Origin of the sequence: Pseudomonas sp. NPDC089408 (genome assembly GCF_044749445.1) — a bacterium.
In the GTDB taxonomy this organism is placed as follows: Bacteria; Pseudomonadota; Gammaproteobacteria; order Pseudomonadales; family Pseudomonadaceae; genus Aquipseudomonas.
In genome coordinates, this window is sequence record NZ_JBIVHY010000001.1 from 163867 (window position 1) to 221537 (window position 57671).

General features: G+C 63.9%; 51 protein-coding genes and 2 pseudogenes (2 of these 53 only partly in view). 36 read left to right on the forward strand and 17 right to left on the reverse strand.

What is annotated here, in order from left to right; genetic code table 11:
- The 4 genes from metF to ACIP02_RS00740 all read left to right on the forward strand — a co-directional run.
- Positions 1-806, forward strand: partial view of a methylenetetrahydrofolate reductase [NAD(P)H] gene (metF, locus tag ACIP02_RS00725; RefSeq protein WP_400612256.1) — the 3' portion only. The gene continues 40 nt to the left of window position 1, outside the view; the window shows 806 of its 846 coding nt (coding positions 41-846); its start codon lies off the left edge, out of view; it ends in the stop codon at positions 804-806.
- Positions 807-899: 93 nt separating this feature from the next.
- Positions 900-1976, forward strand: coding sequence for a hypothetical protein (locus ACIP02_RS00730; RefSeq protein ID WP_400612259.1), 1077 nt, complete (start codon positions 900-902; stop codon positions 1974-1976).
- A 226-nt stretch (positions 1977-2202) separates the two neighbouring features.
- A complete protein-coding gene (locus tag ACIP02_RS00735) occupies positions 2203-2991 on the forward strand; it encodes a substrate-binding periplasmic protein (RefSeq protein ID WP_400612261.1) in 789 nt (262 codons plus the stop codon).
- Positions 2992-3210: 219 nt separating this feature from the next.
- A complete protein-coding gene (locus tag ACIP02_RS00740) occupies positions 3211-5109 on the forward strand; it encodes a DEAD/DEAH box helicase (RefSeq protein WP_400612263.1) in 1899 nt (632 codons plus the stop codon).
- A gap of 138 nt (positions 5110-5247) precedes the next feature.
- On the opposite strand, the gene ACIP02_RS00745 is transcribed toward ACIP02_RS00740, so the two are convergent.
- The 3 genes from ACIP02_RS00745 to ACIP02_RS00755 form a co-directional block, all read right to left on the reverse strand.
- A complete protein-coding gene (locus ACIP02_RS00745; RefSeq protein ID WP_400612265.1) occupies positions 5248-5826 on the reverse strand; it encodes a YceI family protein in 579 nt (192 codons plus the stop codon).
- Positions 5827-5858: 32 nt separating this feature from the next.
- Positions 5859-6410 carry a cytochrome b gene (locus tag ACIP02_RS00750; protein WP_400612268.1) on the reverse strand — a complete coding sequence of 184 codons (552 nt, stop codon included), beginning with the start codon at positions 6408-6410 and terminating at the stop codon, positions 5859-5861.
- A 256-nt stretch (positions 6411-6666) separates the two neighbouring features.
- Positions 6667-8538 (reverse strand): FAD-dependent oxidoreductase, encoded by a 1872-nt coding sequence (locus tag ACIP02_RS00755; protein ID WP_400612270.1) that lies wholly within the window; start codon positions 8536-8538, stop codon positions 6667-6669.
- Between the two features lie 210 nt (positions 8539-8748).
- Between ACIP02_RS00755 and ACIP02_RS00760 the strand changes: the two genes are divergently transcribed.
- From ACIP02_RS00760 to ACIP02_RS00770, 3 genes are all read left to right on the forward strand, one after another.
- A complete protein-coding gene (locus ACIP02_RS00760) occupies positions 8749-9240 on the forward strand; it encodes a hypothetical protein (RefSeq protein WP_400613222.1) in 492 nt (163 codons plus the stop codon).
- Between the two features lie 78 nt (positions 9241-9318).
- Positions 9319-10725: an adenosylmethionine--8-amino-7-oxononanoate transaminase gene (locus ACIP02_RS00765; RefSeq protein WP_400612273.1), complete on the forward strand. Its 1407-nt coding sequence runs from the start codon at positions 9319-9321 to the stop codon at positions 10723-10725.
- Between the two features lie 131 nt (positions 10726-10856).
- Positions 10857-11576, forward strand: a complete 720-nt coding sequence (locus tag ACIP02_RS00770; protein ID WP_400612275.1) for a 16S rRNA (uracil(1498)-N(3))-methyltransferase — start codon at positions 10857-10859, stop codon at positions 11574-11576.
- Here ACIP02_RS00770 and ACIP02_RS00775 read toward each other — a convergent pair whose 3' ends face one another.
- From ACIP02_RS00775 to ACIP02_RS00805, 7 genes are all read right to left on the reverse strand, one after another.
- Positions 11577-12194: a hemolysin III family protein gene (locus ACIP02_RS00775; RefSeq protein WP_400612277.1), complete on the reverse strand. Its 618-nt coding sequence runs from the start codon at positions 12192-12194 to the stop codon at positions 11577-11579. It abuts the gene before it with no gap.
- Between the two features lie 141 nt (positions 12195-12335).
- Positions 12336-12809 carry a chemotaxis protein CheW gene (locus tag ACIP02_RS00780; protein ID WP_400612283.1) on the reverse strand — a complete coding sequence of 158 codons (474 nt, stop codon included), beginning with the start codon at positions 12807-12809 and terminating at the stop codon, positions 12336-12338.
- Positions 12802-17751, reverse strand: coding sequence for an Hpt domain-containing protein (locus ACIP02_RS00785; protein ID WP_400612286.1), 4950 nt, complete (start codon positions 17749-17751; stop codon positions 12802-12804). Before ACIP02_RS00785 ends, ACIP02_RS00780 begins: the two co-directional genes overlap by 8 nt.
- Positions 17752-17812: 61 nt before the next feature.
- A complete protein-coding gene (locus tag ACIP02_RS00790) occupies positions 17813-19837 on the reverse strand; it encodes a methyl-accepting chemotaxis protein (protein WP_400613225.1) in 2025 nt (674 codons plus the stop codon).
- A 47-nt stretch (positions 19838-19884) separates the two neighbouring features.
- Complete coding sequence (locus tag ACIP02_RS00795; protein WP_173891341.1) at positions 19885-20439, reverse strand: chemotaxis protein CheW; 555 nt, start codon at positions 20437-20439, stop codon at positions 19885-19887.
- Positions 20436-20801 (reverse strand): twitching motility response regulator PilH, encoded by a 366-nt coding sequence (gene pilH / locus ACIP02_RS00800; RefSeq protein WP_400612288.1) that lies wholly within the window; start codon positions 20799-20801, stop codon positions 20436-20438. The genes ACIP02_RS00795 and pilH overlap by 4 nt, the downstream gene beginning before the upstream one ends.
- A 47-nt stretch (positions 20802-20848) precedes the next feature.
- Complete coding sequence (locus ACIP02_RS00805; RefSeq protein ID WP_400612290.1) at positions 20849-21250, reverse strand: PleD family two-component system response regulator; 402 nt, start codon at positions 21248-21250, stop codon at positions 20849-20851.
- Between the two features lie 243 nt (positions 21251-21493).
- Between ACIP02_RS00805 and gshB the strand changes: the two genes are divergently transcribed.
- The 14 genes from gshB to ACIP02_RS00875 all read left to right on the forward strand — a co-directional run bounded on the left by gshB (position 21494) and on the right by ACIP02_RS00875 (position 35657).
- Positions 21494-22447: a glutathione synthase gene (gshB, locus tag ACIP02_RS00810; RefSeq protein ID WP_400612293.1), complete on the forward strand. Its 954-nt coding sequence runs from the start codon at positions 21494-21496 to the stop codon at positions 22445-22447.
- A gap of 146 nt (positions 22448-22593) precedes the next feature.
- Complete coding sequence (locus ACIP02_RS00815; protein WP_400612295.1) at positions 22594-23499, forward strand: TonB family protein; 906 nt, start codon at positions 22594-22596, stop codon at positions 23497-23499.
- Positions 23500-23881: 382 nt separating this feature from the next.
- Complete coding sequence (locus ACIP02_RS00820) at positions 23882-24451, forward strand: YqgE/AlgH family protein (protein ID WP_400612298.1); 570 nt, start codon at positions 23882-23884, stop codon at positions 24449-24451.
- Positions 24451-24876 (forward strand): Holliday junction resolvase RuvX, encoded by a 426-nt coding sequence (gene ruvX, locus ACIP02_RS00825; protein WP_400612301.1) that lies wholly within the window; start codon positions 24451-24453, stop codon positions 24874-24876. The genes ACIP02_RS00820 and ruvX overlap by 1 nt, the downstream gene beginning before the upstream one ends.
- A gap of 49 nt (positions 24877-24925) precedes the next feature.
- Positions 24926-25444, forward strand: a complete 519-nt coding sequence (gene pyrR, locus ACIP02_RS00830; RefSeq protein WP_201202213.1) for a bifunctional pyr operon transcriptional regulator/uracil phosphoribosyltransferase PyrR — start codon at positions 24926-24928, stop codon at positions 25442-25444.
- Between the two features lie 12 nt (positions 25445-25456).
- Complete coding sequence (locus ACIP02_RS00835) at positions 25457-26461, forward strand: aspartate carbamoyltransferase catalytic subunit (protein ID WP_008099987.1); 1005 nt, start codon at positions 25457-25459, stop codon at positions 26459-26461.
- A complete protein-coding gene (locus ACIP02_RS00840; protein ID WP_400612304.1) occupies positions 26458-27729 on the forward strand; it encodes a dihydroorotase in 1272 nt (423 codons plus the stop codon). Before ACIP02_RS00835 ends, ACIP02_RS00840 begins: the two co-directional genes overlap by 4 nt.
- A gap of 163 nt (positions 27730-27892) precedes the next feature.
- Entirely contained in the window at positions 27893-28423 is a 531-nt protein-coding gene (gene hslV / locus ACIP02_RS00845) for an ATP-dependent protease subunit HslV (protein ID WP_003249309.1), read from the forward strand.
- 76 nt (positions 28424-28499) lie between these two features.
- The gene (hslU, locus tag ACIP02_RS00850) at positions 28500-29843 is read left to right on the forward strand and encodes an ATP-dependent protease ATPase subunit HslU (RefSeq protein ID WP_400612307.1); all 1344 of its coding nucleotides are present in this window, start codon (positions 28500-28502) and stop codon (positions 29841-29843) included.
- A gap of 88 nt (positions 29844-29931) precedes the next feature.
- Positions 29932-30309, forward strand: a complete 378-nt coding sequence (locus ACIP02_RS00855; RefSeq protein ID WP_400612309.1) for a gamma-butyrobetaine hydroxylase-like domain-containing protein — start codon at positions 29932-29934, stop codon at positions 30307-30309.
- Between the two features lie 266 nt (positions 30310-30575).
- Entirely contained in the window at positions 30576-32255 is a 1680-nt protein-coding gene (phaC, locus tag ACIP02_RS00860; RefSeq protein WP_400612312.1) for a class II poly(R)-hydroxyalkanoic acid synthase, read from the forward strand.
- Between the two features lie 62 nt (positions 32256-32317).
- A complete protein-coding gene (gene phaZ, locus ACIP02_RS00865; protein WP_400612314.1) occupies positions 32318-33169 on the forward strand; it encodes a poly(3-hydroxyalkanoate) depolymerase in 852 nt (283 codons plus the stop codon).
- Between the two features lie 177 nt (positions 33170-33346).
- Positions 33347-35029 carry a class II poly(R)-hydroxyalkanoic acid synthase gene (gene phaC / locus ACIP02_RS00870; RefSeq protein WP_400612317.1) on the forward strand — a complete coding sequence of 561 codons (1683 nt, stop codon included), beginning with the start codon at positions 33347-33349 and terminating at the stop codon, positions 35027-35029.
- Between the two features lie 13 nt (positions 35030-35042).
- A complete protein-coding gene (locus ACIP02_RS00875; protein WP_400612319.1) occupies positions 35043-35657 on the forward strand; it encodes a TetR/AcrR family transcriptional regulator in 615 nt (204 codons plus the stop codon).
- Positions 35658-35784: 127 nt separating this feature from the next.
- Here ACIP02_RS00875 and ACIP02_RS00880 read toward each other — a convergent pair whose 3' ends face one another.
- A complete protein-coding gene (locus tag ACIP02_RS00880) occupies positions 35785-36576 on the reverse strand; it encodes a phasin family protein (RefSeq protein ID WP_400612321.1) in 792 nt (263 codons plus the stop codon).
- 10 nt (positions 36577-36586) lie between these two features.
- Positions 36587-37006 (reverse strand): phasin family protein, encoded by a 420-nt coding sequence (locus ACIP02_RS00885; RefSeq protein WP_400612323.1) that lies wholly within the window; start codon positions 37004-37006, stop codon positions 36587-36589.
- Positions 37007-37183: 177 nt separating this feature from the next.
- Between ACIP02_RS00885 and ACIP02_RS00890 the strand changes: the two genes are divergently transcribed.
- Together ACIP02_RS00890 and ACIP02_RS00895 are read left to right on the forward strand one after the other, a co-directional pair.
- The gene (locus ACIP02_RS00890; protein ID WP_400612325.1) at positions 37184-38407 is read left to right on the forward strand and encodes a hypothetical protein; all 1224 of its coding nucleotides are present in this window, start codon (positions 37184-37186) and stop codon (positions 38405-38407) included.
- Positions 38404-41913, forward strand: coding sequence for a hypothetical protein (locus ACIP02_RS00895; protein ID WP_400612327.1), 3510 nt, complete (start codon positions 38404-38406; stop codon positions 41911-41913). The genes ACIP02_RS00890 and ACIP02_RS00895 overlap by 4 nt, the downstream gene beginning before the upstream one ends.
- Before the next feature lie 20 nt (positions 41914-41933).
- On the opposite strand, the gene ACIP02_RS00900 is transcribed toward ACIP02_RS00895, so the two are convergent.
- A complete protein-coding gene (locus ACIP02_RS00900) occupies positions 41934-42209 on the reverse strand; it encodes a polyhydroxyalkanoic acid system family protein (RefSeq protein ID WP_167068318.1) in 276 nt (91 codons plus the stop codon).
- A gap of 124 nt (positions 42210-42333) precedes the next feature.
- On the opposite strand from ACIP02_RS00900, the gene ubiE reads away from it, so the two are divergent.
- From ubiE to ACIP02_RS00965, 13 genes and pseudogenes are all read left to right on the forward strand, one after another.
- Positions 42334-43104, forward strand: a complete 771-nt coding sequence (ubiE, locus tag ACIP02_RS00905; RefSeq protein WP_201202229.1) for a bifunctional demethylmenaquinone methyltransferase/2-methoxy-6-polyprenyl-1,4-benzoquinol methylase UbiE — start codon at positions 42334-42336, stop codon at positions 43102-43104.
- Positions 43104-43727, forward strand: a complete 624-nt coding sequence (locus ACIP02_RS00910) for an SCP2 domain-containing protein (protein WP_400612330.1) — start codon at positions 43104-43106, stop codon at positions 43725-43727. Before ubiE ends, ACIP02_RS00910 begins: the two co-directional genes overlap by 1 nt.
- Positions 43724-45346, forward strand: coding sequence for a ubiquinone biosynthesis regulatory protein kinase UbiB (gene ubiB / locus ACIP02_RS00915; protein WP_400612332.1), 1623 nt, complete (start codon positions 43724-43726; stop codon positions 45344-45346). Before ACIP02_RS00910 ends, ubiB begins: the two co-directional genes overlap by 4 nt.
- A gap of 72 nt (positions 45347-45418) precedes the next feature.
- The gene (gene hisI, locus ACIP02_RS00920; RefSeq protein ID WP_400612334.1) at positions 45419-45811 is read left to right on the forward strand and encodes a phosphoribosyl-AMP cyclohydrolase; all 393 of its coding nucleotides are present in this window, start codon (positions 45419-45421) and stop codon (positions 45809-45811) included.
- Between the two features lies 1 nt (position 45812).
- A complete protein-coding gene (locus ACIP02_RS00925; protein ID WP_400612337.1) occupies positions 45813-46148 on the forward strand; it encodes a phosphoribosyl-ATP diphosphatase in 336 nt (111 codons plus the stop codon).
- A 171-nt stretch (positions 46149-46319) separates the two neighbouring features.
- Positions 46320-46607, forward strand: coding sequence for a twin-arginine translocase TatA/TatE family subunit (locus ACIP02_RS00930; RefSeq protein ID WP_400612339.1), 288 nt, complete (start codon positions 46320-46322; stop codon positions 46605-46607).
- 2 nt (positions 46608-46609) lie between these two features.
- Positions 46610-46987, forward strand: coding sequence for a Sec-independent protein translocase protein TatB (tatB, locus tag ACIP02_RS00935; RefSeq protein WP_400612341.1), 378 nt, complete (start codon positions 46610-46612; stop codon positions 46985-46987).
- A complete protein-coding gene (tatC, locus tag ACIP02_RS00940) occupies positions 46984-47772 on the forward strand; it encodes a twin-arginine translocase subunit TatC (RefSeq protein ID WP_400612344.1) in 789 nt (262 codons plus the stop codon). The genes tatB and tatC overlap by 4 nt, the downstream gene beginning before the upstream one ends.
- Positions 47769-48476: a 16S rRNA (uracil(1498)-N(3))-methyltransferase gene (locus ACIP02_RS00945; protein WP_400612346.1), complete on the forward strand. Its 708-nt coding sequence runs from the start codon at positions 47769-47771 to the stop codon at positions 48474-48476. Before tatC ends, ACIP02_RS00945 begins: the two co-directional genes overlap by 4 nt.
- Positions 48477-48578: 102 nt before the next feature.
- A pseudogene (locus ACIP02_RS00950) lies at positions 48579-49640 on the forward strand (methyl-accepting chemotaxis protein); the annotation flags it as partial.
- 141 nt (positions 49641-49781) lie between these two features.
- Complete coding sequence (locus ACIP02_RS00955; RefSeq protein ID WP_400613227.1) at positions 49782-50495, forward strand: methyl-accepting chemotaxis protein; 714 nt, start codon at positions 49782-49784, stop codon at positions 50493-50495.
- A gap of 264 nt (positions 50496-50759) precedes the next feature.
- Positions 50760-51800: pseudogene (locus ACIP02_RS00960) on the forward strand (methyl-accepting chemotaxis protein); the annotation flags it as partial.
- Between the two features lie 198 nt (positions 51801-51998).
- The gene (locus ACIP02_RS00965; protein ID WP_400613229.1) at positions 51999-52703 is read left to right on the forward strand and encodes a methyl-accepting chemotaxis protein; all 705 of its coding nucleotides are present in this window, start codon (positions 51999-52001) and stop codon (positions 52701-52703) included.
- Positions 52704-52814: 111 nt separating this feature from the next.
- Here the strand turns inward: ACIP02_RS00965 and ACIP02_RS00970 are convergent, their stop codons facing one another.
- The 4 genes from ACIP02_RS00970 to mdoH form a co-directional block, all read right to left on the reverse strand.
- Positions 52815-53549: an amino acid ABC transporter ATP-binding protein gene (locus tag ACIP02_RS00970; RefSeq protein ID WP_003249271.1), complete on the reverse strand. Its 735-nt coding sequence runs from the start codon at positions 53547-53549 to the stop codon at positions 52815-52817.
- Positions 53542-54504 (reverse strand): amino acid ABC transporter permease, encoded by a 963-nt coding sequence (locus ACIP02_RS00975; RefSeq protein ID WP_400612348.1) that lies wholly within the window; start codon positions 54502-54504, stop codon positions 53542-53544. The genes ACIP02_RS00970 and ACIP02_RS00975 overlap by 8 nt, the downstream gene beginning before the upstream one ends.
- A gap of 79 nt (positions 54505-54583) precedes the next feature.
- On the reverse strand, positions 54584-55381 hold the full coding sequence (locus ACIP02_RS00980) for a transporter substrate-binding domain-containing protein (RefSeq protein WP_027921050.1): 798 nt from the start codon (positions 55379-55381) through the stop codon (positions 54584-54586).
- A gap of 236 nt (positions 55382-55617) precedes the next feature.
- Positions 55618-57671: the 3' portion of a glucans biosynthesis glucosyltransferase MdoH gene (gene mdoH / locus ACIP02_RS00985; protein ID WP_400612350.1), read on the reverse strand. 520 nt of this gene lie beyond the right edge of the window; 2054 of the gene's 2574 nt are visible here — the last part of the coding sequence; its start codon lies beyond the right edge, outside the window — the gene reads right to left on this strand; it ends in the stop codon at positions 55618-55620.

Genomic DNA, 57671 nt, shown 5'->3' on the forward strand with positions numbered 1-57671 from the left:
CCAAGACCGACGCCGGTCACGAAAAGCTGATGGGCGTGGCCCGCCAGCTGGCCGCCTGCAACCCGGACTTCTTCTCCTGCACCTATGGTGCCGGTGGCTCGACCCGCGACCGCACGCTGAACACCGTGCTGCAGCTGGAAAACGAAGTGAAGGTACCTGCCGCACCGCACCTGTCGTGCGTGGGCGACACCAAGGCCGAACTGCGCGCCTTGCTGGCCGAGTACAAGGCCGCCGGCATCAAGCGCATCGTTGCCCTGCGCGGCGACCTGCCGTCGGGCATGGGCATGGCCACGGGCGAACTGCGCTACGCCAGCGACCTGGTCGAGTTCATCCGCAAGGAAACCGCTGATCACTTCCACCTGGAAGTCGCCGCCTACCCCGAAATGCACCCACAGGCGCGCAACTTCGAGGCCGACCTGGGCAACTTCGTGCACAAGGTAAAGGCCGGTGCCGACAGCGCCATCACCCAGTACTTCTTCAACGCCGACAGCTACTTCTACTTTGTCGAGCGCGCACAGAAGCTGGGCGTGGATATCCCGGTGGTACCCGGCATCATGCCGATCACCAACTACAGCAAGCTGGCGCGTTTCTCCGACGCCTGTGGCGCCGAGATCCCGCGCTGGATCCGCAAGCAGCTGGAAGCCTATGGCGATGACACCGCCAGCATCCAGGCTTTCGGCGAAGAAGTGATCACCCGCATGTGCGAACAGCTGCTGCAAGGCGGCGCACCAGGCCTGCACTTCTATACCCTGAACCAGGCCGAAGCGAGCCTGGCGCTGTGGAACAACCTCAAGCTGCCGCGCTGAAATCTTTTGGCAAGGTCTGCTTAAGAAATAATTAAGGCTTTGGTCATAGACTAAAGCCTTATTCATTTCCGGGTTACACAGGTCTTGCCTGCCATGCAGCACCCCCAGCCATCGCGCCCACAGCTCGTCTACCTGGCTTTCGGCCCGGCAACCTACCATCAGGAAGCCTGCTTCAGCATCGTCAGCGCCCTCGCCCAGCTGGGCCCGGCCGCAGGCGAAGCCTTGGATATCCAAGTCTACACTGACAACCCGCAACCCTATGCCAGGCTCCCCGTTACCCTTCATCGGCTGGACGAGGCCACGCGCCAGGCCTGGAACGCCCCCCACGGTTATCACTTTCGCAGCAAGCATGTGCTGTTGCGTCAGGTGCTGCAGCAATACCCGCTGGCTGTTCTGATCGACACCGACACCTTCTTCCGCACCTCGCCGCTGCAACTGTTCGCCCGGGTGGCGCCCGGCAAGCTGCTGTGCAATGCCATCGGCCCGCGCTACGGGGCGAACCAGAAGTGCCTGCTGTACAAGAGCCTGCTGACCATTCTTCAGTCCCGCGGCCTGGCCGACTGCCAGATGCCACTGATCAACTCCGGGGTGATCGGCCTTACTGCCGAAGACGCCGCTACCCTGGACCAGTCCATCGCCCTGATGGATGAGTTACACCCCTTGGCGCGCGAGGCCTATACCCTCGAAGAGTTCTGCCTGGCCGTGGCGGCCTATCGCAAGCTACAGGTGGCCGATTGCACCGATGTGATTCACCACTACTGGAGCCGCAAGGCGCAGTTTCGCGCGAAGATCCAGGCCTGGCTGCGCAAGCACGGCCACGACCCGCTAAACCAGCCAGCGCTGGCCGACGTGGCCCTGGTCAACGACCAGTTGCCGCGGCCACCGGCCCTGCATCGCCTGGGCTACAAGGCCCTGAGCCTGACCCTGCCCCGCCACGAGCGCCAGTTTGCCCGCGAGCTGCTGTATGGCTGCTACCCCTACGCCAATGAATTTGACCGCGCCTGTGCACCGGCCTGGTGGGACAAGGCCCTGGAAAACCTCAATGCCCGCCATGGCCACATGGAGCCTGAACGGCTGCGCCAGTGCCTGCGGCACCCGGGGTTGCGCTTGTCGCTGGGCGAGCGGCGCAAGGATATCGAGGCGCATTTGTTGAGGTCTTCTCAAACTTAAGCTCCAACCCATTGGCTGGCGCGATCCCTGTAGGAGCGGCCTTGCGTCGCGATCGGGCGCGCAGCGGCCGCTAAACCTGATGCCCCGGTTTACCAGGCAAACCGCATCGCCTGAATTACGGCCGCTGCGCGCCCGATCGCGACACAAGGCCGCTCCTACAGGGGCCTGGCTCGCTCCAAATACCGGGCCTCTGGCCATGTTCCGGCCGAGCGCGTAATCTCCGGCCATGCCACTCATCGCCCGGCTGTTCTGGATCCTGCTGCTCGCTTGCCTGAGCCCGTCGGCTCTGGGTGAACGCCTGCGCCTGGTCACCGACGACTGGCCACCCTATGTGTACCAGCACAACGGCCAACCCCATGGCCTCGACTACGAGGTCGCCAGGCAAGTATTCGCACGCCTTGGCGTCGAAGTAGAGGTGCAATTCCTGCCGTGGAAGCGCTGTCTGGCGATGGCCGAGCAGGGGCTGGCCGATGGCATTCTGGATATTTTCCAGACCGAGGCTCGCCAACCTTACCTGGTGTACGGTGCAGAGCCCATGTCGGAAGTCGAATTCGTCCTGTTCCAGGCCAGCGCTCGTCGCCATGCGGTCGATCAGTTGCAGGACCTTGCCGGCCTCACCGTCGGCACATCGCCCGGCTACACCTATGGCGCCTCCTTCAACGAAGCCGCGTATTTCACGCGTGAAGCCGCACCCACCCACGAAGCCAATTTCGGCAAGCTGCTGCTGGGCCGGGTCGATCTGGCAATTACCGACCGCCGGGTCGGGCGCTACCTGCTGGGCCATCTGGGCCTGCAACGGCAAGTTCAGGAGTTGCCACTGGTGATCAGCCGGCAGACCCAGTATCTAGGCCTGGTGCGCAAACCCGGGCGCGAGGCATTGGCCGTGGCCTTTGCCGAAGAGCTGCGGCGCTTCAAGCAGGAACCGGCCTATGCGACGATCAGCAACCGCTACACAGGCGACATCGAAAACATTCTCAACGCCGTTGAGCAGCAGGAAAGCAGCACAGCGCGATAGCTCTGTTATACTCGGGCCTTCCCGCCCGGCTCACGCCCGGACGCTCGGCCTCGCAACAGGCATCCCGATCGGCACCGACGCCCCATCGCGTCCACCCTCCGTTTCCCGGATGTGCAGTGAAAGCCCAGCTGGACCGGACGCGATCGCATCCCACCGATGCCCGTCGCGCCAGGCAGAACATCCCAAACGGGCCCAGCCCAAACGAGAACAGGATCGCCCATGTCCTTTGCTTCCCTCGGTCTCTCCGAGGCTCTTGTCCGCGCTATCGAGGCTGCGGGCTATACCCAGCCGACCCCCGTGCAACAGCGGGCCATTCCCGCCGTGTTGCAAGGCCGCGACCTGATGGTTGCCGCCCAGACTGGTACTGGTAAGACCGGCGGCTTTGCCCTGCCGATTCTCGAGCGCCTGTTCCCGGCCGGCCACCCCGACAAGTCGCAGCGCCATGGCCCGCGCCAGCCGCGCGTGCTGGTCCTGACCCCGACCCGCGAACTGGCAGCCCAGGTGCATGACAGCTTCAAGGTCTATGCCCGTGACCTGCCGCTGGTCAGCGCCTGCATCTTTGGCGGTGTTGGCATGAACCCGCAGGTTCAGGCCATCGCCAAAGGCGTTGACGTGCTGGTCGCCTGCCCGGGCCGCCTGCTCGACCTGGCCGGCCAAGGCAAGGTCGACCTGGCTCACGTGGAAATCCTGGTGCTCGACGAAGCCGACCGCATGCTCGACATGGGCTTCATCCACGACGTCAAGAAGGTACTCGCCCGCCTGCCGGCCAAGCGCCAGAACCTGCTGTTCTCGGCCACTTTCTCCAAGGACATCACCGACCTCGCCGACAAGCTCCTGCACAACCCGGAGCGTATCGAGGTCACCCCGCCGAACACGACCGTCGAGCGTATCGAGCAGCGCGTCTATCGCCTGCCGGCCAGCCACAAGCGCGCGCTGCTGGCGCACCTGATTACCCAGGGTGCCTGGGAACAGGTGCTGGTGTTCACCCGTACCAAGCACGGTGCCAACCGCCTGGCCGAGTACCTGGAAAAGCACGGCCTGACCGCCGCCGCGATCCACGGCAACAAGAGCCAGAATGCCCGTACCAAGGCGTTGGCCGACTTCAAGGCCAACAGCGTACGCGTGCTGGTTGCCACCGACATCGCTGCCCGTGGCCTGGACATCGACCAGCTGCCGCACGTGGTCAACTTCGAGCTGCCGAACGTTGAGGAAGACTACGTTCACCGTATTGGCCGTACCGGCCGTGCCGGTCGTTCGGGCGAGGCCATTTCCATGGTCGCGCCGGATGAAGAAAAACTGCTCAAGAGCATCGAGCGCGTCACCCGGCAGCGCATCCCGGATGGCGACCTGATGGGCTTCGACGCCAGCCAGGTTGAAGCCGAAAAGCCTGAAGTACGCGAGCGCCCGCAAAACAACGGCCGTGGTGGCCGCAACCAGCAGGCTCGTGGCGAAGGCGGCAAAGACGCCAACGGCGGCCGCAAGGACAAAGGCAAGGATAAAGGCAAGGCCAAGCAGCCAGCTGCCGAGAAGCCGGCCGATAAGGAAAAGAGCGGTGACAAGCAACAGCAGCCGCGCAAACCGCGTGACAAGAAGCCGCGCCAGCAGCAGGCCAGCAGCAGCGCGCCGAAAGTAACCGCCGACCGCGACCCGGAAGAGTTTCTGGACGACGACGTCGACAACTTCGGAAACCGTGCCGACTACGTCAGCCCGTACCAAGGCAAAGGCCAAGGCCGCAATCGCCGCCCAGGTGGGGGTGCCGGGCAAGGTCAAGCCCAAGGTGGCGGCCAACGCAGCAACGCAGGCGGTGGCCAGGGCCAGGCCCGCAATGGCGGCCAGCAGCGCAGTGGTGGTAGCACCAGTGGCGAAAAACGCCCGCCTCGCGCCAACAACGGGGGCGGTGCCCGCCGTGATGGCGGCGGTGCTGGCCGTGGTCGCCCGGCCCGTGACGATGCTGCCCGGCAAGAGCCGGCTGTGCGCAACCCGCGCCAGCCGGAAAAACAGCCGGTGATCATCCGCAAGGAATCCAAGCTCGACCGTTTCCCGACGCCTGAGCAGCTGGACGACCTGCCAAGCCGCCCGCGCGGTGAGCGCCCGGCGCTGCTGACCCGCAAGGGCTGACAGAAAGCAAGGGGGCCGCTTTGCGGCCCTATCGCGACACAAGGCCGCTCCTACAGGGAAATGCGTAACCCCTGTAGGAGCGGCCTCGTGTCGCGATAGGGCTGCAAAGCAGCCCCCTCGGCTTTCAGCAGGTAAGTATTACTTCTGCTTCACACCTTCAACACTGATATCCAGGTCCAGGGTTTGCGAAGTCGGGCCTGGGCCCTTGATACCAAAGTCGTTCAGGTTCAGCGTGGTGGTGGCGTTGAAACCAGCGCGCTCGCCGCCCCATGGGTCCTTGCCTTCACCGTTGAAGGTAGCCTTGAAAGTGACCGGCTTGGTCACGCCGTGCAGGGTCAGGTCGCCGGATACGTCAGCAGTCTTCTCGCCGGTCGATTTGACGCTGGTGGAGATGAACTTGGCGTCCGGGTACTTTTTCACGTCGAGGAAGTCGGCGCTGGCGATGTGCTTGTCACGCTCGGCGTGGTTCGACCACAGGCTGGCGGTTTTCAGGTCGACGTTGATCTTGCTGGCTTCAGGCTTGGCGCTGTCCCACGTGAAGTTGCCGTCAAAGTCCTTGAAGGTACCGTGGATGAAGCTGTAGCCCAGATGGCTGATTTTCCAGTCAACGAACGCGTGCTGGCCTTCCTTGTCGATCTTGTACTCGGCAGCCATGGCCTGGCCAGCGGAGAGCAGAGCGGTACCGAGCGCCAGAGCGGCAAAAGTCTTTTTCAACATCCTGTTCCTTCCTATGCAATTGAGGTTGAGAGTCAAGCTTTGCGGCCCAGCATACGGGTCAGGGTCGCGTCACGGTCGATGAAATGGTGCTTGAGTGCAGCCAGGGCATGCAGCACGGCAAAAATCACCAGGCCCCAGGCCAGCCACAAATGAATTACACCCGCCACGTCTGCCTGGTCAGGCAGGTCGCTGATCAGGGCCGGCACTTCGAACAGGCCGAACACCGGAATGCCGACGCCATCGGCGGTGGAAATCAGGTAACCCGCGCCCATGACGGCGAACAGCCCGACATAAAGCGCCAGATGGCCCAGCTTGGCCGCCGTACGGGTGAGTGCGCCATGGCTGGCCGGTGCCGGGGGTGGCGGGCTGATGAAGCGCCAGACCACGCGCAACAGCATTACCGCCAACAGCACCAGGCCGATGCTCTTGTGCAGGTCCGGCCCTGATTTACGCCATGGGCTGTAGTAGTCGAGGCCGACCATCCACAGGCCCAGGCCGAACAGGCCGAAGACTGCCAGCGCAACGCCCCAGTGCAGGACGATGCTGACCACGCCGTAGCGAGAAGGTGAATTGCGCAGTTGCATGTTGGCGTGTTTCCCCGTGAAAGCTGTACACAGACTAACGCGTAACGTATCGAATAAAAGCGGAAAAAATTGCTTCGGATTATCGAGAAATCCGATATGTATTCTGTAAGCTTCCCATTAAGGAAACATTAACGATAGACGCAGAGTTCGGGGTTGTCAGTGCCGGCCTCTTCGCGGGTAAACCCGCTCCTACACAGGAACGCGCCATCCTTGTAGGAGCGGGTTTACCCGCGAAAGGGCCAGCACTGCCTATAGATCAACCAGCCTTGGCCTGGGTATTAGCTACAGGCTTTTTGGCCGGTTCAGACTTGGCGGTAGCCTTCTTGGTCTCGGCTGGCTTGTGCGCTGGCTTGTGCGCCGGTGCATGCTTGGCCGGGGCAACCTTGGTCGCTGCAGGCTTGTCGGGGGTATCCTTGGCCACGGGTGCTGGGGCAACCGGTGCAGGTGCAGGCGCCGGCGCCGGCGCCGGCGCAACCACCGGCGCCACTTCTTCGGCCTTGGCAATCGGCTCGGCCTTCACCTCAGGTTTATCCCCCCCGCCAAACAGCCGCTTGAAGAACCCAGGCTTATCCTGCTTGGCCTCATCGGCTGGCTTGGACTCCGCTTTGACCGGCGCAGAATCGGCTTTTTCGGCCTTGTCGGACGAACCACCAAACATGTTCGAGAAGAACCCGCCCTTGCGCTCTTTCGCAGCCGCCGCGCCTGCCGCTGCAGCGGCCGCAACCGGCACCGCCTTGGCGGGGTCGAACGACTTGCCGGCCAGCAGGTCCTGTGCCTGGCTGGCGGCGCGCTGGCCACTGCGCAGGGCGCCTTCCAGGGTGCCCGGGTAGAGGGCGTCGGTGTGCTCACCGGCGAAGGTGATGCGCTGCACCGGGCGCTCCCACAGGCGCCAGAACTTGCTGATCTGCCCTGGGCCGTAGGCCAGGTAGGCACCGCCGGTACCGGCATCGACGCTGTAGCGCTTGACCTCGTAACCGGTAAAGGCACCACGCGCCTGCGGGTAGAAGGCATGCAGGCGGATCAATACCTGGTCAACCATCTGCTTGTCACCGAAGGCCTGCAGCAGGCGGGCGTTGTCGCCGGACAAGTTGATCACCACGTTGGCACCACCCTTGAGCGCCGGCTCGATCCACAGCATGCCGAGGCCGGTGTTACTGAAGATTTCGCCCGACATGCGTGCACGGCTTTCCCATACCGGCTTTTTGAACTTGAGCATCAGCTGGTCGCGCCAGCCATAGTTGGTGCCTTTCAGCGCCGCCAAGTGCTTGCTGTCCAGACCCGGGGTCATCTGGATCTTGGCCAGCGCGCGCAGCGGCACGGCCATGACGAGGTAATCGGCTTGATAGCCGACACTGCCAACTTTGACCGTGACGCCGTCTTTGTCCTGGACAATGGCGGTCACCGGCGAACTGGTCTTGATGGTCTTCAGCTGTTTGACGAAGGCTTGGGCCAGCACCGGGCTGCCGCCAGGCAGGCGCGCGGCGCGCAGGTCGCGGTCACTGACGCCGCGGTATACGCGGTTCTGCTGGGCGAAGTACAGCAGCGACAGGCGCGACGGTTCATCGTAGCGGGTACGGATCTGCTGGTTCACCAGCTGGCGGGCAGTGGCGGGCAACTGCAGCTTGTCCAGCCAGGTGGAGACGTTGATCTGGTCGAGGGCGAACAGCGTGCTGGTAGCCTGTGGGTTCAGCGGGTCATCAATCGAGCGGGCCAGGTCGTCGAGGGTTTTCTCGTAACGCTTTAGCGCCTCGGCGGTAGCTGGCTGCTTGGCGGCCAGGTCGGTGGCACTGAAATACTCGCCGTCGATCAGGTAACCGGGGGTTCGTACAAATTCGGGTGCTGGCAGTGTTTCAAGTTTGAAACGGTCCAGGTACTGATTGAGCACCGGTTGCGCCTTGGCGTTGCCGATCCACTCGCTGGTCGCCAGGCCCGAGCGCCCGCCCATGCCCGACTTGGCTTCCAGCAGGGTCACCTGCCAGCCTTTGTTCTGCAGCTCATAGGCTGCCGTAAGGCCTGCCATGCCGCCACCCACCACAATCGCGGTGGGCGTTTTGTCCTTTGCCAGCGCCGCACCACTGGACACACCAATCAATACCAACGCGCACAGGCGCACCCAAGCAGCAGCCATGTCGGCGAACTCCGAGTCAGGGGTTACAGAAACGGGGAGAGGCAGGAATGCCCCAGAGAGATGCGTTAAGAATACGTCAGGTGTGACCACCCTGCCAGCGCAGTGACATCAAGTGCCTTTGGCAACTGACATTTTTGCCAGTAGCCATGTCACACACTGGCAGGCCAAGCTGGCGAAGATGGCCACACGCCCCGCCAGGAGGGCATGCGCATGATATTCGAGGAGCATTTCCAGCATATAGAGCGGCAGTTTCTCTGGCACAAGCAGACACTGCGTACCGAATCGGGCCTGAGTATCCGCTCCAACAGCACATCGTGGACTGGTTTCCATGAGGCGTTCAAAGGCGAGGATGGCACCGAACTGGTCATTGGCGAACATAGCGATGTGGAAATACGCTTTGCCCAAGAAGTCGAGTGCCTGCGCATGGAGTACTACGTTGTCAGCGACTTCCTTTGCGACGACCTGTGCATGCTGTTCGATGCCGAGAACCTTGAATACGATCTGGTCGCCCCTGCCCCACGCAACTTCTACTGGCTCACCCTCGAAGGCAGCGGCTTTCGCGACCTGCGCCCCGGGCCCATTGCGACGCAGCCCTATCATCAAGTGATCGAAGGACCATTCCGGCGCCTGACCATCTCTACTTCGCATGCAGGCACCGTCCATATCCGCAGCCTTGAATGGACCGGCACCCGCCGCCACTGAAGGCGGCGGTTGTCCTGCCCGGCGGCATTGCTTAGGCTTACGCGGTCGAACCACGCCGCAAAGCCAGGAGAAGTGCCCATGGGCCTGAATGATCAGTGGATGCAACGCGACCTCAAGGTCCTGTGGCACCCCTGCACCCAGATGAAAGATCACGAGCAGCTGCCGCTGATCCCGATCAAGCGCGGCGAAGGCGTGTGGCTGGAGGACTTCGAGGGCAAGCGCTACCTGGATGCAGTGAGCAGCTGGTGGGTCAACGTGTTCGGCCATGCCAACCCACGTATCAACCAGCGCATCAAGGACCAGGTCGACCAGTTGGAGCACGTGATCCTGGCCGGCTTCAGCCACCAGCCGGTAATCGAACTGTCCGAGCGCCTGGTGGCCATGACCCCGGCCGGGCTCGACCGGGTGTTCTATGCCGACAACGGTTCGTCGTGCATCGAAGTGGCACTGAAGATGAGCTTCCATTACTGGCAGAACGTCGGCAAGCCGGACAAGAAGCGCTTCGTCACCCTGACCAACAGCTACCACGGTGAAACCATTGCCGCGATGTCGGTGGGCGATGTGCCGTTGTTCACCGAAACCTACAAGGCGCTGCTGCTCGACACCCTCAAAGTCCCAAGCCCGGACTGCTACTTGCGCCCCGAGGGCATGAGCTGGGAGGAGCACTCGCGCAACATGTTCCAGGCCATGGAGCAGACCCTGGCCGAGCACCATGCAAGCATTTCGGCAGTGATCGTGGAGCCGCTGATCCAGGGTGCCGGCGGCATGCGCATGTACCACCCGGTATACCTCAAGCTGCTGCGCGAGGCCTGTGACCGCTACGACGTGCACCTGATCCACGACGAGATTGCCGTGGGCTTCGGCCGCACCGGCACGATGTTCGCCTGCGAACAGGCTGGCATCCGCCCGGACTTCCTGTGCCTTTCCAAAGCCCTCACCGGCGGTTACCTGCCGCTGGCTGCCTGCCTGACTACCGACAAGGTGTACCAGGCGTTCTACGACGACTACCCGACCTTGCGCGCGTTCCTGCACTCGCACAGCTACACCGGCAACCCACTGGCGTGCGCAGCAGCGCTGGCTACCCTCGACATCTTCGAACAAGACAACGTGATCGAGGCCAACAAGGCCCTGGCTACGCGCATGGCCAGCGCCACAGCACACCTGGCCGACCATGCCCACGTGGCCGAAATCCGCCAGACCGGCATGGCCCTGGCCATCGAGATGGTGCAGGACAAGGCGGGCAAGGTTGCCTACCCGTGGCAGGAGCGGCGTGGCCTGAAAGTCTTCGAGCATGCCCTGAGCCGTGGTGCCCTGCTGCGGCCACTGGGCAGCGTGGTGTACTTCCTGCCGCCGTACGTGATTACCCCGGAGCAGATCGACTTCCTGGCCGAGGTGGCCAGCGAAGGCATCGACATTGCCACCCGCGACAGCGTCAGCGTGGCGGTGCCGGCCAACTTCCACCCCGACTTCCGCGACCCGGGCTAAGCCCGAAAGTCCGCCGCCGAACCCTTGTAGGAGCGGGTTCACCCGCGAATGCGTCGGTGAGTCCACCATCGTATTCGCGGGTAAACCCGCTCCTACAACGGTCACCTGATCCCTTTCGTCCGAGCAAACCCATGAGACTGTCCCGCTTCTTCATCGACGCCCCCCTGAGCCTTGGCGAGCATGACCTGCCCGAGGCCCAGGCCCACTACATCGGCCGCGTGCTGCGCATGGCCGCCGGCGACGCCGTGCAGCTGTTTGACGGCAGCGGCCAGGAATACCGCGGCCAACTGCTCGAAGTGGGCAAGAAAACCGTGCGCGTCAGCCTTGACCAGGCTTTTACCGGCCAGGCCGACTCCCCCCTGCACGTCCACCTCGGCCAGGGCCTGTCGCGTGGCGAGCGCATGGACTGGGCGATCCAGAAGGCCACCGAACTGGGCGCCAACGAAATCACCCCGATCGTCAGCGAACGCTGCGAAGTGCGCCTGAAGGACGAGCGCGCCGACAAACGCCTGGCCCATTGGCGCCAGGTGGCAATCAGCGCCTGCGAACAATGCGGCCGCTCGACCTTGCCAGTCATCCACCCGCCAGTGCCTCTGGCCGAGTGGCTAAGCAGCAGCCAGGCTGATTTGAAGCTAGTGCTGCACCCGGTGGCCGAGCCGCTTACCCGCCATGAAAAGCCTGCGACCCTGGCCTTCCTGATCGGCCCCGAAGGTGGCCTGAGCGAGGCGGAGGTCGAGCAGGCGAAGGCTGCCGGTTTCCACGCTGCACGCCTTGGCCCACGTGTGCTGCGCACCGAGACCGCGCCGGTGGTGGCACTGTCAGTGGCCCAACAGTTGTGGGGCGACTTTTAACTAACGCACGTAGAACGAAACGGCCACGAAGTGCATGAGGCTGCCGACAATCACGAACAAGTGCCAGATGCCATGCGCATGGCGCAAGCGGCTGTCGAGGGCGAAGAAGATGATGCCGACGGTGTAGAACACGCCGCCGGCAGCCAGCCAGGCAAAGCCGGCAGTACCCAGCGTGTGCAGCAGCGGCTTGACCGCCACCAGCACGATCCAGCCCATCACCGCGTAAATGATGATCGACAGGATCCGCGCCTCGGAACGCGGCTTGATCTCTTGCAGCATGCCGATCACCGCCAGCCCCCAGACCACGCCAAACAGGCTCCAGCCCCAAGGGCCGCGTAGGCTGACCAGGCAGAACGGCGTGTAGCTACCGGCGATCAGCAGGTAGATCGACAGGTGATCGAGCTTGCGCATGATCACCTTCGCCCGCCCGCGGGTGCTGTGGTACAGGGTGGAGATGCTGTACAGCAACAGCAACGTGCTGCCGTAGATGGAGAAACTGACGATCTTCCACGGGTCGCCTTGCAGGCCCGCGACCACGATCAGCCAGATGGCACCGATACAGGCCAAGACGGCACCGACCAGGTGGGTCCAGGCGTTGAAGCGTTCACCGTAATACATGCAAACACAGACCTCCTGAGATGGGCTGGGTTCCTGATGATGTCTGTTCCGGCCCTTTCGCGGGTAAACCCGCTCCTACACTCGTTACGCGTACTGTTGTAGGAGCGGGTTTACCCGCGAAAGGGCCATCCGCTTCACATCCTACCCAAGCTCTGGTTGCAGTTCCGCGTCACGCACCAGCCTTTCCAGCCCGGCAAGGTCCGGCACCCGCGCCACCTGCTCGCCCACCTGCACCGCCGCCAGCTCCAGACGGCCCAGCGCCACGTCCACGTAGTTCAACTGGCTGTCGAGCTTGCACGAGCGCGGAATGTCCTGCAGTAACAGCGCCAGGTAGCGCAGGCCGGTATCACCCAAGGCATTCAGCACCACCACCCGCGCTCGCTCCCCGCAGGGTGTCTCACCGCCGCAAGCCGCCTCGAAGCCGATCAGTGGCAGGCGTTGCTGGCGCCAGTCGATCCAGCCCAGGTGCCAGGCCGGGTCGCCATGCTGGCACACGAGGTTGCGCTGGCCACTCAACTCGGCAACCGCCACGTTGGGCAGCACCAGGGTGCGGTCACCCAACGGCAGCAACAGCCCGGTCAGGCTGCTGCGCTGGCCGGCAATCAGTTCAAGCATGGGTCTGGCTCCAGTGGGCAATGCTCTGCAACAGCAGCGACTCCTGGTACGGCTTGCCTAGGTATTCGTTGACGCCGATGGCCATGGCGCGGTCGCGGTGCTTCTGCCCGGTGCGCGAGGTGATCATGATGATCGGCAGGTCTTTCAACCGCTCATCACGGCGAATCCGCGTGGCCACCTCGAAACCGTCCATGCGCGGCATTTCGATATCCAGCAGCAACACGTCGGGGCGGTGTTCCTCCAGCTGGGCCATGGCATCGACCCCGTCCTTGGCCGTGAGCACACTCATGCCGTGGCGCTCCAGCAGGCGGCTGGTGACCTTGCGCACCGTTACCGAGTCGTCCACCACCATCACCAGCAAGGCGCGGCGCGGTGCGGGCCCGAGCAGTTGGCGCTGGCTGCCACCACCGGGCAAGCGCGCCAGGCGGCGCTGCTGGCCACGCAGTTGACCGAGCAGATCGAGAATCAGCACCACCCGGCCATCGCCCAGCAGCGTCGCACCCGACAGCCCGGCCACCGCAGCAAACTGCGGCCCCAGGCTCTTCACCACAATTTCGCGGCTAGGCGACAGGGCGTCGGCCTGGATGGCGAACGACTGTTCCTTGGCATGCACCAGCAACACCGGCAGCGGCACGCTCTGGCCCAGCAAGGCTGGGCGCGGCATGCCTTGCAGCAACTCGCCCAGGTAACGCAGCTCGTAGGAATGGCCCGCGTAAACGTAACGCGGCGAATCCAGCTGGTAGCAGGCCGCCAGCTCTGTCGGCGGTACACGGACAATCCCCTCGATGGTGTTGAGCGGGATGGCGTACTGCTCTTCGCCCAGGTGCACCATCAGCGCACGGTTGATCGACACGGTGAACGGCAGACGGATCAGGAAACGCGCGCCTTTGCCCTGGGCCGACTCGATGCTCATCGAACCGCCCAGTTGTTTGACCTCTTCGTGTACTACATCCATGCCCAGGCCGCGCCCGGAAATCTGGGTGATTTTCTCAGCGGTGGAAAAGCCCGGGCGCAGGATGAACTGCAGGATCTCGTGGTCGCTCAAGTGCGCCTGCGGGTCCAGCAGGCCGCGCTTGATGGCCTTGCGCCGCACCGCCTCCAGCGGCACTCCGGCGCCGTCGTCGGTCATTTCGATGACGATATCGGCGCCTTCGTGCAGCAGGTTCAGGTGAATGGTGCCCTGCTCCGGCTTACCCGCGGCCAGGCGCATTTCGCGGCTTTCCAGGCCATGGTCGACGGCGTTGCGCAGCATATGCTCCAGCGGCGCCACCATGCGCTCGAGCACGCTGCGGTCCAGTTCGCCCTCGGCGTTGCCGACCACCAGTTCCACTTGCTTGCCCAGTTCGCTGGCCACCTGCCGCACCACCCGCTGCAAGCGTGGCACCAGGCGTTCGAACGGCACCATCAGGGTGGCCGTCAGGCCTTCCTGCAACTGGCTGTTCACCCGCGCCTGCTGCTGCAGCAGGCTGTAGGCCTCGTGGGCGCGCTGGGCCAGGGTTTCCTTCAGGTCGAGCAGGTCCGAGGCGGACTCGAACAGCGCTCGCGACAGCTGCTGCAACTGCGAGTGGCGGTCCAGTTCCAGCGGGTCGAAGTCGTCATAGGCATCGCCTTCGAACGGCTGCCGGCTGGAGATCCGCCCCTGGGTCTCGATGTCCAGGCGCAGTAACTGGTCGCGCATGCGCTCAAGGGTGGTTTCCATTTCGTTGAGGGTGAACTGCGCATCGTTGACCTGCTGCTCGATGCGCCCACGGATGATCGAGTGTTCCCCGGCCAGGTTGCCCAGGTCGTCGAGCAGCTCGGCATCGACCTTGACCATGTCGCCCGGCGCCCGCTCCGGCGCCGCAGCCGGCACCTCGGCGCTGGTAGCCTCTTGCGGCCCTTGCCCGGCGGCACTGTCGGTCAACGCAGCGCTGCTGAAGTTGCGAATGTAGTCGATCAGTGCCGTGGCGGCATGCAGCGGCTGCCCGAGGCGCACGGCATCGAGCATGTGCGCCAGGCGGTCGTGGCAGTTCTGCAGCAGCGCGAACAGCGGCGCACTCGGAGGCAGACGGCCGGCAGCCAGCAGTTCGTAGAGAAATTCCAGCTCGTGGGCCAGGTCGCCGATTGGGGCAATCTCGACCATGCGCGCCACGCCCTTGAGGGTGTGCAGGTCGCGCATCAGGTTGTCCACCTCGACACTATTGCGCGGGTCGGCTTGCCAGCGGGCCAGGGCTGCGGCGGCGCTCTCGACGATGTCCGAGCTTTCTTCGAGGAACACTTCCAGCAGCTCTTCGCCGGGGTTTTCCGGCGTTTCAAGCGGCGCCTCGACTACCTCCGGCAACAAGGGCGGGCGTGGCAGCCCCAGGCCCAGGGAATCGGCCAGGTCCATGTCCGGGTGCAGCGGCGTCACCGAGTCGATACCCACCAGGCCGGTGGCATCCGGCGCCAGGGCTTGGTCCAGCAGCTGGCGCAGGCCGTCGACCAGCGCCGGGCGCGGCGGGATATCCTGCCCGGCCGCCACTTCGTCGAGCATGTCCAGCAGGGCTTCATGGGCTTGCTGTGCCTGGGCGAAGAAGCGTGCGTCGGCGGGCAGGCTGCCCTCCTCCACGGCGCCGTACAGGTCGAGCAAGGCCTCGCACACGTCATCCATCTGCCACAGGTCGGCCAAGTGCGCGGCATGGCCCAACGTGGTCATTTCATCGAGCAGGGTGTCCAGCGCATCACGCTGACCGGGCTGTTGCTGCCAGCGTGACAGCAGTGATTCGGCATTGAGCAGGATGTCCATGGCCTGGGCCAGGAAACTGGCGACCTGCTGTGGGTCGCGCTTGCCGCGCCGTGCGTGCTGCGGGTCGTGATGCAGGTTGGCCAGGCGTTCGTCCACGGCCTGGCCAACCTGTTCGATCAGCTCCGCGGCGCCGGGGATGGCTGCCAGCGGCGCGCTGTCGAGTTGCGCCAGGCCAAGGTGGAACAACGCGCGTGCGGCCTCCAGCCATTCGACCTCGGCCATTTGCAGGGGCAACTGATGGCCCTTGTACTCACGAACCAGGCGGTCGAAGGCTGTGGCCAGTTCGGCGATCGGCATCACACCGGCCATGGCAGCACTGCCCTTGAGCGTGTGCAGGGCACGTTGCAGGCCATCACTGACCGGCGTGCCATGGCCATCGGCAGCCTGCAGGAAAGCGTCGAGGCTGGCCAGGTGGCCCTGCGCTTCAGCCCGAAAAATATCCAGCAACTGCGGGTCGAGGCCGTCGAGATCGGCAGCCGCCGGTGCATCATTCTCGGCCAGGGCATGCAGGTGCCCGGCCAGCTGTTCGATTTCGCTCAATTGCGGCAGCTGGCCAGCGGCAAAGTCGGCCAGCAGGTCGGGCAGTTGGACAAAGGCCTGCTGCAGGGCCACCACGCCTTCCGGGCTGAGCACGCTGCGGCCTTCGAGTACCCGGTTCAGCAGGTGCTCGGCGCCCCAGACCAGTTCGGCCACGGCCTCGGCGTGCACCATGCGCCCACTGCCTTTTAGCGTATGCAGCGCCCGCCGCACTTCGCCCAGCGCTTCACGTTGCTGGTTGTCGGCACGCCAGCGCAGCCAGTGGCGCTCGATTTCCGGCAGCAGTTCACCGGCCTCTTCGAGGAACACCTCGCGCAGTTCGTCATCAATGCCATCGCCGCTGTCATCCAGGCCGGCGCTGGCTTCGACCTGCGTACAGTGCACCCCCAGCGCTGCCAGGCTGGCCCGGGCCATGTCGATAAAGGGCTGGCCATCGGCCAACGGGTCGGCCACGCGCCATTGCAGGTAGCATTCAGCGGCGCTCAGGGCCTCGGCCAGGTGGGCCAACTCATCGGCGGGCGGCTCCGTTTCGAGGTGCTGCAGCCAGCGCTGCACATAGCCGGCACAGCCGGCAAACAGCTCGGCCACGGCAGGCAGCATCAACATCGTCAGTGCCCCACGAATCTGCTGCAACAAGCCCGGCAAGGGTTGCAGGCGCTGGCGCGGCCAGCCGGACTCCAGGCAATCGCCAATCAAGTCCTTGGCCTGCTGCAGCACGTTCAGCGACTCGCTCAGCACCAGCTGGCGAATCTCGGCCAGGTCCGAGCCGGGCAGGCCGCCCTGGCCGTTTTCTTCCAGCGGGCCGACCATGCCATTGAGTGTGGCCTCGACGTACAGCAGCGCCCCTGCCACATCCATCAGGACGGCGTCGTCCACGGCCCGCTCACCCTCGGCCAAGGCCTGCAATGCCAGCACCTGGTCGATGATCACCCGCCGCGGTTGCTGGAAACCCAGCACGGCCAGGGTGTCGGCCACATGACGCAGTGGCGCCAGCAAGGCGTCGAGTTGCTCGCTGTGCTGACGGTCACCGCGCACGAACTGGTCGAGGCGTTCCTTGATGCGCATCAGGTCGTCGCACAGCGCGCTCACCACCGAGCGCAAGGCATCCCGGCCCGGCCCGGCCTGCAACTGGTCGCGCCAGTTGCCCAGCGACAGGTCGAGATTGGCCAGGTCGTCGGAGCCGGCAAAGCGTTGCGCGGCGCCACTGATCAGGCTGGCCTGGGCCAGCGGCTCGACGCCACGGCAGCCGCGCAACTGGTTGAGCAGCGGCAGCATCACCAGGGGCAGATCGTGGCGCGCGCCGCGCAAGCGCTCGAGGTAGGACGGCAGTTGCTCAAGACCACGGAACAGCGCACCCAGGCAATCGCCCCGCGGGCTGACCTGGCCTTCGGCCAAGGCCTTGGCGAACAGCTCCAGCTCCTCGGCCAGGCGTGTGGCGCCCCGTAGTTCCAGCATGCGCAGGCAACCGTGCACCTGGTGCAGGTTGTCGACCACGAAGGCCAGCATCGACAGGTCGCCCGGCTCGCCGGCAAAGCGCTCCAGGGCCTGGCGCGCCTGGCCCAGGCAGTCGAGGATGGCCGCCTTGGTCCAGGCCAGCGCCACCGTGTCGTGGCGCTCGGGGCTTGGTGCTGTTACGGCCATGGGTACTCCTCAGCGCTGGTCATCAGTCGGGCTCATCGGTACGGCTTATCAACTGGCCGCTTCACTTGGGCTCAGCAGGTGGCGGCAAGGTGAAACCGGACACCGAACGGCGCATCTCGCTGGCCATGCGCGCCAGGTGGCGGATGCTGTCGGCGGTGGCGCCAGAGCCGGCGGAGGTTTGCGCGGTAATCTGCTGGATCACCGCCATGGTGTGGGAGATCTGCCCGGCCGACGAGGTCTGCAACTGGGCGGCATCGGAAATGCTGTGGATAAGGTCGGCAAGGTTCTGCGACACGCCTTCGATCTCGGCCAGCGCCACCCCGGCATCCTGGGCAAGGCGGGCGCCGCGCACCACTTCGGCGGTAGTCTGCTCCATGGAGATCACGGCCTCGTTGGTGTCCGCCTGAATGGTGCGCACCAGCGCCTCGATCTGGCGGGTGGCCGACGACGAGCGTTCGGCCAGGCGTTGCACCTCGTCGGCCACCACGGCGAAACCACGGCCGGCCTCACCGGCCAGCGAGGCCTGGATTGCCGCGTTCAGGGCGAGGATGTTGGTCTGGTCGGCAATGTCGTCGATCAGGCTGACGATGTCGCCAATTTCCTGGGAAGACTCGCCCAGGCGCTTGATCCGTTTGGCGGTGTCCTGGATCTGCTCCCGAATGTTGTCCATGCCGTTGATGGTGTTGTGCACCACCTCGTTGCCCTTGTTGGCGATGGCCACCGAGCGCTCGGCCACCTTGGCCGACTCATAGGCGTGCGCGGAAACCCGGTCGATCGACTCGACCATGTCGCCAACCGCCTCGGAGGCTTCGCTGATCTGCTCGGCCTGGTGCTCGGAGGCCTTGGCCAACTGGCGTGCGGTGTTCTGCGTATCCTGCACGGCAGCGGCAACCTGCACCGCACTGTGGTTGATGGTGGCAACCAGGTCGCGCAACTGGTCTACGGAATAGTTGATCGAGTCGGCAATGGCGCCGGTGAAGTCTTCGGTCACCGAGACAGTCACCGTCAGGTCGCCATCGGCCAGCTCTTCGATTTCGTCGAGCAGGCGCATGATCGCCTGCTGGTTGCGTTCGTTCTTTTCTGCCGTCTCGCGCAACTGGCGGTTGGTGGTGCGCACCATGACCAGGCCAATGAGGATGATCGAGGCCAGCGCCAGCAGGCCCAGGGCATAGCCACCCACGGTATCGAGGGTGCGCCCGCCCGCCAGGTTCTCGAAGCTGTTGGCCAGGTGCGAGGCCTCGTCGAGCAGGGTTTGCGACAGGCTGAAGATATTGCCTGCCGCCTCGCGTACCCGGAACAGCTCGGGCGAGGTTTCGAGGATTTCATCCACCGAGCCGGCTACGAACTGGAACAACTCGGCAATTTCGGCCAGCCGGGCACGGGCGTCGGCATCTGCAACACGGGTCACCTGAATGGTCGCGTTGCCGTTGAGCATGCCCTCCAGCACCTGGCCGAAGCGCCCGGCATCGCGGCCGAAGGCATCCGCTGCCTGGGCTGCCGTATCGTCGCCGGCCAGCACGGTATTGACCGAGCCAAGGATACGCTCGGCCAGCAAAAGCTGGCGCTGGGCCACCGCCACCTGGTTGGCCGGGGCGCCGCTCTGCAGCAGGATCTCGACGACCTTTTCGTACTCCACCTGCAACTGCGGCACGGTCTCGGCCAGGGTCGCCGCCACCTGGTGCAGCGACAGCACGGTTTGCTCGCTGGCCAGGATGGTGTCGGTGTTCTTGCGCAGGTTTTCCCAGTCGCGGCGTACCGCTTCCATCTCGTCACGCACCGAGACCGGTGCCGGCGGCAAGCCGGTGGACTTGTCGCCCTGGCGCAGGTAGCCCCAGCGCCGCTCGAAATCGTTGCGTGAATCCGACAGCAGCTTGAACGCCAGGGCTTTGCCGGTGGCCGCCTCGGTGGCGTTCTTGGCAATGCGCTGCGACAGCACGCGCAGTTCGCCGGCATGGCCGATGTACTGCTTGTCGTAGTTGGACTGGGTATTGAGGTAGGCGAAGTTGGCGAACAGCAGGATGATCGACAGGATCAGGATCAGGAACAGCACAGTGATCTGCGCGATACTGCGGGTACGTGGGGTCACGGTGGTGGCTGTGACGGGGGTGGCAGGCTTGTTCACGTTCGCAGGTCCTATAACGCCACATCGAGAAAGCCCGGCGCCTGGGCCAGGGCGAAGGGGCTGAAGATCGCCCAGTTGCGTTCACGCGGGAAGTGCCCCTGCACAAAGCGTGCAGCAGCGCGGATCAGCGGCTGCGGCGGCGACAGTTGCAGGCTGTCGAGGGCAAAGTGCTGCAGGCCAAGCACCTCGTCCACCAGCAGGCCGACGAACAGGTCTTCATGGTCCAGCACCAGCACCCGGCGCTGCTTGCCCGGGGCGACATGGCCCAGCCCAAAGAAGCTGCTCAGGTCCATCACCGGCAACAGCCGGCCACGCAGGTTGGCCACCCCGCAGACCCACGGCTGCACACCGGGGACGCGGCTGCTGCGCGGTTCGCGCAGCACCTCGGCCACTTCGCCCATGGGCGCGACGAACCACTGCCCGGCAATGCGAAAGCCGATGCCGCTCCACTCCTGCAGGCGATTGTCCTGCGGTGGCTGGTCGGCGACCAGCAAACGGCAGCGCCGGTCGATGTCCAGCAACAGTTCGAAGGCGGTCAGCGACGCGCCCTGCGGGCGGGTGGTCAAGCCCCCAGCACTTCTTTGAGCTTGGCAATCAGCGCGTCTTCTTCAACCGGTTTGGTGAGGAAGTCACGGGCGCCCTGGCGCGTGGCCCAGATGCGGTCGGTTTCCTGGTCCTTGGTGGTCACCACGATCACCGGGATGGCGCTGGTTTCCGGGTCCTTGCTGAGCTGGCGGGTGGCCTGAAAGCCGTTCATGCCGGGCATGACGATGTCCATCAGCACGGCATCGGGCTTGTCCTGTCGGGCCAGGGCCACGCCGTCGGCACCGTTGCTGGCCTTGAGCACCTCATGACCGTGTTTTTCAAGCCATCCAGCCAATTTGTACATCTCTGTCGGCGAGTCGTCGACAATCAGAACTCGGGCCATGCTGGTTCCCCATCAGGAAAGTAGGACCGTGCCATGGCGGGGCGCGGTCAGCGTGCGTGTTGTTGAGATGCGGCAAACCCGGGCACGTGGGCGCGGATCGCGTCGAGCAGTTCTTCCTTGCTGAACGGTTTGGTCAGGAACTGATCGGAACCCACCACCCGGCCGCGGGCTTTGTCGAACAGGCCATCGCGCGACGACAGCAGGATTACCGGGGTGTCCTTGAAGGCACTGTTGTGCTTGATTACCGCACAGGTCTGGTAGCCGTCCAGGCGTGGCATCAACACATCGACGAAGATGATGCTGGGCTGATGGTCGACGATCTTGGCCAGGGCGTCGAAGCCATCGCTGGCGGTGATTACTTCGCAGCCCGCTTCACCGAGCAACATCTGCGCGGTGCGGCGGATCGTGCGCGAATCGTCGATCACCATCACCTTCAGGGGTTGTTCCATAGACGCCTACCAGTGGGAATTTAGCTGCAAGCTGCAAGCGGCAAGTTACAAGAAAAGCCCAGCCGGCACGCGGCTGCTTTTCTCTTGGGGCTTGTAGCTAAAGGCTTGCAGCTGCATTTTTAGCACACTCCGGGTGGCCGTTCCATCTGCGCCGCCCCTTGACCAGCGGCGTTCACAGCGCCACCCTGAGCCACTTTTTCTTTCGATCCATCGCGGCCACGCGCCGCCAAGAGGAACCACCCCATGAGCGTTCGCCTCGGCATTGTCATGGACCCCATCGCGTCCATCTCCTACAAGAAGGACAGCTCGCTGGCCATGCTGCTGGCCGCCCAGGCACGCGGCTGGAGCCTGTTCTACATGGAGCAGCGCGACCTGTACCAGGGCGTAGGCAAGGCCCGTGCGCGCATGCGCCCACTGAAAGTGTTTGCCGACCCGGCCCGCTGGTTCGAGCTGGGCGAGGAGCAGGACAGCACCCTGGCCGAGCTGGATGTGATCCTGATGCGCAAGGACCCGCCGTTCGACATGGAGTTTGTCTACAGCACCTACCTGCTGGAGCAAGCCGAGAACGACGGCGTGCTGGTGGTCAACCGCCCGCAAAGCCTGCGTGACTGCAACGAAAAACTGTTTGCCACGCTGTTCCCGCAGTGCACGCCACCGACGCTGGTCAGCCGTCGCCCGGACATTATCCGCGAATTCGCGGCGCAGCATGGCGATGTGATCCTCAAGCCGTTGGATGGCATGGGCGGCACGTCGATCTTCCGCCACCGGGTGGGCGACCCCAACCTGTCGGTAATCCTCGAAACCCTGACCGCGCTGGGTGCCCAGCAGATCATGGCGCAGGCCTACCTGCCGGCGATCAAGGACGGCGACAAGCGCATTCTGATGATCGACGGCGAACCGGTCGACTACTGCCTGGCGCGCATCCCGGCCAGCGGCGAGACCCGTGGCAACCTCGCCGCCGGTGGCCGTGGCGAAGCCCGCCCGCTGAGCGAGCGTGACCGCTGGATTGCGGCTCAGGTAGGCCCGACCCTGCGCGAGAAGGGCCTGCTGTTCGTTGGCCTGGACGTGATCGGCGACTACCTCACCGAAATCAACGTCACCAGCCCGACCTGCATTCGCGAAATCGACAATGCCTACAACACCGATATCGGTGGCAAGCTGATGGACGCCATTGATCGCCAGCTGAAGGCGCGCTGACCGGCAACGCGCGGCAAACACCCAGAGTGGGGTAATATGCTCAGCCGCAAGCTACAAGCTGCAAGCCACAAGAACAGCCGGCCTGCGCCGAACTGCTCTTACTTGTAGCTTATAGCTTGAAGCTTGAAGCTGCCCCTGGATACCTGATGACGCTGCCCGCTGACATCCCCGCCGACCTGCTGCCGCCCCGTGTTCGCCCGGTGGACCGGCTCGGCTTTACCCTGTTCCTGGCTGCCCTGGTGCACCTGGCGCTGATCCTTGGCGTCGGCTTCACCGTGGTCAAACCGGCCGAAATCCGCCACACCATGGACATCACCCTGGCCACCTTCAAAAGCGAAAAACCGCCGGAGAAGGCTGATTTCCAGGCCCAGGACAACCAGCAAGGCAGCGGCACCCTGGACAAGAAGGCGGTGCCCAAGACCACCGAACTGGCACCGTTCCAGGACAGCAAGATCAACAAGATCACCCCGCCGCCTGCGGCCAAGCCCGAGGTGGTGCCACCGCCAACCCCGCAGAAGTCGGCGGTAGTGACCACTGCACCCAAGGCGCAGAAAGTCGAGCCCAAGCCCAAGGAAAGCAAGCCGCAGCCCAAACCCGCCGCGCCTGCGCCGGACTTCGACAGCTCGCAGCTGTCCAGCCAGATCGCCAGCCTGGAGGCGGAGCTGTCCAACGAGCAGCAGCTGTACGCCAAGCGCCCGCGGATCCACCGCCTGAACGCCGCCTCGACCATGCGCGACAAGGGCGCCTGGTACAAGGAAGAGTGGCGCAAGAAGGTTGAGCGGGTGGGCAACCTGAACTACCCCGACGAAGCGCGCCGGCAGCAGATCTACGGCAATTTGCGCATGATGGTGTCGATCAACCGTGATGGCTCGCTGTACGAGGTGCTGGTACTGGAATCGTCCGGGCGACCGGTGCTGGACCAGGCGGCACAGCGTATCGTCCGGTTGGCGGCGCCGTTTGCGCCGTTTACCGGGGATCTGGCCGAGTTTGACCGGCTGGAGATCATCCGCACCTGGCGCTTTGCCCGTGGGGACCGTTTGTCCAGTAATTGAGGTTTTGCCTTGGGTGTAGGGCTTTGGGTATGCGGTGGCGCGGATATCGAGCGCCGCCCGCGCGGCGCTTCGCGGGGCAAGCCCGCTCCCACATCTGTTTCTGGCCAATTATTCCTGTGCCAGGTGGGTTGCAGCCTTGATGCATGGCTGGAGATAGATGAAAAGCAGTTTTGCTCGATATCGAATGGAACAAACAAGGCGGACAGCGGTGCCCTCACAGGAGTGACTGGCCTGAAACAGATGTGGGAGCGGGCTTGCCCCGCGAAGCGCCGCGCGGGCGGCGCTCGATCTCACAGGCGCCAAAACCCTCAAGACAGGCGCCAACCAGATGACACAAAGCGCACCTTGTCAGCCCCGCCACCTGGCGCCACACTATCCCCCCATGAAAACCCTCACGCCGAGCTACCTCAAGCATCAGTTCCTGATCGCCATGCCGCATATGGCCGATCCGAACTTCGCCCAGACCCTCACGTACATCGTCGAGCACAACGCCCATGGCGCCATGGGCCTGGTGGTCAATCGGCCGCAGGAGCTGAACCTGGCCGACATCCTCGAGCAGCTGCGCCCGGACGAAACGCCGCCGGCCGACACCTTGCAAGTGCCGATCTACCAGGGCGGCCCGGTGCAGACCGACCGCGGCTTCGTGCTGCACAGCAGCGAATGCAGCTTCCAGGCGAGCGTGGCGCTGGAAGGGCTGACGCTGACCACCTCGCAGGACATCCTGCTGGCCATCGCCGCCGGGGTCGGCCCGAAACAGAGCCTGATCACCCTCGGCTATGCCGGCTGGGAGGCCGGCCAGCTGGAAGCGGAGCTGGCCGACAATGCCTGGCTCAACTGCCCGTTCGATCCGCAAATCATCTTCGGCATGGCCAGTGACCTGCGCCTGGAGGCCGCCGCCGCCAGCCTGGGCATCAATCTGCACCTGCTGACCAGCCAGGCGGGCCACGCCTGATGCCAGAGCTACGCTTACTGCTGGGCTTCGACTACGGCAGCAAACAGATCGGCGTGGCCGTCGGCTTGGTGATTACCGGTCAGGCCCGCGAACTGTGCACCCTGAAGGCGCAGAACGGCGTGCCGGACTGGGCCCAGGTAGAAAAGCTGATTGCCGAATGGAAGCCCGACGCTATCGTCGTCGGCCTGCCGCTGAACATGGACGGCACGCCCAGTGAAATGAGCGCCCGCGCCGAAAAATTCGCCCGCCGCCTGAACGGCCGCTTCAACCTGCCCGTGCACACCCACGACGAACGCCTGACCACCTTCGAGGCCAAAGGCGAGCGCATGGCCCGTGGCGGCCAGCGCGGCAGCTACCGCGACAACCCGGTCGATGCAATCGCCGCCGCCCTGCTGCTGCAAGGCTGGCTGGAGGCCAATACCTGATCATCTTTGCCGCCGGCCCCGCCCGGCGCACCCTTCCGAGGAGCCCGCAATGAGCCTACCCAATCCCGCCGAGCTGGTCCGGCAGATGGCTGTCGACCTTCGTGCCCACCTGGCCCGCCGCAACATCAGCGAACCGCGTTACATCGGTATCCGCACAGGCGGTGTCTGGGTTGCCCAGGCCCTGCAGGAGGCCATGGGCGACACCAGCGCCATGGGCACCCTGGACGTTTCGTTCTACCGCGACGACTTCAGCCAGAACGGCCTGCACCCGCAGGTACGCCCGTCCGAGCTGCCGTTCGAGGTCGAAGGCCAGCACCTGGTGCTGGTGGATGACGTACTGATGAGCGGCCGCACCATCCGCGCGGCGCTCAACGAACTGTTCGATTATGGCCGCCCGGCCAGCGTCACCCTGGTCTGCCTGCTGGACCTGGATGCCGGCGAACTGCCGATCCGCCCGAATGTGCTTGGCGCCACCCTGTCGCTGGCGGCCCATGAACGGGTAAAATTGACCGGACCCGCACCGCTCGCCCTCGAGCGCCAGGACCTCGCCTCCGCTTCCGCCCTTTAAGAGTCCCCCGCGATGACGCCAATCGACGCCAAGCGCCCGCTGCAGCTCAATGATCAGGGCCAGCTGCGCCACTTCCTCTCGCTCGACGGTTTGCCCCGCGAACTGCTCACCGAGATCCTCGACACCGCCGACTCGTTCCTGGAAGTCGGCGCCCGGGCTGTGAAAAAAGTCCCGCTGCTGCGCGGCAAGACCGTGTGCAACGTGTTCTTCGAGAATTCGACCCGTACCCGAACCACCTTCGAACTGGCGGCCCAGCGCCTGTCGGCCGACGTGATCAGCCTGAACGTGTCGACCTCCTCGACCAGCAAGGGCGAGACCCTGTTCGACACCCTGCGCAACCTCGAGGCCATGGCCGCCGACATGTTCGTCGTGCGCCACTCCGACTCGGGCGCCGCGCACTTCATCGCCGAACACGTGTGCCCGGACGTTGCCGTGATCAACGGCGGTGATGGCCGCCACGCGCACCCGACCCAAGGCATGCTCGACATGCTCACCATCCGCCGCCACAAGGGCAGCTTCGAGAACCTGTCGGTGGCCATCGTCGGCGACATCCTGCACTCGCGCGTGGCCCGTTCCGACATGCTCGCGCTGAAAGCGCTGGGTTGCCCGGACATTCGCGTGATCGGCCCGAAAACCCTGATTCCGATCGGCATCGAGCAATACGGCGTAAAGGTCTACACCGACCTCGCCGAAGGCCTGAAAGACGTCGACGTGGTGATCATGCTGCGCCTGCAGCGTGAGCGCATGGCCGGCGGCCTGCTGCCCAGCGAAGGCGAGTTCTACCGCCTGTTCGGCCTGACCACTGCGCGCCTGGCCGGGGCCAAGCCGGATGCCATCGTCATGCACCCGGGCCCGATCAACCGTGGCGTGGAAATCGAGTCGGCAGTGGCCGACGGCAAGCACTCGGTGATCCTCAACCAGGTCACCTATGGCATCGCTGTGCGCATGGCGGTGCTGTCCATGGCCATGAGCGGGCAGAACGCGCAACGTCAATTCGACCAGGAGAACGCCCAGTGACCATCAGTATTCTTGGCGCCCGGGTCATCGACCCCATCAGCGGCCTGGACCAGGTCACCGACCTGCACCTGGACGGTGGCCGCATTGCCGCGGTCGGCGCTGCCCCGGCCGGTTTCAGCGCCAGCCGCACGATCCAGGCCGATGGCCTGGTTGCCGCACCTGGCCTGGTCGACCTTGCCGTGTCCCTGCGCGAGCCGGGTTACAGCCGCAAGGGCACTATCGCCAGCGAAACCCGCGCCGCCGTGGCCGGTGGCGTCACCAGCCTGTGCTGCCCGCCACAGACCAAGCCGGTGCTGGACACCTCGGCAGTGGCCGAACTGATCCTCGACCGCGCCCGCGAGGCCGCCAACAGCAAGGTCTACCCGATCGGTGCCCTGACCAAGGGCCTGGAAGGCGAACAGCTGGCTGAACTGGTGGCCCTGCGTGATACCGGTTGCGTGGCCTTCGGCAACGGCCTGAAGGAAATCCCCAACAACCGTACCCTGGCCCGCGCCCTGGAATACGCCGCCACCTTCGACCTGACCGTGGTGTTCCATTCCCAGGACCGCGACCTGGCCCAGGGCGGTTTGGCCCACGAAGGCGCGATGGCCAGCTTCCTCGGCCTGCCGGGTATTCCGGAAAGCGCCGAGACCGTGGCCCTGGCGCGCAACCTGCTGCTGGTGGAGCAGTCCGGCGTACGTGCGCACTTCAGCCAGATCACCAGCGCCCGTGGCGCGCGGCTGATCGCCCAGGCCCAGGCGCTTGGCCTGCCGGTGACCGCTGACGTTGCGCTGTACCAGCTGATCCTCACTGACGAGTCGCTGCGCGAGTTCTCCAGCCTGTACCACGTGCAGCCGCCGCTGCGCACTGCCGCTGACCGTGACGGCCTGCGCGAGGCAGTGAAGTCGGGCGTGATCCAGGCGATTTCCAGCCACCACCAGCCGCACGAGCGCGACGCCAAGCTGGCCCCGTTCGGTGCTACCGAGCCAGGTATCAGCAGCGTTGAGTTGCTCCTGCCGCTGGCCATGACCCTGGTGCAGGACGGCCTGCTCGACCTGCCGACCCTGCTGGCCCGCCTGAGCAGCGGCCCGGCTGCGGCCCTGCGCCTGCCGGCCGGTGAGCTGAAAGTGGGCGGTGCTGCCGACCTGGTGCTGTTCGACCCGCAGGCCTCGACCGTTGCCGGCGAGCAATGGCTGTCGCGTGGCGAGAACTGCCCGTTCATCGGTCACTGCCTGCCGGGTGCGGTGCGTTATACCCTGGTCGATGGGCATGTTTGCCACGAGGCCTGACGGCTAGCTTCAAGCTTGAAGCTGCAAGCCGCAAGAAAGAAGCCAGTCATCCACCGATCTGCTTTTTCTTGTCGCTTGTAGCTTGAAGCTTGAAACTCTTCCCCCCTCCCCCCATATGAGTCTGCATCAGGCACTTTCGCCCCGCTGCGTGGAGACTCTCCCCTTGACCACCATCGTTTCTGTCCGCCGTAACGGCAAAGTCGTCATGGGCGGCGACGGCCAGGTATCCCTCGGCAACACCGTGATGAAAGGCAACGCCAAGAAAGTGCGCCGCCTGTACCACGGCCAGGTCATCGCCGGCTTCGCCGGTGCCACCGCCGACGCCTTCACCCTGTTCGAACGCTTTGAAGGGCAGCTGGAAAAACACCAGGGCCACCTGGTTCGCGCCGCCGTCGAGCTGGCCAAGGAATGGCGTACCGACCGTTCCTTGAGCCGCCTGGAAGCCATGCTGGCCGTGGCCAACAAGGACGCCTCGCTGATCATTACCGGCAACGGTGACGTAGTCGAACCCGAAGACGGCCTGATCGCCATGGGTTCCGGTGGCGCCTACGCCCAGGCCGCAGCCCGCGCCCTGCTGAACAAGACCGACCTCTCTGCCCGTGAAATCGCCGAAACTGCCTTGAACATCGCCGGTGACATCTGCGTGTTCACCAACCACAACCTGACCATCGAGGAGCAGGACCTGGCCGACTGATTCAGCTGTTCTGGCGCCCCTTCCCGGTGACGGGGCTTTTCCACGCTGACTCATCTGCCCAAGGACCATTTTCATCATGTCCATGACCCCCCGCGAGATCGTCCACGAACTCAACCGCCACATCATCGGCCAGGACGACGCCAAGCGCGCCGTCGCCATTGCCCTGCGCAACCGCTGGCGGCGCATGCAGCTCCCAGCCGAGCTGCGTGCCGAAGTAACGCCGAAGAACATCCTGATGATCGGCCCTACCGGTGTCGGCAAGACCGAAATCGCCCGTCGCCTGGCCAAGCTGGCCAACGCGCCGTTCCTCAAGGTCGAAGCCACCAAGTTCACCGAAGTGGGCTACGTGGGCCGCGACGTCGAGTCGATCATCCGTGACCTGGCCGATGCCGCGCTGAAGATGCTGCGCGAGCAGGAAATCGTCCGCGTACGCCACCGCGCCGAAGATGCCGCCGAAGACCGCATCCTCGATGCCCTGCTGCCTCAGGCCCGGGTGACCAGCTTCAGCGAAGAAGCCGCGCAGACCAGCAGCGATTCCAACACCCGTCAGCTGTTCCGCAAGCGCCTGCGCGAAGGCCAGCTGGACGACAAGGAAATCGAGATCGAAGTGGCTGAGACCGCCGGTGTTGAAATTGCCGCACCGCCTGGCATGGAAGAAATGACCAACCAGCTGCAGAACCTGTTTGCCAACATGGGCAAAGGCAAGCGCAAGGCGCGCAAGCTGAAGGTCAAAGAAGCGCTGAAAATGGTTCGCGACGAAGAAGCGAGCCGCCTGGTCAACGAAGAAGAACTCAAGGCCAAGGCCCTGGAAGCGGTCGAGCAGCACGGCATCGTGTTCATCGACGAGATCGACAAGGTTGCCAAGCGTGGCAACGTTGGCGGCGCCGACGTGTCCCGTGAAGGTGTACAGCGCGACCTGCTGCCACTGATCGAAGGCTGCACCGTCAACACCAAGCTGGGCATGGTCAAGACCGACCACATCCTGTTCATTGCCTCGGGTGCCTTCCACCTGAGCAAGCCAAGCGACCTGGTGCCCGAGCTGCAAGGCCGTCTGCCGATTCGCGTCGAGCTGAAGGCACTGACCCCGGAAGACTTCGAGCGCATCCTGCGAGAGCCGCACGCGTCGCTGACCGAGCAATACCAGGCGCTGTTGAAAACCGAAGGCCTGAACATCGAGTTCGTCGCCGACGGCATCAAGCGCCTGGCCGAGATTGCCTACCAGGTCAACGAAAAGACCGAGAACATCGGTGCCCGCCGCCTGCACACCCTGCTTGAGCGTTTGCTGGAAGAAGTGTCGTTCAGTGCCGGTGACCTGGCCAGCGCCCATGATGAAACGCCGATCCAGATCGACGCAGCGTATGTGAACAGCCACCTGGGTGAGCTGGCGCAGAACGAAGACCTGTCGCGTTACATCCTGTAAGACCGCAGGGGGCCGCTGTGCGGCCCCCTTGCACATTCCCCCGAATCTCCCGAAGCTGTGCACTATCAGCTCCCCAGAGATTCCAGCCATGGCCCGCCTGCCCACCGCCATCAACCTGCACAAAGCCTCGAAAACCCTCAGCCTCACCTACGCCCCCGACGAGGTCTACACCCTGCCCGCCGAATTCCTGCGCGTGCACTCCCCCTCAGCCGAGGTCCAGGGCCACGGCAACCCGATCCTGCAGTTCGGCAAGATCAACGTCGGCCTCAGTGGCCTGGAACCCGCCGGCCAATATGCACTGAAACTGACCTTCGACGACGGCCATGACAGCGGCCTGTTCACCTGGGAATACCTCGAACAGCTGTGCCTGCGCCAGCAACAGCTGTGGGCCGAGTACCTCGACGAGTTGCACAAGGCCGGTAAATCCCGCGACCCGGCCGAATCGGTGGTGAAACTCATGCTCTAGCGCAAGGCCTGCAGGGTTTAGAGCGCATTTTCTAAATTCATCTGTTTGAATGACTTACAGACAGCCCAGTGACGGGCTGTCTTGCGCATTACATGAAAGTCGGGTAACCAATGGGTGTGGCAAGGTCCCTGCATCCATTTGCAGGCAGTCTAAACCCCGCAGCACCGCTGTTTCTTATCACTGGTCACCCGAGTAGCAGTACCGGGCTCAGGGCTGTGCGCCGTCACAGCATCCGGTACTCGTCTCAGGACAACGGAGCGTCGTAGATGAGTAACAAGAACAACGATGAGCTGCAGCGGCAGGCCTCGGAAAACACCCTGGGGCTGAACCCGGTCATCGGCATTCGCCGCAAGGACCTGTTGAGCTCGGCACGTACCGTGCTGCGTCAGGCCGTGCGCCAACCGCTGCACAGCGCCAAGCATGTGGCCCATTTTGGCCTGGAGCTGAAGAACGTGCTGCTGGGCAAGTCCAGCCTGGCCCCGGAAAGCGATGACCGGCGCTTCAATGACCCGGCCTGGAGCAACAACCCGCTGTACCGTCGCTACCTGCAAACCTACCTGGCCTGGCGCAATGAGCTGCAGGACTGGATCGGCAGCAGCGACCTGTCGCCCCAGGACATCAGCCGCGGCCAGTTTGTCATCAACCTGATGACCGAGGCCATGGCGCCGACCAACACCCTGTCCAACCCGGCAGCGGTCAAACGCTTCTTCGAAACCGGTGGCAAGAGCCTGCTCGACGGGCTGTCCAACCTGGCCAAGGACATGGTCAACAACGGCGGCATGCCCAGCCAGGTGAACATGGACGCCTTCGAGGTGGGCAAGAACCTGGGCACCAGCGAAGGTGCGGTGGTGTACCGCAACGATGTGCTGGAGCTGATCCAGTACAGCCCCATCACCGAACAGGTGCACGCCCGCCCGCTGCTGGTGGTGCCGCCGCAGATCAACAAGTTCTACGTGTTCGACCTGAGCCCGGAAAAAAGCCTGGCCCGCTTCTGCCTGCGCTCGCAGCAGCAAACCTTCATCATCAGCTGGCGCAACCCGACCAAGGCCCAGCGCGAATGGGGCTTGTCCACCTACATCGACGCGCTCAAGGAAGCGGTCGACGCGGTGCTGGCGATTACCGGCAGCAAGGACCTGAACATGCTCGGGGCCTGCTCCGGCGGCATCACCTGCACCGCCCTGGTGGGCCACTATGCCGCCATTAACGAGAACAAGGTCAATGCCCTGACCCTGCTGGTCAGCGTGCTGGACACCACCATGGACAACCAGGTGGCGCTGTTCGTCGACGAGCAGACCCTGGAAGCGGCCAAGCGCCACTCTTACCAGGCCGGCGTGCTGGAAGGCAGCGAGATGGCCAAGGTGTTCGCCTGGATGCGCCCCAACGACCTGATCTGGAACTACTGGGTCAACAACTACCTGCTTGGCAACGAGCCGCCGGTGTTCGACATCCTGTTCTGGAACAACGACACCACGCGCCTGCCGGCCGCCTTCCACGGCGACCTGATCGAAATGTTCAAGAGCAACCCGCTGACCCGCCCCGAAGCGCTGGAAGTGTGCGGCACCGCGATTGACCTGAAACAGGTCAAGTGCGACATCTACAGCCTGGCCGGTACCAACGACCACATTACCCCCTGGCACTCGTGCTACCGCTCGGCACACCTGTTCGGCGGCAAGATCGAGTTCGTGCTGTCGAACAGCGGGCATATCCAGAGCATCCTCAACCCGCCGGGCAACCCCAAGGCGCGCTTCATGACCGGCGCCGATCGCCCGGGTGACCCGGTGGCCTGGCAGGAAAACGCCACCAAGCATGCCGACTCCTGGTGGCTGCACTGGCAGAGCTGGCTGGGCGAGCGTGCCGGTGAGTTGAAAAAGGCGCCGACCCGGCTGGGCAACCGGGCCTATACCGCCGGCGAAGCTTCCCCGGGCACCTACGTTCACGAGCGTTGAGTTGCAGCGCCGTGGCGGCCGGCAAGGCGCCACGGTGTTCTTTTCACCCAAGAGTCACGCGCATGCCGCAACCCTATATCTTCAGGACCGTCGAGCTGGACGACCAATCCATTCGCACCGCTGTCCGGCCAGGCAAACCGCACTTGACGCCGTTGCTGATCTTCAACGGCATCGGCGCCAACCTGGAGCTGGTGTTTCCGTTCATCGAAGCACTGGACCCGGACCTGGAAGTGATCGCCTTCGATGTGCCCGGGGTCGGCGGCTCGTCCACCCCGCGGCACCCGTATCGCTTTCCCGGGCTGGCCAAGCTCACCGCACGCATGCTCGATTACCTCGACTACGGGCAGGTCAATGTGATTGGCGTGTCCTGGGGGGGCGCCCTGGCCCAGCAGTTCGCCCACGACTACCCCGAACGCTGCAAGAAGCTGGTGCTGGCCGCCACCGCCGCGGGTGCGGTGATGGTGCCGGGCAAGCCCAAGGTGCTGTGGATGATGGCCAGCCCGCGGCGCTACATTCAGCCATCGCATGTCATCCGCATTGCGCCGCTGATCTATGGCGGGGGCTTTCGCCGTGACCCGGACCTGGCCATGCACCACGCGGCCAAGGTGCGCTCCGGCGGCAAGCTGGGCTACTACTGGCAGCTGTTCGCCGGGCTGGGCTGGACCAGCATCCACTGGCTGCACAAGATCCAGCAGCCAACCCTGGTGCTGGCGGGTGACGACGACCCGCTGATCCCGCTGATCAACATGCGCCTGCTGGCCTGGCGAATTCCCAATGCCCAGCTACACATTATCGACGACGGCCACTTGTTCCTGATCACCCGGGCCGAGGCCGTCGCCCCGATCATCATGAAGTTCCTCCAGCAAGAACGACAGCGTGCCGTCATGCACCCCCGCCCGGCGGCGGGCTCGTGAGGGCGATTCGAGTCCCTGTGGGAGCGGGTTCATCGAGGCGTCGAACCGCCGCGAACACCGGCGCAGCCGGTGCCATGCATTGAGTTGGATTCTTCGCGGGTGAACCCGCTCCCACAGGGTTCCTGCTAAACCCGTGAGCGTGTTTCAGTCACAAGGGTCATACAAGGGAGTGTTGCCATGACAGACAAACCGGCCAAAGGATCGACAACGCTCCCCGCCACCCGCATGAACGTGCAGAACGCCATCCTCGGCCTGCGTGGCCGCGACCTGCTTTCCACGCTGCGTAATGTCGGCCGCCACGGCCTGCGCCATCCGCTGCATACCGCGCACCATCTGCTGGCCCTGGGCGGGCAGCTGGGGCGGGTGATGCTGGGCGATTCGCCCTACCAGCCCAACCCGCGGGACGCGCGCTTCAGTGACCCGACGTGGAGCCAGAACCCGTTCTATCGCCGCGGCCTGCAAGCGTACCTGGCCTGGCAAAAGCAGACCCGCCAATGGATCGACGAAAGCCACCTGCACGACGATGACCGCGCACGTGCGCACTTCCTGTTCAACCTGATCAACGATGCGCTGGCCCCCAGCAACTCGCTGCTCAACCCGCTGGCAGTCAAGGAGCTGTTCAATACCGGCGGCCAGAGCCTGGTGCGTGGCATGGCCCACCTGCTCGAAGACTTGCGGCACAACGATGGCCTGCCGCGCCAGGTGGATGAGCGTGCCTTCGAAGTGGGCGGTAACCTGGCCGCGACCCCCGGCGCAGTGGTGTTTCGCAACGAACTGCTGGAGCTGATCCAGTACAAGCCGATGAGCGAAAAACAGCACGCACGCCCGTTGCTGGTGGTGCCGCCGCAGATCAACAAGTTCTACATCTTTGACCTGAGCGCGACCAACAGCTTCGTCCAGTACATGCTCAAGAGCGGCCTGCAGGTGTTCATGGTCAGCTGGCGCAACCCCGACCCGCGCCACCGTGAATGGGGCCTGTCCACCTACGTGCAGGCGCTGGAAGAAGCGCTGAATGCCTGCCGCAGCATCAGCGGCAACCGCGACCCGAACCTGATGGGCGCCTGCGCCGGCGGCCTGACCATGGCGGCGCTGCAAGGCCACCTGCAAGCCAAGCAGCAGTTGCGCCGGGTGCGCAGTGCCACCTACCTGGTGAGCTTGCTGGACAGCAAGTTCGAAAGCCCGGCCAGCCTGTTCGCCGACGAGCAGACCATCGAAGCGGCCAAGCGCCGCTCGTATCAACGCGGTGTGCTGGACGGTGCCGAAGTGGCGCGGATCTTCGCCTGGATGCGGCCCAACGACCTGATCTGGAACTACTGGGTCAACAACTACCTACTCGGCAAGACACCGCCAGCCTTCGATATCCTCTACTGGAACGCCGACAGTACGCGCCTGCCTGCCGCACTGCATGGCGACCTGCTGGAGTTCTTCAAGCTCAACCCGCTGACCCACCCGCAAGGGCTGGAGGTGTGCGGCACGCCGATCGACCTGCAACAGGTCAACCTGGACAGCTTTACCGTGGCCGGCAGCAATGACCACATTACCCCTTGGGACGCCGTATACCGCTCGGCCCTGCTGCTGGGTGGCGAACGGCGCTTCGTGCTGGCCAACAGCGGGCATATCCAGAGCATCATCAACCCGCCCGGCAACCCCAAAGCCTATTACCTGGCCAACCCGAAACTGAGCAGCGACCCGCGTGCCTGGTTCCACGACGCCAAGCGCAGCGAAGGCAGCTGGTGGCCGTTGTGGCTGGAGTGGATCACCCCGCGCTCCGGCCCGCTCAAAGCGCCACGCACCGAACTGGGCAATGCCACCTACCCACCGCTAGGCCCCGCGCCGGGCACTTACGTGCTGACCCGATGAGCATGCTGACTGGATGAAAACCCGCGACCGTATCCTTGAGTGCGCCTTGCAGCTGTTCAACCAGCAGGGCGAGCCGAACGTTTCCACCCTGGAGATAGCCAACGAACTGGGCATCAGCCCGGGCAACCTGTACTACCACTTCCACGGCAAGGAGCCGCTGGTGCTGGGGTTGTTCGAGCGCTTTGAAGAAGCGCTGATGCCATTGCTCGATCCCCCGCTGGAAGTGCGCCTGGACGCCGAGGATTACTGGTTGTTCCTGCACTTGATCGTCGAGCGCATGGCGCAGTACCGGTTTCTGTTCCAGGACCTGTCGAACCTGACCGGGCGCCTGCCCAAGCTGGCCCGCGGCATGCGCAGCCTGATCAACGCCCTCAAGCGTACGCTGGCGGCGTTGTTGGCCAGCCTAAAGGGCCAGGGACTGGTGGAGAGTGACACCCAGGCGCTGGGGCAACTGGTGGAGCAGATCACCCTCACGCTGATGTTCTCGCTGGATTACCAGCGGGTGCTGGGGCGCGAGGGGGATGTGGGGGTTGTGGTGTACCAGGTGATGATGCTGGTGGCGCCGCATTTGCAGGCCCAGGCACGGGCGGCGGCGGAGCAGTTGGCGGTGAAGTACCTGGAGGGGTAGGCCTGGTCGGGATGTGTTGCAGTTGCCGACGTATTCGCGGCGGTTCGGCGCTCCGATGAACCCGCTCCTACAAGGACTGTGAAGTTCCTGTAGGAGCGGGTTCACCCGCGAAGAAGGCGACGCGGTATCAGATCAGGGTACCGGTGCCAGTGGGTGCCGACGGGGTGCTGCTGGCCGGGGCGGCGGTTGGTGCCGGGGCTGCAGTTGCAGCGGGTGCAGCGCTGGCCGCTGGGGCTGCCGGTTTGGCCGCGGCGGGTTTGGCCGGGGCTTTTTTCACCGCTGGCTTCTTCGCCGCAGCTGGCTTGGCCGCTGCCGGTTTGGCTGCTGGTTTGGCTGCTGCTGGTTTGGCTGCCGCAGATTTGGCTGCTGGCTTCGCCGCTGCCGTTTTGGCCGCTGGTTTTGCCGTGGCAGTTTTAGCTACAGGCTTGGCTGCCGCAGGCTTGGCCAGTGGCTTGGCCGCTGCCTTGCTCGCAGCCGGCTTGGCCGCCGCAGTGCGCGAGGAAACCGGCGTGACCGAAGCACCGGTCAGTTTCTCGATCTGCTTGGTCAGGGTGTCGACCTGCTGGTGCAGGGCCTTGATCTCGTTGCGGCTCGGTACGCCCAGACGCGAGATGGCGCTGTTGAGGCGCTTGTCGAAGGCCTCTTCCAACTCGCTCCACTTGCCCAGCGCACGATCTTTCACGCCAGACACGCGCGAAGTCGTCGAGGACTTGGCAGTATCGGCGACATCTTCAGCGGTTTTTTTCGCCTGCTTCTCAGCCTTCTCGCCATCCTTCACCAGCGAGTCGAACAGCTTGGGGCCGTCCTGGTCGATCTTCGAATAGATACCCAGCCCCGCCAGCCAGATCTTGCGGGAGTATTTCTCGATCCCGCCGACCCAGGAGCTGCCTTCTTTGTCGGAATTCTTCTTGCCAGCCATCCTGCTCTCCTTATGGTTTGTGCGCGACGCGCTCAAGCAGCTCGTGCAGCTGTTCAAGCTTGATCGACAGCGCCTCAACGTCATGTTTAGACGGAATGCCGAGGCGATTCAAGGCGCGCCCTACCCGTGCGTCGAAAGCTTTTTCAATCTTGTCGAGTTGAATTTCTACCCGGCCTGGCACACGGCTGACAGCCTGGGTGGCTTCGTCGATCTGTGCGTTGGCTGCATCCAGCTCTTGGTCGATGCGTTTCTTGCCGCGCTTCTCGACGCCTTCGCCGGCCTTGACCAGCTCCTGGAAGTAGTCGGAGCCTTCCTGGCCAACCCGCGCATAGGCGCCGATACCCGCCAGCCAGATCTTGCGCGCGTAGCCGCGCACTTCGCCCAGCGTGCCCGGGGCGTCGTCCTTTTTCTTCACGTTCACTTTGGCCATGCTGTGTACCTCATGCTCATGAGAGGAAATAACGCCCATAAAGGCTGGGCTTGAGCATACGGTAGGCAAGAAAATTAGAATCCTCACCCTAAGGTGCTGCCGGCCTTAAGCATCTACCGCAAGTACAGGGCCACCCCACGCTAGCGTCATGTCACCCACCTGTTCGGAGCTGACGCCATGACTGACACCCCTGACGCAATAAGCGAAACCTTCAAGCAAAAAGTCGCGGACTGTTTCGCTAAACGCCCCACGATACGCGACGTACTGTCCCATGAAGGTTTCAAGGTTCTCGTCGATCATTACCCATGGGTGCGCGACACCCATCCACAGCTCACCTCGCTCGATGATTTCGTCATCCTGCACACCGCGGACGGTGCCGACACGCACCGCTCGCTGGTGGATGAATTGCTTGAGCATTTTCTGACAGGTGAACGTCTGCAGCTTAGCCTTGCCGATCGGCCAAGCATCGCGCCACCTGAGCCGTTTCAGTTACGGGTCGAAGGAGCGAGTAACAGCAAACCAGCCGCAATTGCCTTGGACCTGAGCAGGCTCAACGAGGGCCTGGAGCACGTGCTGGGTGCCCTGCTGGAAATGTTCCAGCTGGCTCAGGTCGGTTTCTGGAATGGCACCGACCCAACCAGCCAGGTCAGCCGTACGCTCTGGCTTGAGCATACGATCAAGGCCGCGCTGCTTTGCAACCTGCACGATCAGGGGTTGGATATCGATGAGAAGGCGGCACTGTACGCTCTGCTCGCCGAGGCCCATGAAGGCCTGGTCATCAGTGCAGTGAGCGTAAACCTGAAAACAGCAGGCGGGACGCTGTCGGTAACCTTGGCAGGCCTGCTGCTGAGCATGGCGCACGGCACGCGGCGCCTGCTTCTGCATTGCAAGCCGGACGGGAGGGTGCGCAGCTTTACCGACCTGACGGCCTTCGCCAGCGCGTTGCAGGGCGAGTTGGCCCGGCGCTATCGCTTCGAGCGGCTGTCCTGGGCGCACACCACCGTGATCGGCAACCCATTCGCCTTCCAGGCCAGGCAACTGCTCAATGCCATGCTTGAAGACATCGAACGTTTCAGCATTGGCTCGTTGACCTCGGTCAGTGATTTGCAGAACCAGTTGCACCGGCTGAGTGACCCAAGTGCGCATTTTCTGAACCAGGCCTGCCGGGCGCACAACATGCCAGACGTCAGCCTACCGGCCTGGCTAGCCGGCGCCGAGGGCAGCGACCGTCACGCCTACCACACGGCGCTGCTCGATCTGGCGGCTCAGCAAGGGACTCTAAAGGTTCCACCTCACTCAGCGATGTCGACGACCTTCCGCGCTACGCCAAGCGCCGCCTGCGCGAGCAACTGCAAAACAACTACCCGCAGGTGGCACAGTACGACCCTGACGAGGTCATGATCGAGGTTTCACAAAGCATCGTCGGCAACACTATAGAAGGCGGGCAATCGCTGCCATTGCGCAGGGTAAGCTTGACTGATCTGGCGATCGCTCGCCTGCGCCTGGGTGCTGGCGAGGTAATGACTGGCGTGACCGTGCCCACTGGCGGCAAGCCCGGTAGCTGGCTGAACATCGAGCAAGTCAACGCGCTGATACACAATGTGGACGCTGGTGGCCGGTACCCTCGTTATCTGGACACTAAAGTGGCCGAACAACCGCGTAGGGGCGAGCGGATCCGGCAATACGCCCGGGAATGGCGTAGCCACCTGCTGTTCAGCACCCTCAAAGCCGGCATCCAGCAACAGCTGAGCGCACCCGCGCGCGATGCGCTGCTAGCTTGTTGCCAAAGTAACGGCGATGACCAGCCATTGCGCATTGGCCCATTGGCGTTTCTATGCGCGCCAGGTGCTGCGACCACGGACATCGCCCACGGCATGTTCCTGATCAAGCTACCCGCCGCGCATGGCTGGGTCCTGTACCGCCCGTTCTATGCGAGCCACGTCCTGCTGGAGTTCGCTGAGCTGGATCAGCTGATGGCCGCAATCCGCACTGAAGGTGAATTGCAACAAAGTATCCTCGACTGGCTGCATGAAGACGTACGCGCGGTGTATGCAAATGACGGCTTCACGCGCCCTCACCTCCATCCCAGGCTGGAACAACTGGCGCATTTGCTGGGTGGTGAAAGCCTTGTGGCGGACGAACTGGTACAGCTGCTGCGACAACCGGTCGATTGCGTTTTCAGCCCTTGGTTGGCCGATCTGGACGCCCACCTCTTCGACGCCAGGATCAGTGCCATACGCCTGGCGGCATCAAGCAGCAGCCTGTCCAACGCGCAGGAAAAATGGCAGCTGGTGCAACAGGCGGCCTGGTCGTTGTTCAACACCTTGGCCGTATTCTGGCGCGGCCCCTTGGCGGTCCTGACCTGGCTGGTACAAGCACTGTCGGCCGCCCGGGATGATGTGTCGGTGCTGGCCAACGGTAGCGATGAAGCGCGCATCGTGGCAGCCATTGACCTGCTGACCAACCTGGCCATGCTTCTGGCCCATCGCGATGCGCCTCTACCCGCAAGCGGCTTGCCGGCTGCGAAGTTGCGGTTTACCGAGCCCGTCGAGCCGGACGGGGCCATGACAGCGGTGGCAGACAAACCGCATGAGCGCCCCTGGGAAACACTGACCGCCGAGCAGAAGGCAGTACCCATGCGGCTCTCCAGCTGGCACGACCACCAGCGCGTGGGCAACCTGACACCGCCCGAGCACCAGGCACTGGTCAAGCTTCAGGCCACCCTGTCGCTAGACGGCCATGCACCGTTGGTCGAGGGCCGCCTGCGCGGTTTGTATCACATCGCCAACCGCCACTATGTAGCACTGCAGGGGGCAGCGTACGAAGTGCAGGAGAAATGGGGCGGCATTCAGATCGTCGGCCCGGAGCAGAGCAGCAGTGAATGGCAATCACGATGGCAGGGCGCCCCCGACGGCTACTACATCGTCGGCCGTGAGCGCAGCAGAGGCCCTTGGCTGACACGCTGGAACGGCGAGTGGGCACTCAACCTGAAACTGGCAGGTGGCATGCCCAGGACCAGCAGGTCCATCAACGCTGATAACCAGCAGCGCTACGCACAATTGCGCGACGCGGCATTGCGCAATGGCGACGCGTTGAACAAGCTGCGCCCTCTCATGGAGCGCAACAGCCAGCGCCTTGCCGATTATGACGAGCTCGCCGCAGCTTACAGCCGCACGTCGCAAGCGTTGGCCGCGCATGAGCGCGCCAATCCACCCGAAGCACTGCAGGCGCAAAAACAACAACTGCTCGCCCAGCGTCGTCTACATGCCACTGAGCTCAAGGCCTCTGCGCTGTTCCTGGAGAAACAGGGCGAGATCCTGGAGGCGAACGTCAACACCTTCAGGGAGCTGATTGAACCGCGCTTTCTCAGGCTGGACGCTACCGGGACCAACGCCAGCAGATTCAGCAACTGGTTCGAGGCGGCCATAGACAGCGACATGCTGTTATGCCGACGTCTGCTGGAACAAGTCGATCATGAACTGCTGGTGGTGCAGGGCAAGCGCATGGTGCGGCTGCCGCAGACCAACGAGCAGATTCAACACTATCTCAGCTACCGCGAAAGCGTTCGCGACTCGCTGCAGGCCAGCCGCCGCCTGCTGGTGGTCAGCCGGCGGCTGGATCGGGCCATAACTGAAGCATTGGAAAACAGCAAAATCGACTTCGCCGACAAGGCCAGCAAGATCGAGACGGCTATCAAGCGGCGCGCCTATTCAACGTTAGTGGTGCACGCGCAGTTAATCGGCGACCTGGCTTACCTGACACTGGACAAGACCAAGCTAACCGCCGAATCAGCCGACAACCTGCTGCCGATGCGGGAGGTGCTTAGCAACAACGATCTGAGCCGCACGATCTGGAGCCATGACGGCCTCGCCACGGCCGACGGCTCTGCCGAAGACAAGGCCGACGTGCTGGACGATGTACTACGCCGGTATCGCGCGATACTCGACAAGGCCCACTACATGAGGTCGCTCAGCGACCCGGCGCTGGACGAGGCCATCCTCGATGAATATATCCAGGAAATGCGAGCGCTTGTAAACACCACCGAAGCCCAGCTAGGCACGGCGCTGGCCAACCTCGACAAAGGCATCGCCACGCCGCCGCCGCGCACAATCCAGCACCCCGTGTCGGTCAGGCGCACGGTGATCCGCGTCGCACGTGGTCGCCCGGCGCTGGTGGAAGCGCAAGGCGACCACGCGGTTCAACGCAACCCCCTGAACCAGCAACCCGCTGGCAACTACGAGCGACGCGGTAATGAATGGCATGAGCAAATCAGCCAGCCGCGCGCCGCAGAGCCCGACCTTGCCCAGCTGCGCAAGCAGGCCAGGCAGCTGCTGGCAAAAATCGACGAAAAACTCGACTTCGCGGCCCGTTACGCAGACCAACCTAACAGCCTGGCTGACTTTCTGGACTGGCCCATCGATGACATGAGCGCGCTGGCGCAACAGCTGGAACGGACTGACGACAACCTGGTCGACCAACTGCACCAGGCGATCACAAGGGTCAGCAAGCGCAAGCAGCAGCTGCTCACCCATGCCTACCTGAACACCCGCCACCCTGACAGCGCCGCCTTGCGCTACCTGATAGGGCAGCAGCGGGTCACAATCAGGCCCAGCGTAGTGCGCAAAGCGCTTCGCCACGCGAATGACTACCTCGACACCTACGCAATCCGCGACGTCCAAGCTCCGCAAACGGTGCTGTGGGAGGCTCACTTTCATTACCGCACTGCGGATGCCAAGGCCCGTGACTTCGTCAAAGGCCACCTTAAATTCCGCGAGCCCCGCGCTATCGGCCGAGACGCCGAGCTGGAGCTGGCCAGCGACCCGAAGGAACGCATAGCCATTTACCGTGGCGACCTGCGCCTGGCACAGATTGCCGATCTGATCCCGTTCCCGCCCGACTTACCGTAGCCAGCCACGCGCGCTGGGCCTCAGGCCAGGGCCTTGTCCAGTGCGCGCTCGATCTCGCCCTTGATGGTACCGCTCATCATCGACAGCATCATGCCAAGCTTTAGCTCTACGCGGATGCTGTCCTCACCGATGTGCACGCTGCCATTGGCACCGCTGCGCGCCACGTCGACGCGGTCGCCGTTCCAGGTGGCCTTGAGGTCGTATTCGCGGCTGAGCTTGTCGACCAGCGCTTCGGCCTTGGCGCGGGCGGCCTCACGGCCGAGGGAGTGTTTGCGTTCGACGCTGATCTGGGTCATGCGGGCGTTCCTGAAGATGTAGACATAATGGGCATTATGCCCGCCCCTGCCCACTGGCACACCCCGCCAAGACAAATCCGCCCGTTCGCCCTAGAATGGCGGTAATTTTTTTCGGTGAAGCGATATGAACGACCAGCGCAAAGGCGAACACGCCGAACCCACCACCCATTTCGGCTACCAGGACGTCCCTGAAAGCCAGAAGGCGAAGAAAGTCGCCGAAGTGTTCCACTCGGTGGCCGCCAAGTACGACCTGATGAACGATGTGCTTTCCGGCGGCATGCACCGCCTGTGGAAGCGCTTTACCATCGAGCTGTCGGGTGTGCGCAGCGGCAACCGCGTGCTGGACATCGCCGGCGGTACCGGCGACCTGGCGGCCAAGTTCTCGCGCCTGGTCGGCCCCACCGGGCAGGTGGTGCTGGCCGATATCAACGAATCGATGCTCAAGGTCGGCCGTGACCGTCTGCTCGACCGCGGCGTGGCCGGCAACATCGAGTTCGTCCAGGCCGACGCCGAGAAGCTGCCGTTCCCGGACAACCACTTCGACTGCGTGACCATTGCCTTCGGCCTGCGCAATGTCACCCACAAGGACGCCGCCATCCGCTCGATGCTGCGTGTGCTCAAGCCCGGTGGCCGCCTGTTGATCCTGGAGTTCTCCAAGCCGACCAACAAGCTGATGTCCAAGGCCTACGACGCCTACTCGTTCGCCTTCATGCCACTGGCCGGCAAGCTGATCACCAATGACTCGGAAAGCTACCGTTACCTCGCCGAGTCGATCCGCATGCACCCAGACCAGGAAACCCTGAAGAGCATGATGGTCGAGGCCGGTTTCGACCGCGTCACCTACCACAACATGACCAGCGGTATCGTTGCCGTGCACCGCGGTATCAAGCCCTGATGTTGCTGGCCGGGCTGCTCGCCAGCGTCGAACATGGCCTGAACCGCGTCCTGCGCATGGACAGCACGGCCCTGCCGCGGCTGGCCGCGCTGGAAGGCAGGGTCATCGAGATCGACTGCCGCCAACCGGCCCTGCAGGTGTTCATCCTGCCCGATGAAGAGGGCCTGATGCTCGCCGCCCACTGGGAGGGCAAGGTCGATTGCAGCCTGCGCGCCCCGGCCGGCAGCCTGGCGCAACTGGCCCTGGCCAGGGACAAGACCGCCGTGCTGCACAGCCCGCAGGTCGAACTGCATGGCGACAGTGCCGTGTTGCTCGACCTGTTCGGCGTGCTGCAAGACCTGGAGCTGGATTGGGAGCACGAGCTGCAAGGCTGGCTCGGGCCAGTCGCCACCGCCATGCTCGCCGGCCACATTCGCCTGCGCGCACGCTGGACCCGCCAGGGCCTGGCGCGCTTCAGCCAGAACCTGTCCGAATACCTGGCCGAAGAGTCCCGCACCCTGGTCGGCAAGCGCGAAGCCGAGGCCGCCTTCAGCGAACTCGATGCCCTCAAGCTCGACATAGAACGCCTCGAGGCGCGCCTCAAGCGCCTTTCCCGATCCCTTGATACCAGCGATAACGCATGAAGCTGCTCGCCGTCCGCCGTCTTTTTCGCATCCAGCGTGTGGTGATACGCTATCGACTCGATGACCTGCTTTTCGAACAGCCCCTGCTGCCGTGGTGGCTGGCCAGCCTGCGCCTGCTGATGCCGTGGCGCTGGCTGCCGCGCAAGCCCAGCGAACTGAGCCGCGGCGCGCGCCTGCGTCTGGCGTTGCAGGAACTGGGGCCGATCTTCATCAAGTTCGGCCAGCTGCTGTCCACCCGCCGCGACCTGCTGCCCAATGACATCGCCGACGAGCTGATGCTGTTGCAGGACCGTGTCCCGCCGTTCGACCCCAAGCAGGCCGTGGCGCTGATCGAGGCACAGTTGGGCGCACCGGTGGCGCAACTGTTCAGCCGCTTCGACGTCGAACCGCTGGCCTCGGCCTCGGTGGCCCAGGTACACGCCGCCCGCCTGAAAACCGGCGAAGAAGTGGTGGTCAAAGTGGTGCGCCCGGGCCTCAAACCCGTCATCGCCCAGGACCTGGCCTGGCTGTTCCTGATTGCCAAGGCCGCCGAGCGCGCCTCGGCCGATGCCCGCCGCCTGCACCCGGTGGAAATCGTCGGCGACTACGAAAAGACCATCTACGACGAGCTGGACCTGCTGCGCGAAGCGGCCAACGCCAGCCAGTTGCGGCGCAACTTCGAAGGCTCCGAGCTGATGTACGTGCCCCAGGTGTACTGGGACCTGTGCCGGCCCAAGGTACTGGTGATGGAGCGCATCTACGGCGTGCCGGTGACCGACATGGCCACCCTGGCCGACCAGCGCACCGACATGAAGCTGCTGGCCGAGCGTGGCGTGGAGGTGTTCTTCACCCAGGTGTTCCGCGACAGCTTCTTCCATGCCGACATGCACCCGGGCAACATCTTCGTCAGCACGGTCAAGCCGTGGAGCCCGCAGTACATCGCCATCGACTGCGGCATTGTCGGCAGCCTCACCGCCGAGGACCAGGACTACCTGGCGCGCAACCTGTTTGCCTTCTTCAAGCGTGACTACCGCCGGGTCGCCCAGTTGCACATCGACTCGGGCTGGGTGCCGGCGAACACCAAGGTGAATGAATTCGAAGCAGCGATCCGTACCGTATGCGAGCCGATCTTCGAAAAACCGTTAAAGGATATTTCCTTTGGCCAAGTGTTGATGCGCCTGTTCCAGACTGCACGACGCTTCAACATGGAAGTGCAGCCACAGTTGGTGCTGCTGCAGAAGACCCTGCTCAACATCGAGGGCTTGGGGCGCCAGTTGTACCCCGACCTGGACCTGTGGAGCACAGCCAAGCCCTACCTTGAACGCTGGATGCGTGACCGCTACAGCCCCAAGGCCATGTTCGGCAACCTGTACAGCCAGGCAGAGCAATTGCCACACCTGGCGGGCATGACCCGCGACCTGCTCGAGCGCCTGTCGCAGCCGCACCTGAACGACCCGCAACTGCCGGAGCGCCGCCGCCAGGGCGACCGCTGGGCGCTGCGCCTGCTGGGTGCCGGCCTGCTCGGGGGTGGCGCGGTACTGGCCGCTGGGGCCGCCGAGGCCGCCAGCCTGGCCGCCCCGGCCGCCTGGCCGGCGTGGTTGATGCTGGCCGCAGGCCTGTACCTGATCGTACGCCAATAGCCAGCCGCGCCTGTGGCTGGCACACTAGCGCAAATGGCCCGGTACAGGAGCGGGCCCGCTTTGGAGTCGACGATGAAAGACTGGCTGGACGAGATCAAGTGGAACAGCGATGGCCTGGTACCGGCGATCGCCCAGGACCACAAGACCGGACGCGTGCTGATGATGGCCTGGATGAACCGCGAATCGCTGGCCCTGACTGCCGCCGAGCAACGCGCCATCTACTGGTCGCGTTCGCGTGGCAAGCTGTGGCGTAAAGGCGAAGAATCCGGGCATGTGCAGAAGTTGCATGAACTGCGCCTGGACTGCGACGCCGACGTGATCATCCTGATGGTCGAGCAACTGGGCCATATCGCCTGCCATACCGGCCGTGAAAGCTGCTTCTACCGCGTCTTCGAAAACGGCCAGTGGAAAATCGTCGACCCGGTCCTGAAAGACCCGGATGCCATCTACAGCGCAGGACACTGACATGAGCGACACCCTCAACCGCCTGGCCGCAGTGCTTGAAGAACGCAAGCAAGCGGCGCCTGACAGCTCCTACGTGGCCAGCCTGTACCACAAGGGCCTGAACAAGATCCTTGAAAAGCTCGGCGAAGAGTCGGTCGAAACGATCATCGCTGCCAAGGACGCCGCGATCAGCAAGGATTACAGCGATGTCATCTACGAAACCGCCGACCTGTGGTTTCATAGCCTGGTGATGCTCAGCGCGCTGGGCCAGCATCCGCAGGCCGTGCTGGATGAGCTGGACCGCCGCTTTGGTTTGTCCGGGCATGATGAGAAGGCCGCACGGCAGCCATCTGCCTGATGTAATTTAGGTGCGTGGTGCCCCTCTCTTTTTTGTGGGAGCGGGTTCACCCGCGAAGAATGCGACGCGGTGTATGGCACCGGCCAAGCCGGTGTTCGCGGGTGAACCCGCTCCCACAGGGACCGCGTTGCCAGAACAATTCGCTTTACCTGTAAATTTCAGGAGTACGAAATGGGTATCTTTGACTGGAAACACTGGATCGTCCTGCTGGTGGTCGTGGTCCTGGTGTTCGGCACCAAGAAGCTGAAAAACTTCGGCAGTGACCTGGGCGAGTCGATCAAGGGCTTTCGCAAGGCCATGAACGACGAAGAGACCAAGCCGGCCGAGCCAACCACGCCGCCTGCCCAGCCCGTGCCGCCGGTGCAGGCACCTCACCAGCAGAGCAGCGCCCAGCCGCAGCAAGGCCACACCATCGAGGGCCAGGCCCAGCCGGTCCACGAGCCACAGCGGAAAGACTGACCATGTTCGGCATCAGCTTCAGTGAGCTATTGCTCGTCGGCCTGGTCGCCCTGCTGGTGCTCGGCCCCGAGCGCCTGCCGGGTGCCGCGCGCACCGCAGGCCTGTGGATCGGCCGCCTCAAGCGCAGCTTCAACAGCATCAAGATGGAAGTAGAGCGCGAAATCGGCGCCGACGACATCCGCCGCCAGCTGCACAACGAGCACATCTTGCAGATGGAAGAGGAAGCCAAGCGCATCCTCAACCCGCTGACGCCACCTGTGCAGCCGCCGGTAACCACGGCCAGCGTGCAGCCACCTGCCGGCCTCGAAGCCAGGCCGGTCGAGCCGCCTGCCGCGCCGGCCGCCCCTTCTGAACCGCCTCAACCGCCGCGAGCCCCATGAGCGAGAACCCGGAACACGACCAGCCGATGCCGCTGGTTTCGCACCTGACCGAACTGCGCACCCGCCTGCTGCGTTGTGTTGCGGTCATTTTCCTGATCTTTGCCGGGCTGTTCAGCTTCGCCCAGCAGATCTACACCATTGTTTCGGCGCCCTTGCGTGATCACTTGCCGGCCAACGCGACGATGATCGCCACCGACGTGGCCTCGCCGTTCCTTACGCCGTTCAAGCTGACCATGATCGTCTCGCTGTTCCTGGCGATCCCGTTCATTCTCCAGCAGATCTGGGGCTTTATCGCTCCTGGGCTGTACCGCCACGAAAAGCGCATTGCCATTCCACTGCTGATATCGAGCATCCTGCTGTTCTATGCCGGCATGGCCTTCGCCTATTTCCTGGTGTTCCCGCTGATGTTCAAGTTCTTCGCCGCTGCCACCCCGGCAGGCGTGGCGATGATGACCGACATCGCCAACTACCTCGACTTCGTGATGACGCTGTTCTTCGCCTTTGGCGTGGCCTTCGAAATCCCGGTTGCGGTGGTGCTGCTGGTGTGGATCGGCGTGGTCGACGTGAAGTACCTGAAAAAGATTCGTCCCTACGTGATCATCGGCTGCTTCGTGGTCGGCATGGTCCTTACGCCGCCGGACATTTTCTCGCAGACCCTGCTGGCCGTGCCCATGTGGCTGCTGTTCGAGATCGGCGTGCTGTGTGGCAGCCTGATCCGCAAGCGCGGTGCCCACGACGAAGCCGCCGACGATCCTAACGACCAGCCACCAGCGACCCAACCGTGAATCTGCTGCTTCTTGAAGAGGCCGACTTTGTTTCGGCCGACCGCGTCGTTCTTGCTGATCGTCGCTTCACCCACATGCAGGAAATCCACCGTGTGGCGGTGGGCGACAACCTGCGGGTGGGCCGCATCAATGGTCTGATGGGCAAGGCCACGGTGCTGCGCGTGGAACAGCACCAGGCCGAGCTGGAGGTGGCCTTCGACCAGCCGCCACCGGCCAAGCTGCCGCTGACCCTGGTGCTGGCGGTGCCCCGCCCGAAAATGCTGCGCCGGCTGTTCCAGACCGTGGCCACCCTCGGCGTGCCGCGGCTGATCCTGGTGAACAGCTACAAGGTCGAGAAGAGCTTCTGGCAAACGCCGTTCCTGCAGCCGCAGAGCATCCGCGACAACCTTATCCTGGGCCTGGAACAGGCGCGTGACACGGTGCTGCCCGAGGTGATCATCGAGAAGCGCTTCAAGCCGTTCGTCGAAGACCGCCTGCCGGCGATTGCCGCTGGCACCCTGGGCCTGGTCGGCCATCCCGGCCCCTACCCTGCCTGCCCGCGTGCCGTGGACCAGGCCGTGACCCTGGCGATCGGCCCCGAGGGTGGCTGGATCCCCTATGAAATCGACCTGCTGGGCAAGGCCGGCCTTGCGCCTGTGCAACTGGGTGATCGCATCTTGCGGGTGGAAACAGCTGTCACGGCACTACTATCGCGAATTTTCTGACAAACACATCGGAATTTTCCTCCCATCAAGTTTCACGCTCCCAGGCCGATGGCCTTGGCAACACAACAATGATTAGTGCTGCCAACGCCGAGGGAGTCGCACATGTATCAATGGATCGCCCATTCACTGGGCAATATCAGCGTCAATCGCAAACTCGGGCTGGGGTTCGGGCTGGTTCTGCTGTTGACCTTGGCCATCACCCTGACCGGGTGGCACGGCCTGGACAGCATCATTGATCGGGGCGACAAGCTCGGTAACATCTCTGTCATCCAGCAGCACACCCAGGAGTTGCGCATCGCCCGCCAGCACTACGAGCGGCGGCGTGACGACGCGTCGGTGGCAGAGCTGGAAAAGACGTTGGGCAAACTCGACCACCAGGTGCAGCTGATGCTGGGGCAGATCGAAGACCCGACGGACCGCCAGCGCCTAGAGCAGCAACGCGACGCCGTGCAGGTTTACCAGCAGGCGTTCAACGAGCTGAAACAGGCCGGCCAGCGGCGCGAGGCCAGCCGTGACGTGCTCGGCGACAGCGCAGACAAGGCAGCCGAACTTATCGACAAGGTACAGCGCGGCTTGCTTGAGGGCGGCGTGGTCAGCCAGTACCAGCACGCCGTCGAAGTCAGTGCCCAGTTGCAGCAGGCGCGCTTCCAGGTGCGCGGCTACACCTACAGCGGCAACGCCAGCTTCCAGCAGACCGCCCTGCAGGCCATTGACCGGGCACTGCAAGAGCTGCGCGCGCTACCCGGCAAAGTCGGCGCCGAACACGCCGCCAGCCTCGACGACGCCAGCGCCGCCCTGGCCAGCTACCGCGATGCGGTCACCCAGTTCGGCAACGCGCAAGCGGCAAGCGAACGAGCCCTGCAACACATGGCTGACCAAGGCACCGTGCTGCTGGAAACCAGCCAGGCCATGACCACCTCGCAAACGGATCGACGCGACGCGGCTGCGGCTCAGGCCAAGACCCTGCTGGCCGTTGCCACCCTGTTGGCCTTGGTCCTCGGCCTGCTGGCTGCCTGGGTCATCACCCGGCAGATCATCATCCCACTGCGCCAGACGCTGCAGGCCGCAGAGCGTGTGGCCAACGGCGACCTCAGCCAGGGGCTGCAGGTGCAACGCCGGGACGAGCTGGGCCAGCTTCAAGCCAGCATGCAACGCATGACCCAAGGCCTGCGCGAATTGATCGGTGGCATCGGCGATGGGGTCACCCAGATCGCCAGTGCGGCCGAGCAGCTGTCGGCCGTGACCGAGCAGACCAGCGCTGGGGTCAACAACCAGAAGGTCGAGACCGACCAGGTCGCGACCGCCATGAACCAGATGACCGCCACCGTGCACGAAGTGGCCCGTAACGCCGAGCAGGCCTCGGAAGCCGCTGTCATGGCCGACCAGCAAGCCCGCGAAGGCGACCGTGTGGTGGGCGAGGCCGTGGCGCAGATCGAGCGCCTGGCCGGCGAAGTGGTCAACTCCAGCGAGGCGATGAACCAGCTCAAGGCCGAAAGCGACAAGATCGGCAGTGTGCTCGACGTGATCAAGTCGGTGGCCCAACAGACCAACCTGCTTGCCCTTAACGCCGCGATCGAGGCCGCCCGCGCCGGTGAAGCCGGGCGTGGCTTTGCCGTGGTCGCCGACGAAGTACGCAGCCTGGCCCAGCGCACCCAGCAGTCGACTGAAGAGATCGAAGAGCTGATTGCCGGCCTGCAGAGCGGCACCCAGCGGGTGGCCAGCGTGATGGACAACAGCCGCCAGCTGACCGACAGCAGCGTCGAACTGACCCGCCGTGCCGGCAGCTCGCTCGAAACCATCACCCGTACCGTGTCGTCGATCCAGGCGATGAACCAGCAGATTGCTACGGCGGCAGAGGAACAGACGGCCGTGGCCGAGGAGATCAACCGCAGCGTGATGAATGTGCGTGATATTTCCGACCAGACCTCGGCGGCCAGTGAAGAGACCGCCAGTTCGAGCGTGGAGCTGGCGCGGCTGGGTACCCATTTGCAGGGGTTGGTGGGGCGGTTCAGGCTCTGACCTAAAGTAATGGGCCGCCTGTTCTGGCCTCTTCGCGGGTGAACCCGCTCCCACAGATATCGCGCAGGACCCAAGGCTTGTGCAGTACCTGTGGGAGCGGGTTCACCCGCGAAGAGGCCAGAACAGGCGAAAAACCTCCTACTCTTTGCGGCGAATTTTCCTACACGATTATCAGGTCAAGTCCTACAGCTCCGCTGCCGATGAGCAGAGGTGTGATGCCAGCAATCCGCCTGCATCCCTCTCTCACTTGCACGGAGACTCCCCATGCTCGGCTACCTCAACCGCAAGCTCGGCAACATCAGCGTCGCCGCCAAGCTCGGCCTCGGCTTTGCCGTGGTCCTGCTGCTTACCCTGGCTACTACCATCAGCGGCTGGCGCGCGCTGGACGAGGCCATCATCCGCTCGCAGCAACTGAGCGAAATCGGCACGATCAATGACCTGACCAAGGACCTACGCGCAGAGCGCATCACCTACCGCGTGCTCAACGACGACGCCAGCAAAGCGCGCATCGGCAATATTCTTGATCAGCTCAACAATAGGCTCACCACCCTGCAGCAACGCAGTAACGTCGATGAGTCGCGAGAAATGCTGACCGAAAAGCTGGCATTGCTGCAGCAGGTCCGCGACGAATTCAGCGAGCTGCAGCGCAGTGTCGCCAACCGCCTCGAGCTGCAAGCAGCGATGCAGGCGCAACAGCAGAAGCTCAATGTAGCGATTGACGACCTGCAGACCCAGGCGCTGCTGAAAATGCCGGCAGACAGCCAGCAAAGCGGCCTACTGGGGTTGATGGACACCCTTAGCCGCCATGTCGAAGGCGCCCAGCAGCAAAGCCTGGTGCCAGCGTATACCTTTAGCCCGGTCGAGGACTTCAGCAAGGTCGGCGACAGCGCCCTGGACGCTGCCGATACCAGCCTTGGGCAGCTGCTCAGAGGGGTTGCGCAACTGGGCTTGCCGCGGAGCCTGATCGAGCAGCCGGGGGTCGAACTGAACAAGTACCGCGCCAGCCTGGATCAGTACCGCCGTGCTGCTGTGCGTGCCGAGCAGTTGCAGAACAGCATGGAAAACAAAGGCAACGAGCTGCGCGCGGTAAGCCTTGAACTGGGTAAACGCAAGATCGAGCAGCGCGACAGCGAAGCATTGGCGGCGCGTTCTCTGCTGACCAGCGTGGCACTGCTGGCATTGGTGGTCGGAGCGGCAGCTGCCTGGTTGATCACCCAGCAAATCACCCAGCCGCTGCGCCAGACCTTGGTCGTAGCCGGGCGCATCGCCAACGGCGACCTGAGCCAGGTAGAACCTGCGCAACGCCGCGACGAGATGGGCCAGCTGCAAGCCAGCATGGGCGAAATGACCCTGAGCTTGCGCCAGCTGATCGGCGGTATCGACCAAGGTGTGGGCCAGCTGTCGCAGGCTGCCTCACAGCTGGCGGCAACCAGCGAGGACACCAAAATGCGGATCAACCAGCAGCGTGAAGAAACCGACCAGGTGGCCACGGCCATGAACCAGATGAGCGCGACCGTGCAAGAGGTGGCGCAAAATGCCGAACAGGCCTCGTTCGCCGCCACCAATGCCGACCAGCAGGCGCAGCTGGGCGACCAGGTGGTGAGCGAAGCGATCGGGCGTATCGAGCAACTGGCCGGGCAGATGGACCACTGCCTGGCGGCCATGCAGCACCTGGCGGGTGAGAGCCAGCGGATCGGCAGCATACTCGATGTGATCAAGTCGGTTTCCGAACAGACCAACCTGCTGGCTCTGAACGCGGCGATCGAAGCGGCCCGCGCCGGTGAAGCCGGCCGCGGTTTTGCCGTGGTCGCCGATGAAGTGCGCGGGCTGGCACAGCGCACCTCGACCGCGACCGAAGAAATCGGCCAACTGATCGACAGCCTGCACCACGGCACCGACGAGGTCACCCGGCTGCTGGACAGCAGTAAGAACCTTACCGAGCAGAGCGTGGAGCTAAGCCGCAAGGCCGGCCTGGCGCTGGGCCAGATCACCGATACGGTGTCGCATATCCAAGGCATGAACCAGCAGATCGCCACCGCCAGCGAAGAGCAGAGCGTGGTGGCCGAGCAGATCAACCGTAGCGTGCTGAATGTGCGCGATGCGTCCGATCAGACCAGTGCGGCCAGTGAGCAGACGGCGGCTTCGAGTGGTGAGCTGGAGCAGTTGGGGCAGCAGTTGCGGGGGATGGTGGGGCGGTTCAACATCTGAGACCGAGTCGCCTGCTTCGCGGGTGAACCTACTCCTACAACTATTTCCGCTGTTCCAAGGACAGCACAATACCTGTGGGAGCGGGTTTAACCGCGAAGAGGCCTGCGCAGGCTAAAGCACCTGACGCAGGAAGGCCTGCGCACGCGGGTCTTTCGGTGCAGCGAAGAATGCGGCGGGGGCCGAGTCTTCCAGCAGCTTGCCATGGTCGAAGAACAGCACGCGGTCGGCCACTTCGCGGGCAAAGCCCATTTCGTGGGTAACGCAGACCATGGTCATGCCTTCCTGGGCCAGGGTCTTCATCACGTCCAGCACCTCGCCGACCATTTCCGGGTCGAGCGCCGAGGTCGGTTCGTCGAACAGCATCACTTTCGGGTCCATGGCCAGGGCGCGGGCAATGGCTACCCGCTGCTGCTGGCCACCCGACAGACGCGACGGGAACTCGTTGGCCTTCTGCGCAATGCCAACCTTCTCCAGCAACGCCCGGGCCTTGGCCTCGCGGTCAGCCTTGTTGCGCTTGCGCACCACCTTCTGCGCCAGGCAGAGGTTTTCCAGCACGGTCATGTGCGGGAACAGGTTGAAGTGCTGGAACACCATGCCGACTTCGCGGCGGTAGGCGTTGATGTCGGTCTTCGGGTCGGCCAGTTGCAGGCCGTCGATGGCCACATGGCCTTGGTCGAAATGCTCCAGGCCGTTGAGGCAGCGCAGGAAGGTCGACTTGCCCGAACCGGAAGGGCCGAGCACCACCACCACTTCACCCTTTGCCACCTGAGTGGTGACGTTATCCACAGCCCGTACCACCTGGCCACGGGTGTCGAAGACTTTCAGCAGGTCACGGACTTCAATCACTTTGCGCAAGCCTCCGCTCAAGCCGGCTGGCGATGTGCGACAGCGGCAGGTTGATCAGCAGGTACAGGCCTGCCACGCAGAACCAGATCTCGAAGGTCGAGAACGAGGTGGTGATGGCCTCGCGGCCGCTCTTGGTCAGTTCGGTGATGGCGATTACCGAGACCAGCGAGGTGTCCTTGACCAGGCTGATGAACTGCCCGGCCAGCGGCGGCAGCACGCGCTTGAACGCCTGCGGCAGGATCACGTGGCGCATCGACTGGCCAGCGTTCAGGCCCAGCGAGCGCGCGGCTTCGTTCTGGCCCTTGGCGATCGACTGCACACCCGCGCGGACGATTTCCGCCACGTAGGCGCCGGTGAACAGCGCCAGCGCCGCCACCCCGGCAAACTCGCGGGACAGGTTGAGCACGGTGCCGATGAAGAAGTAGAAGATAAAGATCTGCACCAGCAGCGGCGTGCCGCGCACCAGTTCGACGTATACGGTCGACAGGTCACGCAGGGTCGGGTTGTTCGACAACCGGCACAAGCCGGCGAACAAACCGATCACCAGGCCGAACGCACCGGACACCACCGAGATCCACAACGTGGTCCACAGCCCCCAGGCCAACGGGCCAGCGGCCCAATGCCGGGTCACACCAATCTGGTCGCCTTCAGCAACATCGTCGCCACGGCTCAGTTGCAGGCTGTCCTTGGCCACATCGAGCACTTGCTCGGCGCCGCTTTCGTCTTTCAACGTGACGCGGGCGTTATCGCCGGAAATGACGATTTCCTGCACGGTGCCGTAACCGGCTGCGCGCTGTGTTTCTTCGGCCTTGTAGGCGAAGTACTGCGGTACGCGGTTCCAGCGCCACTCGTAGGAAATCATCGAGGTGGCCATGTACAGGCTGAACGCCAGGCCCACCAGGACCAGGGCGGTCAGCCCGTGCCAGGGCCACTGGGCTTTCTTGTGTTTGATCACGTGGGGTACTTCCGTAAATGCGAACGCGCAGGGTTTGCCTGCGCGTCGAGGTCATAAAGCCGGGCTTTTGGCCTGGGCCTTATTCCATTTCCTTCAGCCAGTCCTTGTTCTTGAACCACTTGTCGTGGATACGATCGTAGGTCCCGTCATGCTTGATCTGGTGCAGGAAGTTGTTGATGAAGTTGATGCTGTCGTAGTCGCCTTTCTTCAGGCCGAAGGCCAGCGGCTCGTAGGTGAAGGGTTCTTCGAGGAACAGCAACTTGCCGGCACCGGCCTTCTCGACTGCCACCACGTTGTACGGCGCGTCGTAGACGAAGGCGTCAGCCTTGCCGTTGACCACGTCCATCACCGCTTCCTGTTCGTTGTCGTAGCCGTGGTACTTGGCTTTGCCGATCAGCTTCTTGGACACCATTTCGCCGGTTGTGCCCAGCTTGGAAGTCAGGCGGTACTTCTCGTTGTTCAGGTCTTTGTACGACTTGATCTCGCCAGCCAGCTCCTTGCGGATCAGCAGGGTCTGGCCAACCACGATGAAGGGCTCGCTGAAGTTCAGGCGCAGGTTGCGTTCCTGGGTCAGGGTCATGCCGCTGCCGATCATGTCGAACTTGTCGGTCAGCAGGGCCGGGATGATGCCGTCATAGGCTGTGGAAACAGCCTCGAACTTGACGCCCATCGACTTGGCCATGGCTTTGAGGATATCGACTTCGAAGCCAATGATCTCGCCACGTTTGTTGGTCATCTGGAACGGCATGTAGGTCGGGTCCATGCCCACCCGCAGGGTGCCGCGCTTTACCGCTTCATCGATGGCGCCGGCCTGGGCCGCAGTCACGGCGACCAAGGCGGTGACACCGACCAGCAGTCGCGAAAGGTATTTCTTGATCATCACGAAGTCCCCTAGCAAGAAAAGAGCGAATCTTATTGTGTTGGCACGGCCGTACTGGCCGATGCGTCGTATCGGAGAGGGATGCTAACGCATGGCGGGCCGGGGACCTAGAGCTGGGGGGGACTTTGTTGGCCAAAATAGGGGTGGGGCCCTAAAAGCTTCGCGGGTGAACCCGCTCCTACAAGGGATACCCATTCCCATGTAGGAGCGGGTTCACCCGCGAATAGGCCCTGTCAGGCGCCGACGAGTGCCGGTTGGCCTTCATTCTCCGGATGCAGCGGCAACAGTGGCGAATGTGGGTCGTTCTTGATAGAGGCACGCCACACATCGATCCACGCCGCGTTGTGCTCGGCCCACACCTGCTCGTGCAGGCGGGTCAGCGCGACCGGGTCGCTGAGCAGCGCCAGGCGGGTATTGAGGTCCAGCCCTTTCGGCCCGACCTCGATCGCCTTGGCCACGCGCTCGGCACGCAGTGCCTCGATGGGCGCCGCTTGCCCGTGGCGGGCAGTGGCCATGGCGCAGGCCAGGGCGTTCTGCCGCGGGTCGACCACTGCACGCACGAAGCCGTCATGCAGGGCATGCCAGCGGTTTTCGTGGGTGTACTGGTCGGTCGCCAGCAATTCTTGCGGCGTGGCGTATTCCTCGGGGATGAGGAACAGCTTCTCGTCCTTGGCTGCCAGGCCCAGGCGGGTGCGGCTGGAAATGACCGATACCGGGATCGACAGCACCAGCGAACCGACAATAGGCGCCAGCCACCACAGGAAGCTCGGGTTCAGCCAGGCCACCAGGCCGGCCCAGGCAATACCCAGCAGGGTCTGCGGGCCATGCCGACGCACCGCTTCGCTCCACGGGGTGGAGTCGTCATCACGCTGCGGCGAGTTCCAGGTTGCGGCCCAGCCAAGGAACGCGGCCAGTACGAAACGGGTGTGGAAGATCATGCGCACCGGCGCCAGCAGCATGGAGAACAGCATCTCCATCAGCATCGACAGGGTGACCTTGATCCGCCCACCGAACTCGACGGCGCCCTTGGCCCAGATCAGGATAACGCTGAGCAGCTTGGGCAGGAACAACAGCACAATGGTGGTGGAGAACAGTGCCACGGCCTTCTCGGGGTGCCACTGCGGCCACAGCGGGTAAAGCTGGTACGGCTCGATGAAGTACTGCGGTTCCATCAGCGTGTTGGTCGCCAGCAGCGCGGTCGACAGCACCAGGAACAGGAACCACAGCGGCGCCGACAGGTACGACATCACCCCGGTGAGGAACACGGCACGGTGTACCGGGTGCATGCCCTTGACCAGGAACAGGCGGAAGTTCATCAGGTTGCCGTGGCACCAGCGGCGGTCGCGCTTGAGTTCGTCGAGCAGGTTCGGCGGCAGTTCTTCGTAGCTGCCCGGCAGGTCGTAGGCGATCCACACGCCCCAGCCGGCACGGCGCATCAGCGCAGCTTCGACGAAGTCGTGGGACAGGATGGCCCCGGCGAACGCGCCCTTGCCCGGCAACGGCGCCAGGGCGCAGTGCTCGATGAACGGCTTCATGCGGATGATCGCGTTGTGGCCCCAGTAGTGCGACTCGCCCAGCTGCCAGAAGTGCAGGCCGGCGGTGAACAGCGGGCCGTACACGCGGGTGGCGAACTGCTGCATGCGCGCATACAGGGTGTCCATACCCGAGGCTTTCGGCCCGGTCTGGATGATGCCGGCGTCCGGGTTGGCCTCCATCAGGCGTACCAGGCTGCTCAGGCATTCGCCGCTCATGACGCTGTCGGCGTCGAGCACGACCATGTACTTGTACTCGCCGCCCCAGCGACGGCAGAAGTCGTCGAGGTTGCCGCTCTTGCGCTTCACCCGGCGCCGGCGGCGGCGGTAGAAGATACGGCCGAAACCTTTGGTTTCGCGGCACACGTCCAGCCAGGCCTGTTGCTCGGCCACGGCAATGTCGGTGTCGTTGGTGTCGCTGAGCACGAAGAAGTCGAAGCGGTCGAGGTTGCCGCTGGCGGCCACCGACTCGAACGTTGCACGCAAACCGGCGAATACGCGCGGCACGTCTTCGTTGCAGATCGGCATCACCAGGGCGGTACGCGCCTCGGGCGCGATCGGCTCGTCGCCGGCGCTGCTGCCGGAAATCTTGTACTTGTCACGCCCGGTGAGCAGCTCGAGGAAGCCCATCAGTGCGGTCCAGAAGCCCGCCGACACCCAGCAGAACAGGATACCGAAGAGGATCAGGATGGACGTCTGCAAGGCATACGGCCACACCTGCACCACCGTGTCCCACAGCGACTGGCTAAGAATTT

Bases quoted from the DNA above. Each gene is read 5' to 3' on its own strand.
- gshB (WP_400612293.1), top strand. From the start codon at position 21,494: ATGAGCGTTCGCCTCGGCATTGTCATGGACCCCATCGCGTCCATCTCC.
- ACIP02_RS00755 (WP_400612270.1), bottom strand. From the start codon at position 8,538: ATGGCTGCTGCTTGGGTGCGCCTGTGCGCGTTGGTATTGATTGGTGTG.
- ACIP02_RS00900 (WP_167068318.1), bottom strand. From the start codon at position 42,209: ATGACCCAGATCAGCGTCGAACGCAAACACTCCCTCGGCCGTGAGGCC.
- ACIP02_RS00885 (WP_400612323.1), bottom strand. From the start codon at position 37,006: ATGGCCAAAGTGAACGTGAAGAAAAAGGACGACGCCCCGGGCACGCTG.
- ACIP02_RS00880 (WP_400612321.1), bottom strand. From the start codon at position 36,576: ATGGCTGGCAAGAAGAATTCCGACAAAGAAGGCAGCTCCTGGGTCGGC.
- ACIP02_RS00890 (WP_400612325.1), top strand. From the start codon at position 37,184: ATGACTGACACCCCTGACGCAATAAGCGAAACCTTCAAGCAAAAAGTC.
- ACIP02_RS00730 (WP_400612259.1), top strand. From the start codon at position 900: ATGCAGCACCCCCAGCCATCGCGCCCACAGCTCGTCTACCTGGCTTTC.
- ACIP02_RS00785 (WP_400612286.1), bottom strand. From the start codon at position 17,751: ATGGCCGTAACAGCACCAAGCCCCGAGCGCCACGACACGGTGGCGCTG.
- ACIP02_RS00760 (WP_400613222.1), top strand. From the start codon at position 8,749: ATGATATTCGAGGAGCATTTCCAGCATATAGAGCGGCAGTTTCTCTGG.
- ACIP02_RS00735 (WP_400612261.1), top strand. From the start codon at position 2,203: ATGCCACTCATCGCCCGGCTGTTCTGGATCCTGCTGCTCGCTTGCCTG.
- ACIP02_RS00750 (WP_400612268.1), bottom strand. From the start codon at position 6,410: ATGCAACTGCGCAATTCACCTTCTCGCTACGGCGTGGTCAGCATCGTC.
- ACIP02_RS00925 (WP_400612337.1), top strand. From the start codon at position 45,813: ATGAGCGACACCCTCAACCGCCTGGCCGCAGTGCTTGAAGAACGCAAG.
- ACIP02_RS00875 (WP_400612319.1), top strand. From the start codon at position 35,043: ATGAAAACCCGCGACCGTATCCTTGAGTGCGCCTTGCAGCTGTTCAAC.
- ACIP02_RS00805 (WP_400612290.1), bottom strand. From the start codon at position 21,250: ATGGAACAACCCCTGAAGGTGATGGTGATCGACGATTCGCGCACGATC.
- ACIP02_RS00835 (WP_008099987.1), top strand. From the start codon at position 25,457: ATGACGCCAATCGACGCCAAGCGCCCGCTGCAGCTCAATGATCAGGGC.
- ACIP02_RS00855 (WP_400612309.1), top strand. From the start codon at position 29,932: ATGGCCCGCCTGCCCACCGCCATCAACCTGCACAAAGCCTCGAAAACC.
- ACIP02_RS00765 (WP_400612273.1), top strand. From the start codon at position 9,319: ATGGGCCTGAATGATCAGTGGATGCAACGCGACCTCAAGGTCCTGTGG.
- tatC (WP_400612344.1), top strand. From the start codon at position 46,984: ATGAGCGAGAACCCGGAACACGACCAGCCGATGCCGCTGGTTTCGCAC.
- ACIP02_RS00815 (WP_400612295.1), top strand. From the start codon at position 22,594: ATGACGCTGCCCGCTGACATCCCCGCCGACCTGCTGCCGCCCCGTGTT.
- phaC (WP_400612317.1), top strand. From the start codon at position 33,347: ATGACAGACAAACCGGCCAAAGGATCGACAACGCTCCCCGCCACCCGC.
- ACIP02_RS00775 (WP_400612277.1), bottom strand. From the start codon at position 12,194: ATGTATTACGGTGAACGCTTCAACGCCTGGACCCACCTGGTCGGTGCC.
- ACIP02_RS00910 (WP_400612330.1), top strand. From the start codon at position 43,104: ATGTTGCTGGCCGGGCTGCTCGCCAGCGTCGAACATGGCCTGAACCGC.
- ACIP02_RS00895 (WP_400612327.1), top strand. From the start codon at position 38,404: ATGATCGAGGTTTCACAAAGCATCGTCGGCAACACTATAGAAGGCGGG.
- hisI (WP_400612334.1), top strand. From the start codon at position 45,419: ATGAAAGACTGGCTGGACGAGATCAAGTGGAACAGCGATGGCCTGGTA.
- ACIP02_RS00930 (WP_400612339.1), top strand. From the start codon at position 46,320: ATGGGTATCTTTGACTGGAAACACTGGATCGTCCTGCTGGTGGTCGTG.
- ACIP02_RS00965 (WP_400613229.1), top strand. From the start codon at position 51,999: ATGAGCGCGACCGTGCAAGAGGTGGCGCAAAATGCCGAACAGGCCTCG.
- ubiE (WP_201202229.1), top strand. From the start codon at position 42,334: ATGAACGACCAGCGCAAAGGCGAACACGCCGAACCCACCACCCATTTC.
- ACIP02_RS00955 (WP_400613227.1), top strand. From the start codon at position 49,782: ATGAACCAGATGACCGCCACCGTGCACGAAGTGGCCCGTAACGCCGAG.
- phaC (WP_400612312.1), top strand. From the start codon at position 30,576: ATGAGTAACAAGAACAACGATGAGCTGCAGCGGCAGGCCTCGGAAAAC.
- ACIP02_RS00745 (WP_400612265.1), bottom strand. From the start codon at position 5,826: ATGTTGAAAAAGACTTTTGCCGCTCTGGCGCTCGGTACCGCTCTGCTC.
- pilH (WP_400612288.1), bottom strand. From the start codon at position 20,801: ATGGCCCGAGTTCTGATTGTCGACGACTCGCCGACAGAGATGTACAAA.
- hslU (WP_400612307.1), top strand. From the start codon at position 28,500: ATGTCCATGACCCCCCGCGAGATCGTCCACGAACTCAACCGCCACATC.
- ruvX (WP_400612301.1), top strand. From the start codon at position 24,451: ATGCCAGAGCTACGCTTACTGCTGGGCTTCGACTACGGCAGCAAACAG.
- ACIP02_RS00780 (WP_400612283.1), bottom strand. From the start codon at position 12,809: ATGCTTGAACTGATTGCCGGCCAGCGCAGCAGCCTGACCGGGCTGTTG.
- ACIP02_RS00820 (WP_400612298.1), top strand. From the start codon at position 23,882: ATGAAAACCCTCACGCCGAGCTACCTCAAGCATCAGTTCCTGATCGCC.
- ubiB (WP_400612332.1), top strand. From the start codon at position 43,724: ATGAAGCTGCTCGCCGTCCGCCGTCTTTTTCGCATCCAGCGTGTGGTG.
- pyrR (WP_201202213.1), top strand. From the start codon at position 24,926: ATGAGCCTACCCAATCCCGCCGAGCTGGTCCGGCAGATGGCTGTCGAC.
- ACIP02_RS00740 (WP_400612263.1), top strand. From the start codon at position 3,211: ATGTCCTTTGCTTCCCTCGGTCTCTCCGAGGCTCTTGTCCGCGCTATC.
- ACIP02_RS00770 (WP_400612275.1), top strand. From the start codon at position 10,857: ATGAGACTGTCCCGCTTCTTCATCGACGCCCCCCTGAGCCTTGGCGAG.
- tatB (WP_400612341.1), top strand. From the start codon at position 46,610: ATGTTCGGCATCAGCTTCAGTGAGCTATTGCTCGTCGGCCTGGTCGCC.
- phaZ (WP_400612314.1), top strand. From the start codon at position 32,318: ATGCCGCAACCCTATATCTTCAGGACCGTCGAGCTGGACGACCAATCC.